36 protein-coding genes (1 of these 36 running past the window's edge) are annotated in these 40,665 nt (G+C 40.4%); 15 read left to right on the top strand and 21 right to left on the bottom strand.

The annotated features are described in order from the left end of the window. The coding region (locus OOA_RS02680; RefSeq protein ID WP_008910586.1) for an ImcF-related family protein at positions 1–2,362 on the top strand (2,362 nt) is incomplete at its 5' end. Between the two features lie 680 nt (positions 2,363–3,042). Here the strand turns inward: OOA_RS02680 and OOA_RS02675 are convergent. From OOA_RS02675 to trmJ, 11 genes are all read right to left on the bottom strand, one after another. Beyond that, a complete protein-coding gene (locus OOA_RS02675; RefSeq protein WP_008910585.1) occupies positions 3,043–3,498 on the bottom strand; it encodes an enhanced serine sensitivity protein SseB C-terminal domain-containing protein in 456 nt (151 codons plus the stop codon). Between the two features lie 135 nt (positions 3,499–3,633). After that, positions 3,634–4,929 carry an aminopeptidase PepB gene (gene pepB, locus OOA_RS02670; protein ID WP_008910584.1) on the bottom strand — a complete coding sequence of 432 codons (1,296 nt, stop codon included), beginning with the start codon at positions 4,927–4,929 and terminating at the stop codon, positions 3,634–3,636. Positions 4,930–5,262: 333 nt separating this feature from the next. Continuing rightward, positions 5,263–5,463: a Fe-S cluster assembly protein IscX gene (gene iscX / locus OOA_RS02665; RefSeq protein ID WP_008910583.1), complete on the bottom strand. Its 201-nt coding sequence runs from the start codon at positions 5,461–5,463 to the stop codon at positions 5,263–5,265. A 28-nt stretch (positions 5,464–5,491) separates the two neighbouring features. Continuing rightward, entirely contained in the window at positions 5,492–5,827 is a 336-nt protein-coding gene (gene fdx / locus OOA_RS02660; RefSeq protein ID WP_008910582.1) for an ISC system 2Fe-2S type ferredoxin, read from the bottom strand. Between the two features lie 2 nt (positions 5,828–5,829). Then, a complete protein-coding gene (hscA, locus tag OOA_RS02655; protein ID WP_008910581.1) occupies positions 5,830–7,680 on the bottom strand; it encodes a Fe-S protein assembly chaperone HscA in 1,851 nt (616 codons plus the stop codon). 11 nt (positions 7,681–7,691) lie between these two features. Further along, on the bottom strand, positions 7,692–8,213 hold the full coding sequence (hscB, locus tag OOA_RS02650) for a co-chaperone HscB (RefSeq protein WP_008910580.1): 522 nt from the start codon (positions 8,211–8,213) through the stop codon (positions 7,692–7,694). A gap of 322 nt (positions 8,214–8,535) precedes the next feature. After that, complete coding sequence (gene iscA / locus OOA_RS02645) at positions 8,536–8,859, bottom strand: iron-sulfur cluster assembly protein IscA (RefSeq protein ID WP_008910579.1); 324 nt, start codon at positions 8,857–8,859, stop codon at positions 8,536–8,538. 148 nt (positions 8,860–9,007) lie between these two features. Next, the gene (gene iscU / locus OOA_RS02640) at positions 9,008–9,394 is read right to left on the bottom strand and encodes a Fe-S cluster assembly scaffold IscU (protein WP_008910578.1); all 387 of its coding nucleotides are present in this window, start codon (positions 9,392–9,394) and stop codon (positions 9,008–9,010) included. A gap of 23 nt (positions 9,395–9,417) precedes the next feature. Then, positions 9,418–10,632 carry an IscS subfamily cysteine desulfurase gene (locus OOA_RS02635; protein WP_008910577.1) on the bottom strand — a complete coding sequence of 405 codons (1,215 nt, stop codon included), beginning with the start codon at positions 10,630–10,632 and terminating at the stop codon, positions 9,418–9,420. Between the two features lie 127 nt (positions 10,633–10,759). Continuing rightward, the gene (gene iscR / locus OOA_RS02630) at positions 10,760–11,257 is read right to left on the bottom strand and encodes a Fe-S cluster assembly transcriptional regulator IscR (protein ID WP_008910576.1); all 498 of its coding nucleotides are present in this window, start codon (positions 11,255–11,257) and stop codon (positions 10,760–10,762) included. 106 nt (positions 11,258–11,363) lie between these two features. Further along, a complete protein-coding gene (trmJ, locus tag OOA_RS02625; RefSeq protein WP_008910575.1) occupies positions 11,364–12,095 on the bottom strand; it encodes a tRNA (cytosine(32)/uridine(32)-2'-O)-methyltransferase TrmJ in 732 nt (243 codons plus the stop codon). A gap of 124 nt (positions 12,096–12,219) precedes the next feature. On the opposite strand from trmJ, the gene suhB reads away from it, so the two are divergent. The 6 genes from suhB (at position 12,220) to OOA_RS02595 (ending at position 19,183) form a co-directional block, all read left to right on the top strand. Next, positions 12,220–13,023, top strand: coding sequence for an inositol-1-monophosphatase (gene suhB / locus OOA_RS02620; protein ID WP_008910574.1), 804 nt, complete (start codon positions 12,220–12,222; stop codon positions 13,021–13,023). Positions 13,024–13,523: 500 nt separating this feature from the next. Continuing rightward, positions 13,524–14,108 (top strand): fimbrial protein, encoded by a 585-nt coding sequence (locus OOA_RS02615; RefSeq protein ID WP_008910573.1) that lies wholly within the window; start codon positions 13,524–13,526, stop codon positions 14,106–14,108. A 42-nt stretch (positions 14,109–14,150) separates the two neighbouring features. Beyond that, on the top strand, positions 14,151–14,840 hold the full coding sequence (locus OOA_RS02610) for a fimbrial biogenesis chaperone (RefSeq protein WP_008910572.1): 690 nt from the start codon (positions 14,151–14,153) through the stop codon (positions 14,838–14,840). Positions 14,841–14,853: 13 nt separating this feature from the next. Next, on the top strand, positions 14,854–17,367 hold the full coding sequence (locus tag OOA_RS02605) for a fimbria/pilus outer membrane usher protein (RefSeq protein WP_008910571.1): 2,514 nt from the start codon (positions 14,854–14,856) through the stop codon (positions 17,365–17,367). 11 nt (positions 17,368–17,378) lie between these two features. Next, positions 17,379–18,458 carry a fimbrial protein gene (locus OOA_RS02600; protein ID WP_008910570.1) on the top strand — a complete coding sequence of 360 codons (1,080 nt, stop codon included), beginning with the start codon at positions 17,379–17,381 and terminating at the stop codon, positions 18,456–18,458. Between the two features lie 14 nt (positions 18,459–18,472). Beyond that, a complete protein-coding gene (locus tag OOA_RS02595; RefSeq protein ID WP_008910569.1) occupies positions 18,473–19,183 on the top strand; it encodes a fimbrial biogenesis chaperone in 711 nt (236 codons plus the stop codon). A gap of 4 nt (positions 19,184–19,187) precedes the next feature. Here OOA_RS02595 and OOA_RS02590 read toward each other — a convergent pair whose 3' ends face one another. Both OOA_RS02590 and glyA read right to left on the bottom strand, forming a co-directional pair. Further along, the gene (locus OOA_RS02590; RefSeq protein WP_008910568.1) at positions 19,188–20,339 is read right to left on the bottom strand and encodes a 3-phenylpropionate MFS transporter; all 1,152 of its coding nucleotides are present in this window, start codon (positions 20,337–20,339) and stop codon (positions 19,188–19,190) included. Between the two features lie 138 nt (positions 20,340–20,477). Further along, positions 20,478–21,731, bottom strand: coding sequence for a serine hydroxymethyltransferase (glyA, locus tag OOA_RS02585; protein WP_008910567.1), 1,254 nt, complete (start codon positions 21,729–21,731; stop codon positions 20,478–20,480). Positions 21,732–22,084: 353 nt separating this feature from the next. Between glyA and hmpA the strand changes: the two genes are divergently transcribed. After that, positions 22,085–23,284 carry an NO-inducible flavohemoprotein gene (gene hmpA, locus OOA_RS02580; protein WP_008910566.1) on the top strand — a complete coding sequence of 400 codons (1,200 nt, stop codon included), beginning with the start codon at positions 22,085–22,087 and terminating at the stop codon, positions 23,282–23,284. 162 nt (positions 23,285–23,446) lie between these two features. On the opposite strand, the gene glnB is transcribed toward hmpA, so the two are convergent. The 5 genes from glnB to OOA_RS02555 form a co-directional block, all read right to left on the bottom strand. Then, on the bottom strand, positions 23,447–23,785 hold the full coding sequence (glnB, locus tag OOA_RS02575) for a nitrogen regulatory protein P-II (RefSeq protein WP_004921424.1): 339 nt from the start codon (positions 23,783–23,785) through the stop codon (positions 23,447–23,449). A gap of 12 nt (positions 23,786–23,797) precedes the next feature. Beyond that, positions 23,798–25,420 (bottom strand): NAD+ synthase, encoded by a 1,623-nt coding sequence (locus tag OOA_RS02570; RefSeq protein WP_008910565.1) that lies wholly within the window; start codon positions 25,418–25,420, stop codon positions 23,798–23,800. Positions 25,421–25,657: 237 nt separating this feature from the next. After that, entirely contained in the window at positions 25,658–26,998 is a 1,341-nt protein-coding gene (glrR, locus tag OOA_RS02565; protein WP_008910564.1) for a two-component system response regulator GlrR, read from the bottom strand. After that, positions 26,985–27,836, bottom strand: coding sequence for a two-component system QseEF-associated lipoprotein QseG (qseG, locus tag OOA_RS02560; RefSeq protein WP_008910563.1), 852 nt, complete (start codon positions 27,834–27,836; stop codon positions 26,985–26,987). Before qseG ends, glrR begins: the two co-directional genes overlap by 14 nt. A gap of 2 nt (positions 27,837–27,838) precedes the next feature. Continuing rightward, positions 27,839–29,278, bottom strand: coding sequence for a sensor histidine kinase (locus OOA_RS02555; RefSeq protein WP_008910562.1), 1,440 nt, complete (start codon positions 29,276–29,278; stop codon positions 27,839–27,841). Between the two features lie 1,403 nt (positions 29,279–30,681). Here OOA_RS02555 and OOA_RS02550 point away from each other — a divergent pair. The 7 genes from OOA_RS02550 (at position 30,682) to fbpC (ending at position 39,699) form a co-directional block, all read left to right on the top strand. Then, positions 30,682–31,710, top strand: coding sequence for a methyltransferase (locus OOA_RS02550; protein ID WP_008910561.1), 1,029 nt, complete (start codon positions 30,682–30,684; stop codon positions 31,708–31,710). A gap of 137 nt (positions 31,711–31,847) precedes the next feature. Further along, positions 31,848–32,474: a response regulator transcription factor gene (locus OOA_RS02545; RefSeq protein ID WP_008910560.1), complete on the top strand. Its 627-nt coding sequence runs from the start codon at positions 31,848–31,850 to the stop codon at positions 32,472–32,474. A 5-nt stretch (positions 32,475–32,479) separates the two neighbouring features. Beyond that, entirely contained in the window at positions 32,480–34,006 is a 1,527-nt protein-coding gene (locus OOA_RS02540; protein WP_008910559.1) for an MASE1 domain-containing sensor histidine kinase, read from the top strand. Positions 34,007–34,080: 74 nt separating this feature from the next. Next, positions 34,081–35,439 carry an MFS transporter family glucose-6-phosphate receptor UhpC gene (gene uhpC, locus OOA_RS02535; RefSeq protein WP_282557796.1) on the top strand — a complete coding sequence of 453 codons (1,359 nt, stop codon included), beginning with the start codon at positions 34,081–34,083 and terminating at the stop codon, positions 35,437–35,439. 12 nt (positions 35,440–35,451) lie between these two features. Next, on the top strand, positions 35,452–36,483 hold the full coding sequence (locus OOA_RS02530) for an ABC transporter substrate-binding protein (protein ID WP_008910557.1): 1,032 nt from the start codon (positions 35,452–35,454) through the stop codon (positions 36,481–36,483). A gap of 80 nt (positions 36,484–36,563) precedes the next feature. After that, complete coding sequence (locus tag OOA_RS02525) at positions 36,564–38,642, top strand: ABC transporter permease (RefSeq protein WP_008910556.1); 2,079 nt, start codon at positions 36,564–36,566, stop codon at positions 38,640–38,642. 16 nt (positions 38,643–38,658) lie between these two features. Continuing rightward, a complete protein-coding gene (gene fbpC / locus OOA_RS02520; protein ID WP_008910555.1) occupies positions 38,659–39,699 on the top strand; it encodes a ferric ABC transporter ATP-binding protein in 1,041 nt (346 codons plus the stop codon). Between the two features lie 240 nt (positions 39,700–39,939). Here fbpC and OOA_RS02515 read toward each other — a convergent pair whose 3' ends face one another. The 3 genes in view from OOA_RS02515 to OOA_RS02505 are tightly spaced (at most 27 nt apart) and all read right to left on the bottom strand, a layout consistent with a single transcriptional unit that may run on beyond the window. Beyond that, positions 39,940–40,317, bottom strand: coding sequence for a hypothetical protein (locus tag OOA_RS02515; protein ID WP_008910554.1), 378 nt, complete (start codon positions 40,315–40,317; stop codon positions 39,940–39,942). Positions 40,318–40,344: 27 nt separating this feature from the next. Then, positions 40,345–40,578 carry a flagellar biosynthetic protein FliQ gene (locus OOA_RS21190; protein ID WP_008910553.1) on the bottom strand — a complete coding sequence of 78 codons (234 nt, stop codon included), beginning with the start codon at positions 40,576–40,578 and terminating at the stop codon, positions 40,345–40,347. Then, a protein-coding gene (locus tag OOA_RS02505; protein WP_008910552.1) for a hypothetical protein crosses the window boundary here: on the bottom strand, positions 40,565–40,665 show its end. The gene runs 502 nt beyond the window's last position; only the last 101 of its 603 coding nucleotides appear in the window; its start codon lies beyond the right edge, outside the window; its stop codon occupies positions 40,565–40,567. Before OOA_RS02505 ends, OOA_RS21190 begins: the two co-directional genes overlap by 14 nt.

Below are 40,665 nucleotides of genomic sequence, written 5' to 3'. Positions count from 1 at the left end.
AGTTGCCCACAGTTGGCAGGCCGAGAGCCGTTGGCAAAGTTGGCTTGAGGCCCAATCCGCCGTGGCCAGCACGTTAAAACCCGCCTCGCTGGGTATCAATGGCAAGCGCGTGGTGCAATACACCGCCGCAACCGCCATGACCGTCTGGGGAATAGGCATGGTGGTCTCTTATCTGGCCAATCGCCAGCTCGTTATCGACAGTCAGCATCATGCTGCCGTGGCTGCCGATAGCGCACTCACTGACGCAGAGCGTCTGAAAGCCCAGTTCGATTTTCAGCAAATACTCGGGTTGCTCAATCACCGTGAACAGACCTCGGTACCGTTATGGCTGCGTTTTGGACTCAATGCCAACGACGCATTGTTAACCCAATTGTGGCCAGTCTATCACCAGACGATTTTACCGTTACTGCAAGAGCACGTCCGACAACAACTGGCACAACAACTGCAAACCTTCGCCGAGCTGCCACCGGATAGCCCAGCGCGTGCCAATGCCTCACAAGCCACTTATCAGGTTTTGAAAGCCTATTTAATGATGAGCACCCCTGAACGCATGGAGCCAACGTTTTTTGTCGATACCGTACTCACCGTGATGCCCCAGCGCACCGGCGTGGCGGATGGCGAGTGGCAAACCCTCGGCAAAGAGCTGTTACTGTTCTATGCCCAGCAATTGCCTCAACACCCTGATTGGGCGATTTCCCCAAATCGTAGCTTAATCAGCGGGAGTCGCACCCTGCTCATTCGGCAGATTGGTCAACGCAGCGGCGAATCCGCGCTGTATCAAAACATTCTCCAGCAAGCAAAACACCATTTTGCAGACATGACACTGGATGACATGACTGCCGAGACCGATGTCAGTTTTCTGTTGACCACCACCGAATTTATCCCCGGTATCTTCACCCGTAAGGCGTGGGAGGAATCGATTGAACCGGCCATTAATCGGGTCGTGGCCGCGCGTCGTGATGAGATTGATTGGGTGCTCAGCGATAACCAACAGGCTATCGACAGTGACATCTCCCCTGAGCAACTCAAACAGCGGTTGACTGACCGCTATTTTGCTGATTTTTCGGGCAGCTGGCTGAATTTCCTCAACACCTTGCAGTGGCGTCACACCGAGAATTTATCCGATACCATCGACCAACTGACGTTGATGAGTGATGTGCGCCAATCCCCTCTCATTGCCCTGATGAACACCGTGGCCTATCAAGGTAAAACCGGACGTCAGCAAGAAAAACTCACCGAGTCGTTTGTGAATTCGGCCAAAGAGTTACTCAATAAAGAACAAAAACCGGTGATTAACCAAAAAGCCGCCTTCTCCGGCCCGCTTGAAGCGGTGTTTGGTCCCCTGATTAGCTTTGTTGAACCCGACGTCTCGCCGCAAACGGGTGAGAGCCTGAACCTACAAACCTACCTCACGCGTATCACCCGCGTGCGATTGAAATTGCAACAAGTGGTCAATTCCACTGACCCACAAGCCATGTCACAAGCGCTGGCTAACAGTATTTTTGAAGGTAAAACCGTTGACCTGTCTGAAACCCGCGATTACGGCAGTTTGATTGCCGCCAGTCTGGGGCAAGAGTGGAACCCGTTGGGCGAAACCTTATTGGTTGACCCGATGACGCAAGCATGGCAACAGCTGCTCACCCCAACCGCCCAAGGTATTAACAGTGAATGGCAAAATGCCGTGGTCAACGAATGGAATGCCGCGTTTGGGGGACGCTATCCGCTGAAAAATACCCAAAGTGAAGTGTCATTACCCCTGATGGCGCAATATTTGCGACCGGATAATGGGCGTATTCAACGCTTCTTAGAAACACGCTTGCAAGGGGTGTTACGCAAAGAGGGCAATCGTTGGGTGCCAAACAGTACACACGCACAAGGACTGCGCTTTAATCCTGAATTTTTAAACGCCTTAGATACGCTCAGTTACTTGGGGGATGTCGCGTTCGCCAATGGTGAAGCCCGTCTCTATTTTGAAATGCGACCGGGCACCAGCAAGAACATCATGCAGACCCAACTGGTGATTGATAAGCAAGCACTCACCTACGATAACCAGCAATCTCAGTGGCAGCGATTTGCGTGGCCGGCGGACACGATTGCTTCAGGCGCGACCCTCAGTTGGATGACCACCACCACCGGCACCCGTTTATACGGGGATTATCGTGGGGTGTGGGGATTTATTCGACTGCTGGAAACCGCCACTGTCAGCCCTTACGCGGGCAGCACCAGTAGCTACTCGATTGACTGGCAAACGTTAGGGGGCTATTCCCTCAATTATACGTTACGCACCGAAATGGGTGATGGTCCATTAGCCTTACTGAAGCTGCGCAACTTTGTGTTACCCGACAAAATCTTTTTGGATTAGCGCAGTGCGAATTGAGGACTCACACAGATAGACCTAAATAATTCGAGTTGCAGCTAGGCGACGAGAAAATAAGGCACTAGAAACCATGATCTAATTACGCTAAAAGTGCCATTTTGGCACCTTTAGCATTAATTTATTTATAGATTTGAGCTTGAAATATCATCCAGATATACCCTAAATAATTCGAGTTGCAGCAAGGCAACAAGAGAATGAGAGACTAGAAATGATGATTTAATTACGTTAAAAGTGCCATTTTGGCACTTTACGCATTTTTTATTTATAAATTCAAGCTAAGAACATGACGGATATACCCAAATATTCTAGGTAACATGAAATATCATTCAGAGCCAGATATACCTTAAATAATTCGAGTTGCAGCTAGACAACAAGAGAATTAGAGACTAGAAACGATGATTTAATTACGCTAAAAGTGCCATTTTGGCACTTTTAGCCTTAATTTGTTTATAGGTTTCAACTGAGAATATGCTGGATATACCCTAAATCATACGAATTGCATTTAGATCATTTAAAATATTATCCAGACATTCCCTAAATAATTCGAGTTGCAGCTAGGCGACAAATGAATGAGACCCTAGGAGCGTAGATAACTACGTGACTAGGGCGAATGAATGCAGTCAACAACGCTGCGGCTCGAAGTATGACGGGTAACGACGGGTATATTAGGCATTTCGGACAGGTATAGTATCTCTCAACCAACTGCCGAGTTTACGTTGATAGAAGGCCTCAACATGTTCTGTGATAAAGTGGCTTACGCCTTTCTCATCTTCATTGACTAAGCAGAAATCAATTGACTCATCATCGTTTAAATATTCACACGCTAACATACCTGCTTCTTGGATAATTGCGTCGATATTTTCTGTGCCGGGCACAAATTCAATTGCTACCATTAAAATAGCTTGATCAGTGTCATCTTGAGTTTCTTGTGCTGAGACTAAAAACGCACGACGGACGACTTTATGTTGTTTAAAGCATTCCACTAATGCGGTGGTTAATGCTTCAGGTTCATTTTCAAGTACACTTAATTTCAGAGCTGAACCTTCTGGTATGGTTAATTCGGTGAATTCAATATCTGTTTCTGAATTTGATATTTGATTATTTTCTGATTGCTGCGACATGCTCAAACCTCATGATGAAAGTCACCATTACTAATAATGATTATATGTACTTCGAATTATGTTGGGTCTATCATAAAAAAATAGGCACGAAAAGTCGCTCCTTTCGTGCCTGAGACGTGATTTTAATTTGTTGGCCTAGCCTGCTTTTTTCACTAGCAGATTGGCAATAGTTCTAACACCAATACCTGTTGCCCCTTCAGCCCACAGGCCAACAGCTGACTTGCGGTAAGTTGCTGAGCAATCGATATGTATCCAGTTTTGACGATAGTTTTCGACGAAGTGGGATAAGAATGCTGCTGCGGTACTTGCTCCGGCAGTATGAGACGGTGCTGCAATATTATTCAGATCTGCAAAGCTTGATGGCAATTGCTGGCGATGGAATTCTGCCAATGGCAGACGCCAGAACAATTCAAACTCATCATTTGAAGAATCCATTAATTCAGACACAAACTTGTCATCAAAACTCAGTACTGAGTGGTAATCATTGCCTACCGCTGTTTTCGCCGCGCCAGTTAATGTTGCCGCATCTATAATCAGCGTCGGTTTCTCTTTGCAAGCATCAATCAAGCCATCCGCTAGCACTAAACGACCTTCCGCATCCGTGTTCATCACTTCAACTGATTTACCATTACGGTAGCGAATAATATCGCCTAATTTAAAGGCATTGCTGCTGACCATGTTGTCTGCAAGGCACAGGAATAATTTAACGCGTTTTTTCAGGCCACGAGTGATAGCCAGAGCTAATGAGCCAACCAATGTCGCTGCACCGCCCATATCGGCTTTCATTGAGTTCATTGATGCAGATGGTTTGATGCTGTAACCGCCTGAATCAAAAGTAATTCCTTTACCAACTAAGCAGGCAAAAACTGGCGCCGTTGGATTACCGGTTGGGTTATAATCAAGCGCTAGGAATGCAGGAGAACGGCTTGAACCACGGCCAACAGTGTGGATACCTGTGTAACCTTGTTCTGCTAAGTCGTCACCTTTAATGATGCGATAGCTAATATCTTCTGCACCAATATGGCACAGTAAATCAATGGCACGTTTTGCCAGTTGCTCTGGGCCTAACTCTTCTGCTGGCGCGTTAATCACATCACGCACCCAATCAATGGCGCGGATGCGATTTTCTAATTCTTTACGATCTGCTTCTGGCAATACTGGCCATTCAATCGTTCTTGCACCTTTTGGTGCACGGAAACCTTGCCAAAACGCCCAACTATTTTCCAAATTCCAGCCTTCACCCGCCAGCGAAACATTACGAATGCCTTGGCTATCTAATTTACGTCCCGCTGTTTGAACTGCACACAGTTTGCCCGGATGCTTTAAATGAATCGTGATCCCTTTATCGCCAGAACTGATGAGTGCTCCTTCTCCCCAGCAAGGTGCAGCTGGTTCAAATGAAATCATTACTGGCATAATTTGTTTTATCATCGTTTCTCTCACTTTATCTGTATATGCAGGCAAAACTAATTGAAGTTTGTCAGCCAATATAAATACCTTAACCGATAAACGGCTAGGCGGGTATCAATATACCCAAAATAATAATTCAAGTTTCATTTAAGCGGCAAGTGATGCTATCTGGGGGAGCAGAGATAAACGCTGTAACTCGGATAGCGAGATGTTGCCAATAACCACCATACTCTATGTTTATGACAGATATATCAATATAGTCAGTCATCATTCGCACATAAAACAAAACCGGACTCTACTTGAAGCCCTAAAGTGACCGCCAATAGATATCCGGTTTGTTTGTCATATCAGATATTACTCAAATTCATCTAACCAAACCAATAAAATGGCTTCTAAGATCTTTTCGTTTGATTTTTGTGGTTCATCGTCAAACTCGTCTAACTCGCAAACCCATTGATGCATATCGGTGAAACGCACCGTTTTTGGATCGATATCTGGGTATGCATCATACAGTGCTTCACCAATTTCACGGCTGTCAGTCCATTTTAGGCTCATTTTGTTATTCTCCGCACAGTACAACTCATTAATGCTCACGCGCATGATTAATCGTATATTTAGGGATCTCTACGACCAGATCTTCGTCTGAAACCAAAGCTTGGCAGCTTAAGCGGCTTTCAGGTTCTAAACCCCATGCTTTATCCAACATGTCATCTTCGAGTTCAGTGCTTTCTTCAAGAGAGTCAAAACCTTCACGCACGATGCAATGGCAGGTGGTACAAGCACATGATTTTTCACAAGCATGCTCAAGCTCAATCCCGATACGTAATGCTGCATTTAAAATCGATTCACCTTCTTGTGCATCAATAACCGCACCTTCGGGGCATAACACTGTATGAGGTAAAAAAATTATTTTAGGCATAATTATATCTCATCCACAGATTGACCTGACAACGCTTGGCGAATAGATGCATCCATTCTGCGAGCGGCAAAATCCTGTGATTGCTTATCCAGTTGTTTAATGGCACTTTCAATTACGGCAGGGTCAGTGCCCTCTACCGCGTCAATTAACACATTGACGGCATTATCAATCGCTGACTCTTCTTCTGGCGTCAGTAGATTGGCATCTTGCGCTAATGCACTCGTTAAACTTTCAAGCACTCTTGCAGCTTCAACTTTTTGCTCCGCTAAACGGCGCGCATTCAAATCATCTTGCGCGTTACTCATTGAATCTTTAATCATGGTTGAAATTTCATTGTCGGTTAGCCCATAAGATGGCTTCACCTGAATTGATGCAGCGACACCCGTAGATTTTTCCATCGCACTGACGCTTAACAAACCATCAGCATCAACTTGGAACGTAACACGAATATGAGCACCACCTGCTGCCATCGCAGGAATATCACGCAGGGCAAAACGCGCTAGTGAGCGACAATCAGAGACCATTTCACGTTCACCTTGTACAACATGAACCAACATGCCAGTCTGACCATCTTTAAATGTGGTGAACTCTTGGGCGCGCGCAACCGGTATTGTGGTATTGCGAGGGATCACTTTTTCGACCAGTCCCCCCATGGTTTCAAGACCTAAGGATAACGGGATCACATCTAATAGCAGCATGTCACTATCTGGTTTGTTACCAACTAAAATATCTGCCTGAATAGATGCGCCAATAGCCACCACTTTATCTGGATCAATTGAGGTTAAAGGCTGTTTACCAAAAAACTCGCCGACTTTGTTTCTAACCAAAGGTACTCGAGTCGACCCACCCACCATCACAACATTTAAAATTTCGTCTGCATCAACTTGTGCATCTTTTAATGCGCGACGACACGCAATCAAAGTACGTTTGATATGGTTATGGATCAGTTGTTCAAACACTTCACGCTGAATTTCCCCTTGCCACTGTGGCAGTGAAATCTGTGCTGTGTTGGCGTTACTTAACACAACTTTAGCGTTCGTTGCAGCATTCAATAATTGGCGATTTAAGCGATGGTCACCTTGAGTTGATAGCCCCGCTTGCTCGGCAATCCACTGCGCTAAAAGTTGGTCAAAATCATCACCACCAAGTGCCGTATCACCGCCAGTTGCTAAGACTTCGAATACACCGCGACTTAGGCGTAAAATGGAAACATCAAATGTCCCCCCACCTAAATCATAAACGGCAATAACCCCTTCTTGGCCTGAATCAAGACCATAAGCAATCGCCGCCGCAGTAGGTTCATTTAATAATCGTAAAACATGTAGACCAGCAAGGCGTGCTGCATCCTTAGTCCCTTGGCGCTGGGCATCATCAAAATAAGCTGGCACTGTGATGACCACACCGTCCATTTCGCCACCCAGCGTTTCTTCTGCTCTATTAGCAAGAGTTTTTAATATATCAGAAGAAACTTGAATGGGATCAACTTGCCCAGCGGCAGTTTGAATGAAAGGTAAGCCGTTTTCACTTGCTGTCAGATTATAAGGCAGCTCGGGATAACGCTGTTGAATATCCGCTAAGGAGCGCCCTATCATTCTTTTGACAGAGATAATCGTATTGACGGGATCTTGTTCAGATAATTGCTTTGCCACCCAACCGATTTGTTTGTTACCAGCTTGATAATTGACAACAGAGGGTAAGAGATAACGCCCTTCATGATCGGGTAAAACCGCAGCTTCACCACTACGCACTGTCGCTATTAAAGAATGTGTTGTACCAAGGTCAATACCGGCCGCTAATTTGCGTTGGTGGGGTGTTGCTGTCATACCAGGTTCACTAATTTGAAGTAATGACATAATCGTTTCTCTTAAAAATCATCCAGTAAACGTTCTTCGAGCTGTTCAGCATGCTGTTGTAACTTATCCAGAAAACGCAATTTACGCACGGTATCAGCTGATTGTTCCCACAGTTCATTATCAAGTTGTGACACCATCAGCGTTGAACGATCTCGCTGCATTTTCTTCACTCTCGCCATAAAATCAACTAACAATTCATCCGCGCTATGGCTATTTTCGATGTGGTCGAGTTCTTCACGTAGCTCAAGTTGCTCCATTAAAAACGCGGTATCATGCATTGTGTGTTGTTCGTTGTTAATATCGAACCCATGGAGCAATAACATGTATTCTGCGCGTCTAAGTGGATGGCGAAGTGCTTGATAGGCCGCATTGATATTAGCAGCTTGTTGAATTGATTGCAGTTTCTCCTGTTCAGTACAGGTTGCAAAGCGATCTGGATGATATTGGCGCTGTAGCGATTGAAAACACTGGGTCAGTTGTTCACTGTCTATCGCATAGCTTGGGGTTAACCCAAAAAGAGTAAAATAATCCATAAGTGCTTAGTTTCTCGAACGGGAATACCAATGCGATTATCTTGAAAAACATTGATTCCGACATATCATGCAAACTGATAAAGATAAATAGGGATCAATTCACGTCATCACCAAATTTGATCGTCGTGACATGTCACGAAAATTTATTTTTATCCATCAGATTTCAAGATATAGCCAGCGATTCATTCATGTAAGGCTAGTGCCCCCAAGAGATAACGCTTTTATGCTACCTAAGCCAAGGAGCTTTTCTTACTTAAATGTCTCTAGGATCATTTAAAGTACAGATAAATACATTGGTTAAAATATTGACTAAAGGAAGACATTATACGTGAAAGCTTTCACCACAACCGCATTCACTGCTGACGTTTGGGTTATTAAATTTAAAGCCTTCGTTTAATCCTTCTTTGACAAAATCCAGCTCAGTACCCTCTAAATAGATGATACTTTTACCATCAATAATCACTTTCACACCTTTATCTTCAATCACGGTGTCTTCTTCATTGATGGTATCGGCAAATTCGAGAATATAAGCCATACCTGAACAGCCTGATGTTCTTACGCCAAGACGTAAGCCTTCACCTTTACCACGGCTTGCTAGGAATGCTTGGATGCGTTGCGCTGCACTTTCTGTAAGAGAAATAGACATTGCGAACCTCACTTAGAAACAAATAAGGCAGATACTTTTTAACTCGCCGCATCCGCCTTAAAATCGTTATTATGATATCGATAACTTATTGTGCCGCACGGGCTTTCTTTGAAGCTTATTATGCGCCTGACAAATCGATATTAAAGCGTTATTTGCCTTGACGCTTGCTTTTATAATCAGCAATGGCTGCTTTAATGGCATCTTCAGCTAGAATAGAACAGTGAATTTTTACTGGTGGCAGTTCTAACTCTTCTGCGATAGCTGTATTTTTGATGGATTCAGCTTCATCAAGGCTTTTACCTTTCATCCACTCAGTCACTAACGAGCTTGATGCAATTGCAGAACCACAACCATAAGTTTTGAAGCGTGCATCTTCAATAATGCCGTCATCACTTACTTTAATTTGTAGCTTCATCACGTCCCCACAAGCAGGTGCACCAACCATACCGCTACCGACGCTTGGGTCGCTATTATCGAATGAACCCACGTTACGTGGATTTTCATAATGATCGATTACTTTTTCGCTATATGCCATTTTGAACTCCTGAAACCATCTGATTAATGGTGAGACCATTCGATGCTATTAAGATCTACGCCGTCTTTGAACATTTCCCATAAGGGAGATAATTCACGTAAATGGCCAATGGCGCCATGAATCTGTTTGATTGCATAGTCAATTTCTTCTGCTGTCGTAAAGCGGCCAAACGAAAAACGGATGGAGCTGTGAGCTAGCTCATCATTCATGCCGAGTGCACGTAAAACATAAGAAGGTTCGAGGCTTGCAGATGTACATGCAGAACCCGATGATACAGCTAGATCTTTGAGAGACATCATCAGTGATTCACCTTCAACATAGTTGAAGCTGACGTTCAGAATGTGTGGAGCACCGTTTTCTAAGTCACCATTGAGGTAGACTTCTTCAATATCTTTGATGCCATTCCATAAACGCAGACGTAATTCACGCAAACGCGCAGACTCATCCGCCATTTCTTCTTTGGCAATACGGTAAGCTTCGCCCATACCAACAATTTGGTGAACAGGTAACGTACCTGAACGCATCCCGCGCTCATGACCGCCACCATGTTGCTGAGCTTCAAGACGAATACGCGGTTTACGACGCACATATAATGCACCGATACCCATTGGCCCGTATAGCTTATGCGCAGAGAAGGACATCAAATCAACTTTCAGTACTGACAAATCGATAGGTAATTTACCGACGCTTTGAGTTGCATCGACATGGAAAACAATGTTGCGGCTACGGCACATTTCGCCAATAGCTTCAATATCTTGAACAATACCAATTTCGTTATTTACATGCATGATGGAAACAAGGATCGTATCGTCACGTAATGCAGCTTCGAGGTCTGTTAGATTGATAAGCCCACTGCGCTCTGGGGAGAGATATGTTACCTCAAAACCTTCACGCTCAAGTTGGCGGCAAGTATCCAGAACAGCTTTATGCTCAGTTTTACAGGTGATGATATGTTTGCCTTTCTTTTGATAGAAATTAGCAGCACCTTTAATCGCTAAGTTATCAGACTCTGTTGCACCCGAAGTTAATACGATTTCGCGAGGATCAGCATTAACCAATTCAGCGATTTGATTACGCGCAATATCAACGGCTTCTTCTGCTTGCCAACCAAAACGGTGGGAGCGCGAAGCGGGGTTACCAAAAATGCCGTCCATGGTTAAACATTGCATCATTTTTTCAGCTACGCGTGGGTCAACTGGCGTTGTCGCTGAATAATCTAGATAGATAGGTAATTTCATTGCTCAGTTACTCCAAAAAGACAAATTGTCTTTAATTTTTTAATGATACTGTGGTGATAACCGCTATATACATAGCTAAGTTCCACCACTTTATGTATCGACTGCAATTTATTAATATATTTTAGGGTCAAGCACGAACATTGATAATGGTTTCTGGGAAAATACCATTTTGTGTCAATCTACGCTTTTCGTTATCTTGTCTATCAGCGACTATCATGACTTCCTGATTTTTTACCAGCTCATCAAGACTGATGCCGCTGAGGAAATCAGTAATTCTATCGCTAAGGTCACGCCATAACGCATGAGTCAGGCAACGATCACCATTTTGGCAACCTTCTTTGCTGCCTTTACAACGAGTAGCATCAACAGATTCATCGACCGCAGCAATTACCTGTGCAACAAAAATTTGATCTGCATTGCGGCCAAGTAAATAACCACCACCGGGCCCACGAACGCTAGAAACAAGCTCGTTTTTGCGTAAACGAGAGAATAGTTGCTCAAGATAAGAAAGGGAAATTCCCTGACGCTCAGAAATATCAGCAAGTGGGACTGGCCCAGACTGAGAGTGTAAGGCAACATCTAACATTGCAGTTACGGCATAACGCCCTTTGGAAGTGAGTCTCATAACATATACTCCATGGTAAAATATGGGCGAATTGTGACATTCCCGACTAATTTAGTCAACTATTTACCTGACTAAATTAGTCAAGTATTATCCACCGGAAAATAGATTACTTTTTCGCCCATTTTTCCACTGAAGTCAGGATACCACGCAAAATATGTAGCTCTTGAGTTTCAATGTGTGCACGAGTGAATAGACGTCTTAGTTTATTCATGATCAGCCCAGGGTGCGCCTTACGAATAAAACCTGATTCATTCAAGACACTTTCAAGATGAACATAAAAACGCTCAACATCTTCTGAAGGTGGATATTCTACCTCTGATTCTTCCGATAACGCAGGCTTGTTTTCATCCATGGCTAAATAAGCCATGCGAATTTCGTAACTCACCAATTGAACAGCCATTGCGAGGTTAAGAGAACCATATTCAGGGTTGGTCGGAATATACAGATGATATTGGCATTTTTGCAGTTCTTCGTTTGTCAGTCCGATACGCTCACGACCAAAAATAATCGCGACAGGAGCTGTTTTCGCTTGTTCTATTGATTTTTCACCACATTCACGAGGTGCCACCATAGGCCAAGAGAGTGTACGAGAACGCGCACTCGTGCCAATTACCAATTTACAGCCTTCTAAAGCTTCATCGAGCGAATTAACTATCTTAGCATTGCCTATTACGTCACTTGCACCAGCAGAAAGTGCGATGGAATGCGAGTCAGGTTGAACTAATGGATTAACGAGGTACAGATTAGAAAGGCCCATTGTTTTCATGGCACGAGCTGTAGAGCCCATGTTGCCTGTATGCGAGGTCTCAACAAGAATAATGCGGATATTGTCTAACATGATTTATACGTTTCGATGAAAAATAATCGCAATAGTCTATCACAAAATTGATTATTGTAATGAACATCTATATAATCCGCGCACTCAAAGTTTTCGTTCTTTAACATCCCAGTGGAAAAAGCCCATGCATCCGATGCTTAACATCGCCATACGTGCCGCACGTAAGGCCGGTAATCACATAGCCAAATGCTATGAAACGCCTGATAATGTTCAAATTACACAGAAAGGCACTAACGACTTCGTCACTAACGTTGACCGTGAATCTGAGCATCTGATTATTGACGTCATTCGTAAATCTTATCCAGACCACACAATCATCACTGAAGAAAGTGGTGAATTATTAGGTAAAGATGATGATGTTCAATGGGTAGTTGATCCACTGGATGGCACTACCAACTTCACAAAACGCCTCCCACACTTTGCTGTTTCTATCGCTGTCCGCGTCAAAGGCCGTACAGAAGTCGCTGTTGTTTATGATCCAATGCGTAACGAGTTATTTAGCTCAGTTCGCGGTCAAGGCTCGCAACTGAATGGTTATCGTCTACGCGGTGCTGATGCTCGCGAGCTCAATGGAACTATCGTAGCAACAGGTTTCCCTTTCAAACAAAAGCAACACTCAGTTGTGTTCATGAAAATCATGAGCAAAATGTTTGATAGCTGTGCCGATTTCCGCCGCACAGGTTCTGCAGCGCTTGATTTATGCTATGTTGCAGCAGGCCGTGTTGATGCTTACTTTGAAATTGGTTTAAAACCATGGGACTTCATGGGTGGTGAACTGATTATGCGTGAAGCTGGCGGTATCATGACTGATTTCGTTGGTAACCATAATTATTTAGCTTCTGGTAACATTGTTGCGGGTAGCCCACGTATTGTTAAAGATATTCTAACCGTTATGCGCGATGAACTATCTGAATCATTAAAGCGTTAATATAATATTAAGGCGTTAGAATTTTTCTAACGCCTTTTTTATATTTAAAAAATACTAACATTGCTTTTATACGAGCTTATTAATTTAATAAAGTAATTAATAGAAACGATCAACTGTAAATATTATCTTACCATCCATATTTATTTTATAACAATATCATTTAATTGTTCTCAAATAACCTCAACACATTTACATAAAAATAAAATAATAACCACAACAAACAATATTTGCAATCACATTGCAATTAATAGCCAGTACATGTTTTCATTAAGAATATAAATATATAACAAAAATCACCTTTCTATATTTCCTTTTTATTCTCATTTAATTCAATCGCCTACATCAATTTAAAATAAACACATAAAAAAACATTAATTTAATTTGAAATAAACATTAAAACTGACTAATCTCAACATACTAATGGATTTTATCATCATAAAATATTCAATTGAAATTTTTTTTATTTTTGCCTTTAATCTATGATATTTATGGAGTTAGTTATGTTTAAATATATATTCTTGTTTTTTATATTATCTATTCCCATTTTATTAAACTCGGTATTAGCCGTTACTGCTGGTGGTGGCAGTATTTCATTTAATGGGGCAATTAGTGACACCACTTGTACTATTAATGGAGGAAACAGTGCTAATTTTACTATTTTACTCGATCCAATTAGCATTTCAGATGCAGGAACTAATGCAAATACCGTTATACAAAAAAATCAAAAACAATTTTCATTCACATTCTCTGATTGTGCCATTATGCCTACCTCAGGAACAAATCTAAAAATTAGTTTCTCTCCCTCAAGCAATATCTCATCTTCCGGCCTTTATTTAGTCAATGATACCGTGAACGAGAATGACCCAACAAAAGCAATCAACGTTGGTTTTAGTTTATCCAAAGTGGCGACACCCACTATTGCAATTCAACTAAAGACACCTTTTGATACAGAGCTCAGGGGGAGTTTAGTGGATGGTAACAATGAAACATTAACACTAATTGCAAGCTATTATAAAACCAATAATGCAAGAGCAAAGGCAGGAGTGTTACATTCAAATGTGATTTATACAGTCACTTATCTATAAAAATAAAACTAGGCTCATTCGAGCTTTTTTGGAGTAACTGTGATGAAGAAAATATTATTATTAGCCTTTCTTTTATTTTCCAAAAATATGCTAGCAAATGTCATTATTAATGGCACTCGCATTATTTACCCTGAACAAGTTGATAGTGTTGTTATTCAATTAACTAATAATAGTAAAACCCCCTCTTTAGTACAGTCATGGGTAGATAATGGTAATATTAATTCAGTTCCTGAGGATACTGATTCATCTTTTTATATTTATCCGCCTATTGTGAAAATTGAAGGTTTACAAGGTCAACAATTAAAACTAAAAAAAACAATTCAAAATCTTCCCGATAATATTGAAAGTGTATTTTACCTCAATGTATTAGACATTCCCAAAACAGCTGACTTTGCAAAGGGAAAGAATGTAATACAGCTCGCAACTCGTTCAAGAGTTAAAATATTTTATCGTCCTAGTGGGTTAACAGAAACACCTGATGAGGCATACAAAAAAATAAGTTATCAACTAATCGGCAACAATATTTTAATTAAAAATAATTCTCAATACCATTTCACTATCGCATCAATAACGTCTGAAAACAATAAAAACAAATCATTAATTGATGCAGAGATGATCTCTCCCTTATCCTACAAAAAATTGCCATTAAAAGAAAACTTAAAAAATCATAACTTACTAATTAACTATGTTACTGATTTTGGAATTTATAAAAATATAAATATAAAAATTTAAAAGAAGATATATCGTGAAAAGACAGCATTATTCTTATCTCCTTCTCTTAATAATATTACATAATTATACCGACTATTCATTAGCGGATAATTTTGATGTTTCCCTGCTAATCGGTCAAGCAGCTCTGAGTGATATTTCACGATTTAATGACGATAGTAAAATCCTAGTAGGAGAACAACTCGTTGATATCTATGTTAATAATATATGGCGTGGGCTATACGTTATTGATGTTAGCCAAGATGGTCAACATATTAATCTCGCACCTAAAGATATCAATAAACTGGGTTTAGTTCTCTCTCCTACGGTTCTTGAACACGCTAAACACCAACAATGGGTATCTGTTGAAGCATTAGTCAAAGACATACACGTTAAACTCGATATCAGTAAGTTGAAGCTAAATATTTCAGTACCACAAATTGCCATTAAACAATCAGAAATCAGTTATGTTGACCCTGGATATTGGGAGTATGGTCATCCAGCAGTTATCTTGTCATACAATACAAATTATTATAATTATAAAGAAAAGAAACACTCAAAAATAAACAATGAAAATTTTTTCGCCACGCTCAATTCAGGGATTAACTTAGGTACTTGGCAATTTCGCGATGAATCCAACTATAGCTATTACTCACACCACAAACAGAGCTGGAAAAACAATACACGCTATATCTATCGACCTTTTAGTAGTATCAAGTCAGGATTAACAACAGGTGATTTTTATACCCCTGCCGCCTTATTTAGCAGTATTCGAATCAGAGGAGTTTCATTAGCTTCTGAAATTAATATGCTGCCAAATTCCAGCCAAAATTTTGTTCCTGTAATTAGAGGAATAGCGCAAACTAATGCGCTAGTCAGTGTTTATCAAAATAATAATTTGGTCTTTCAAGAAAATGTCCCTCCTGGTGAATTTTTATTTAAAGATATTCAACCGAGTATAGGAGGTGGTGATCTCCTTGTGGTTATCCAAGAAGCCGACGGGCGAAAAGAATCATTTACTGTTCCTTATTCCGCTATTCCAGAAATGCTTAAAGAAAGTATTTATCGCTATAATATTTTAGCCGGACAAGCTCAACTTACAAATACTCATTTCCAACCCCAATTTGTACAAGGCGAAATTCACTACGGATTAAGTAATCTTGTTACTGCATACGCTGGCATTATCGTGAATAATAAATACCGCTCGATGGTAATTGGAAGTGGTTGGAATTTCATTTTTGGTTCACTTTCAACCGATGTGACTCATGCTGATACAGATCTTAGTACTGGCAATCAAAGTGGTCAAAGTTATCGAATAGCCTATAGCAAATACGTTACATCAACATCTACCAACTTAACGCTTGCTACTTATCGTTACTCAACCAGTGGTTATTATAGTTTTATTGATTCTATTTATGCTCATGATAATTATAATGCTTGGTATCAATACAATACTACTCTTATCAATGCACAAAATCCTAATAGTAATACTTCCAACCTCCCCTTAACCGCTTTTGATGCTCTACGCGGCTTTCGTGCAAAAAATGTTTTGACCGTTAATCTCAATCAAAAATTAGATAATAGTTTTGGTTCTATTTTCGTGTCAGGAAGCCATCGAAATTATTGGAATAATATGGGTTCTAGCCGCGAATATCAAATTGGTTACGCTAATAATTATCGCGATATTTCATACAACATATCAGCTTCGCGCATTCGTAATTACAACAACAATGAATATGTACGCTATTACCTGAATATTAACGTTCCTATAGCGCTATTTGAAAAACGTGCCAATATCAGTTTAGGAAGCTATTTTACAGATTCCGATTATCAACAAACCACTACCAGTATGAGCGGAATCGCAGGTAAAGACGACCAAATAAACTATACATTGACAGGTACCAACTTGACTGGCGGAAATAATTTAATCGGGGGTAATGTAAATTATAAACATCCCTATAGCTCAATCTCAACATCTTATAGCGAGGCAAGTAACTACCGGCAAAGTGGATTTGGTGCGAGAGGAACAATTGTTACCACACCATCTTATCTCGCCTTCTCTGCTGAAACCGGCCAAACCTACACCATCATTGATGCACCAATGGCAAATAACATGATGGTCAATGCAAATAAAACCACATTAACCAATAAACAAGGGGTTGTTCTAGTTACTAATTCAGTTCCTTACCGAACTAATACCTATACATTGGCGGGTACTGAAAAAACGTCGGGTGCAGATATTATCGGTAATATGGGCCATATCACCCCCTATCAAGGCGCCGTCAATTATATCAAGCTAGAGACGGATCAGCGCCAAACTTTTATATTTAGGGCGTCTTTGATTGATCAAAACATCTTACCATTTGCCGCTGAAGTCACTGATCTGCGAGGCCAAAATATCGGTAATGTTGGGCAATCAGGTATTTTGTATATCCGCAGTGAACAATTACCTTCTGCTTTGATTATTAAATTGAATATGGAGGGAAAAAAAGTATGTGTCATCGATAATCCAATTATTACTCTAGATAAAAACCGTAATTTCTGTCGATAAAGGAAATAATGATGAAAATACCACTAGCGGCTATCATCTTATTAGCTTCATTAATGACAAGTAATGAAGCTTTATCAAATTGTAAGCCCGAAACAACTATCACGGCACCGCCTATCATTTTCAATTTATCGACTGAGCTAAATAGCATATCTACGAATGTTACTAAAACAAGTCGCACGCAGTTTCCGGGAGAATTCATCTGCAATACAGGTTTATTAGCCCCACCAAATATCATTGGAATTGCCTCTCCATTTAGAAGTGGAACAGCAACCATCGGGTTTAATGGGGGTAGGCAGTTTGTGTCTATTTCAGTTATGAGCTTAGAAAAAGATCGGGTCGTCAATATTCCAGCAGGTGGACATCCTGCCAGCGATCTTGATACTCATTTTACAATACAATTTACTCTACTGAATAATAGACCTAGCGCTAACTATACCGAAATTCAGGGAGATACAACCACCATCTTACCTGTTGTTTTGGCATCTGATGCAAGCTCGCTAGGCATTCTCACTTGGTTATTAACTATCGTCACCAAGTTACTGACTTTTTTGTTAACTCTGCAATGGCCAATAGATACTAATGATATCTTTTTGCAACCCATACAAATCACTTATAAACCAATGATGACAACCTGTAATTTTTCAAATAGTGGATTAATTGTTTCATTGCCATTAATCAACATAAATGAAGTTAAAACAGCTCACCAGCCAGGTTATACACCTTTTACATTAAATTTTACTTGCACTGATCTTATTGGTGGAATAAATACATCCCGTGATATTTCGATGTTTTTACAGAGTAATAACTTACTTAATACAGATAATACTGTTCTCAAGAATACCCTCACACAAGGTGCTACTGGAGTTGGCTTTCGTGTGGTAAAAGCCAGCAATATCAATAACCCATTAATTTTCTCTAATAGTATTAGCGCTCAAAATAGCGCGACCAATATTTTCAGTATCACCAGCGGTAGCCCTTTGTCTCCTGTATTTTCGATCAATATGGGTGCCTATTATTATCCTTATGACATCAATCGCGTCACCCAAGGATATATATCAAGTACCGCAACATTGGTACTTTCCTACAATTAAACAACAAGGTTGCTATGCCCATTATCAATACTACTTTAGGCGGATTTATACTTCTACTATTTAGTGTACTTGCTAATGGAAGTGTTGTTGTTCAAGGAACGCGAGTGATTTTTCCTGATAATAAAACAATAATGGGCATCCAGATCATTAATAACAGCGACCAACCTTCTTTAGTACAAAGTTGGATTGATGACGGAGATATTAATTCCACGCCAGAAACAACCAATGCCCCGTTTATTGTCATACCGCCGATTACTAAAATTAAAGCAAATGATGGGACTCAATTGCGCATTCAATTCATTGGCAAAAAATTACCCGACGATCGCGAGTCTATCTTTTACCTGAATATTCTTGATATTTCACCAAAACCTAAAAATAACGTGAATGGTAATTTTTTACAGTTAGCATTACAAACTCGTCTTAAACTGCTTTATCGTCCTATGGGCTTGACCTTAACATCTGATAACGCACTGAATGAGGTGAAATTTTTCCAATCAGAGCAATGGTTAATCGCTATGAATCCAACACCCTATTTCGTGACCCTTTCTAAACTTTATTTTGAAGTTCAAAATAATAACCCGTTACTAGAAAATATCATGATAGCTCCCTTCTCACAGATACAAGTTCAGCATCAAGACAATATATCCACCAGTAACGAGCTAATTGCCATTTATATCAATGATATGGGAAACCATATTCGTTATAAGACAACATTAAAAAAATGAAATTTTACGAGTTTGCCACCGTTTTTGGACGAATAAATAATGCAGGAACTGCAAGTAGTGCCATTAAGTAGAATACGACGCCATGTTGGTCTGGTGCGCGTTCATAAATAGCACCAACAACAATAGTCATTATCGCAAGCCCACCCCCGGTCGCTAATGCAGAATAAACACCTTGTAATGGAATAATTTCATTTTCATTGCGTGAACTAATAAAACGCATAGCTGCTAGATGGCATACTGTGAAAGTTCCACTGTGCAATATTTGGACAATAATTAATATTGGTAACGAGGTAAATGCCCCCATCAGGCTCCAACGAATAATTCCACAAATGGCAGATAGTAATAGAAGGTTACGTGAGCTCCAGCGACGAAAGAGTTTTTTACTCAACATAAAGACGATCACTTCAGCCACCACACCTAATGACCATAAGTTACCAATCACCGAATCAGAGTACCCCGCCTCTTTCCAATATAATGAAGCGAAACCATAATAGGCAGCATGTGCACCTTGTAACAAGGTTACGCAGACCAAAAAACGAACAATGTTTTTATCTGCAATCAATTGCTTAAAAGAGACTTTAGACTCACCCGCAGATTTCAATGTACCGGCCGGCATAATTGCAGGCTTTAACATAGCTCCTAATAATAGTGCTAAACAACTGATAACCAATGCAACCATAATGGATTTATGCCCAAATGCACTGGCTAAGTAGCCCATCAATGAAGAACCGATAATAAAGGCAATTGAGCCCCAAACGCGTATTCTGCCGTAATCAAATGGAAATTGCTTTTGCCATGCCCCTGCTAATGAATCACCGAGCGGTACCAAAGGGGCAAAAAACAAATTAAACCCGATCATCACAAAAAATAACCAAGCCCAATGCGAACCAAATGCAAAACCAACCGCAAAGATCAGAGAAAGTGCCGCCAATATTCTTATTGCGACAATCAGTTTGGAAGGATTTTTTACCATAGGTGTAATAAACATAGCACCTAGGAATCGCGCAGATAATCCAATACCCAATAATAACCCTATCATTTCTGCATCAATACCTTCGCCTTGCAGCCAAATTGACCAGAAAGGTAAGAAAATACTGTAAGCAAAAAAGTAGGTAAAATAGTCTATTGCTAGCCAACGCGTTGATGGAATTACCATCACTCCTCCCTTTTTTTAAATGCAAAAAACCCGCTCATACTGAAGTATAGAAGCGGGTTTCGGTTGTTACTCCCAATGTAATTGGTATCTATCGATTAGAGACAATTCAAATGATTTTGGGAATAAATTAATATTTTATTATGCGTACACTGGGTGTTTTGCGCAAATGCTCAGCACTTTTTGTTTAATGCTTTCAATGGTCGCTTCATCATTGAGGTTATCCAGAACATCACACATCCAACCAGCCAGCTCACGTGATTCAGCCTCATTGAAACCACGACGAGTGATTGCAGGAGTACCAACACGAATACCGGAGGTAACGAATGGACTTTTTGGATCATTAGGAACACTGTTTTTGTTAACAGTAATGTTCGCACGACCAAGTGCCGCATCCGCATCTTTACCTGTAATATCTTTATCAACCAAATCAACTAAAAACAGATGGTTTTCAGTGCCGCCAGATACTACTTTATAGCCGCGTTGTTGGAAAATTTCTACCATTGCCTTCGCATTTTTAGCAACTTGCTGCTGATAAACTTTAAATTCAGGCTCCATTGCTTCTTTTAATGCTACCGCTTTACCTGCAATCACATGCATTAAAGGGCCACCTTGAGAACCAGGGAAAACTGATGAATTCAATTTTTTATACAGCTCTTCATCTCCGCCTTTCGCGAGGATCAAACCACCACGTGGGCCAGCTAACGTTTTATGCGTTGTGGTTGTAACAACATGTGCATGAGGAACTGGGTTCGGATAAACTCCCGCAGCAATTAGACCTGCTACGTGAGCCATATCAACGAACAAGTAAGCATCGATGCTGTCTGCGATTTCACGCATTTTAGCCCAATCAACCACGCCTGAATAAGCGGAGAAACCACCGATAATCATTTTAGGTTTATGTTTCAGTGCTTGTGCTTTGATATCTTCGTAGTCGATTTTGCCGTTTTCATCGATGCCATAAGGAACGATGTTATACAGTTTACCGGAGAAGTTAACTGGTGAGCCATGAGTTAAGTGACCGCCGTGTGCTAAGTTCATTCCTAACACAGTATCGCCTGGTTGCAGCAATGTCATATATACGGCAGCATTCGCTTGCGAACCTGAATGTGGTTGCACGTTCGCATAGTCTGCGCCAAACAGCTCTTTAGCGCGATCAATTGCTAATTGTTCAACAACATCAACGTATTCACAACCACCGTAATAACGTTTACCTGGATAACCTTCAGCATATTTATTAGTCAACTGAGACCCTTGAGCTTGCATCACTCGTGGACTGGTATAGTTTTCAGAAGCAATTAATTCAATATGTTCTTCTTGACGGACGACTTCTTGTTCCATCGCTTCCCACAGTTGTGGATCATAATCTGCAATATTCATTTCACGCTTTAACATTCGCTTCTCCTGCCTCAGCCATTCAAGTATGTTGATAACCAAATTATCTCAATGCCACACAGTGTAAACTCTTTTCCTTCTAGGTGGTAGCCCCAAAGAAAAAATACACGCAAACGTTTGCATATATTTTATCATCTCCAAATAGCAATCTGCCACTGCAATATAAAATTCTTAATATTCACAGCCTTGAGATATTAAACGCTATATTTATTCATGACATCTTAGGATACATCTATTTACTGACCTTTTTAATAATAGACCTATTTACATTGTGTGTTAAAAGCTATAAGTTGCATATAAAATGAATGTTTAAAATATTCATCTTCTAATGAAATTATTTCAGGAGAGCTTGTATGTTAGATAGCCAAACTATAGCCATTGTTAAGTCCACTATCCCTGCCATTGCTGCCACAGGTCCAAAATTAACCGCTCACTTCTATGATAGGATGTTTAATCAACATCCTGAGCTAAAAGATATTTTCAACATGACGCATCAGAATAATGGTTCTCAACGTGAAGCATTATTTAATGCGGTTTGTGCTTATGCGGTACATATCGAAACACCTGAAGCCTTAACGTCAGCAGTTGAAAAAATCGCGCAAAAACATGCCAGTTTAAACATTAAACCGGAGCACTACCCAATTGTGGGTGAGAATTTACTCGCAACCATTGATGAGCTGCTTAGTCCTGGACAAGAAGCATTGGATGCATGGGGAAAAGCTTACGGGGTTTTAGCGGATATTTTCATTAATCGCGAAACAGAAATTTATCATCAAAACGCAGAAAAAACAGGAGGCTGGGATGGGTTACGTGAGTTTCGTATTGCGGCTAAACAGCGTCAAAGTGATGTGATCACTAGCTTTGAATTTGTTCCTGTTGATGGCAAGCCAGTTGCTGATTATCGTTCTGGTCAATACATCTCAATTTACATCACCGATGACAGCCTTATTAATCAAGAAATTCGCCAGTATTCACTCACTACCGCGCCAAATGGTCACAGCTACCGTATTGCAGTGAAACGTGAAGATAACGGTATCGTTTCTAACTATATTCATCAGAACTTGAATGAAGGCGATATCGTTCATTTAGCACCACCCTGTGGCGATTTCTTTATTGATATCAACAATCAGAAACCTGTCACTTTAATTTCTGCTGGAGTAGGCTTAACGCCAATGTTAAGCATGCTAGATAGTCTAACGCAGTCAGGCTATGACGCGCAGATTAATTGGTTACATGCGGCAGAAAATGGTGCTGTTCATGCATTTACTAATGAAGTTAACCAACATCTCACTCATCACCAAAATAGTCATTCCGCTGTTTGGTTTAACCAACCACAATCCGAAGATAAGTCAGGAATAGATTATCAATTCAGTGGATTGATGGATTTATCACAAGTTGAACTGTGGTTAGGAGAACCTGATATGCAATTCTATCTCTGCGGACCTGTGGGTTTCATGCAATATATTGCCAAACAGTTGATTGATATGGGTATATCGGCTGATAACATTCATTATGAATGCTTTGGTCCGCATAAAGTGTTACCGCTAAACTAAGTGAGTTTTCGCTATGATGGGGTAAAAAAACGTCACAAAATCACCAATCACTTCTAATTTTGTCACGCCATTAGCTGTTTCGCGGTAACGGTTTCGCATATTAAACACAATTCTAATCCCATTCCTGTGTTTATGCCGTTACCGCATTTTAGCTATTATTGATTAAATGGCTTCTTCATCTTGTTCGCCAGTTCGTATACGAATGACACGAGCGACATCATAAACAAAGATTTTACCATCACCAATTTTACCGGTTTGCGCTGTCTGCATGATAGTTTCAACACAGCTTTCAACAATGTCATCGGGCACTACAATTTCAATTTTTACTTTTGGTAAAAAATCCACCATGTATTCTGCGCCACGATATAACTCAGTATGACCTTTTTGACGACCAAAACCTTTAACTTCGGTGACAGTCATTCCTGTAATACCGACTTCAGCCAGCGCTTCGCGAACATCATCCAGTTTAAACGGCTTTATAATTGCATCAATTTTCTTCATAAATAATTCCTGTTATGACCAGTTTTTACGGCCAAAACCCGAGGTGATCGGATAACGACGATCTTTTCCAAAATTACGTACCGTAATACGTGGTCCTACTGGAGCTTGACGGCGTTTATATTCGTTAATATCGACAAGACGGACAACTCGACGTACTACCGCTTCATCAAAACCTTCGTCGATTAGTTGTGCGACAGAATAATCTTTTTCTACATAAGCTTCTAACAGCGCATCCAAAATATCATAAGGTGGCAAGCTGTCTTGATCGAGTTGACCCGGAGCTAATTCAGCTGAAGGTGGCCTATCAATGACGCGCTGAGGGATCGCAGGCGAAATGCTGTTACGATAGTTAGCTAATTCGAAGACCAATGTTTTTGGTACATCCTTTAAAACATCAAAGCCGCCAGCCATATCACCATATAACGTCGAATAACCAACTGCTGACTCACTTTTATTACTGGTAGTCAATACTAGGCGGCGACGTTTATTCGACATCGCCATCAAGATAACTGCACGGCAACGCGCCTGCAAGTTTTCTTCTGTAGTGTCAACTTGTGTTCCTTCAAACAAGGGTTGAAGCTGTGCCATAAAGGCATCAAACATCGGCTCAATCGATACAATATCGAATTCAACACCTAGTAGATCAGCCTGCTCTTTCGCATCATGAATACTCATTTCAGCGGTATAGCGGAATGGCATCATGACCGCTTGTACGCGTTCTTTACCAATCGCATCGGCGGCAATTGCTACCGTCAAGCCAGAGTCAATCCCACCAGACAAGCCGAGTATCGCACCATTAAAACCATTTTTATTAATGTAATCACGCGTCGCCATCACTAAGGCTTGGTAAACCTGTGCAATAGGTGAAAGTGCTGGCGCACGATTTTCCATTGGTACAATGGTTAGCTCATTAAATTGGCAGCTAACGATTTGCTCGTTAAAATCGACCAATTGATGCGTGATTGCGCCATTGCTGGCAAATACTTTAGAAGCACCATCAAAAATGAGTTCGTCCTGACCACCCACTTGATTCAGATAAATAATGGGTAATTTGGTGCGCTGGCAATGTGAGACCAGTAGGTCACTGCGAATATGCTCTTTATTTCGATCATAAGGAGAGGCATTAATCGTTAATAACAGTTCAGCCCCGGCATGCTTAACCGAATCAACCGGCCCATCAAACCAGATATCTTCACAGATTAATAAACCAATACGGTAACCTTTAAAATCAATAACACAAGTTTCATTACCCGCGGTAAAGTAGCGTGGTTCATCAAAAACACCATAATTCGGTAATTCTTGTTTGAAATAACGAACTAGCAACTCACCTTGGTAGAAAAAAGAGAGCGCATTATACATTTTCCCAGCTTCAGACCATGGATGACCGACAATAATCGCCGTCTCGGTACTTGCATTTTGTAAACGTTCTAATTGTGCTAAGTAACGTTGAGTAAAGTCTGGGCGGAAGAGTAAATCTTCAGGTGGATACCCTGTTAGCGATAACTCAGAGAACATCACAATGTCAGTCGTATTTTGTTGTTGTTCAACAACGTGTAACATACGATCACAGTTGCCCTCAATGTCACCAACTAACCAATTTAATTGAGCGAGTGAAATATTAAGCGTACGGCTCATAAGGTACTTTTTCTCCCGGAGCATTTGTATTGATGCTTTAATTCACTCTTTGTCAGATACATTTTAAGTAAATGACTAAGTTTTGAGTGAGATAGCGTTAAGTATTGCAAAAAGTGTAATGCAAACGTGCTTTACACCGTACTTAAAATAATCCGAATTGCATCTAGGCGATCCGCAACACTCTCCAGCTGGCTAAGTGTGGTCACAGTGATACAACTTGAAGTATAAAAAGTAAAACTATTCTTTAAAATCATTGGCTTCTAAATCATGACGAGCCAGTAATTTATAAAATTCAGTTCGGTTTCTACCTGCCATACGGGCAGCTTGTGTCACATTGCCTTTCGTCATCTGTAAAAGCTTACGCAGATAATTGAGCTCAAATTGGTTACGTGCCTCAACAAAGGTGGGTAAGGCGGTATTTTCACCTTGCAATGCTTGGCTAACCATTGTTTCACTGATAACTGGCGATGTAGTGAGTGCAACACATTGTTCAATAACGTTGACCAATTGGCGCACGTTACCCGGCCAACTCGCCGACATTAGACATTTCATGGCTTCAGTTGAAAAACTGCGCACGAACGGCTTATGCCTTATTGCTGACTCGCGCAACAGATGATTCGCCAAAATAGGGATATCTTCCGCTCTCTCATTAAGAGCTGGGATCCGTAAATTAACCACATTTAGTCGGTAATAGAGGTCTTCACGAAATTCATTTTTCTCCATTGCCTTAGGTAAATTACGATGCGTTGCGGAAATAATACGCACATCAATATCTAAATCACGATTACTTCCTAGGGGACGAACTTTACGTTCTTGTAGGACGCGCAGTAATTTAACCTGTAGTGAGAGTGGCATGTCGCCTATTTCATCGAGAAATAACGTTCCCCCACTGGCTGCAAAAAATAACCCTTCTCGGCTACTCACAGCACCTGTAAAAGCTCCTTTAGCATGACCAAATAACTCAGATTCAAGTAGTTGCTCAGGCAATGCACCACAGTTAATAGCAATAAAGGGTTTACGCGCCCGTGGGCTAGCTTTATGGATAGCTTGCGCAAAAACCTCTTTACCTGTACCACTTTGGCCATTGATTAAAACGCTAACATCAGACTGAGCAACCATGTGGGCTTGTTCTAGCAGACGAACCATTACTGGACTGCGTGTAACAATCCCTTCACTCCACTCCTCATCACTGATTGGAGTAGAAGATAGCGCTAAAGCTTCATCAATTGCTTTATACAGCGCGTCTTTATCAACAGGTTTAGTTAAAAAACTAAATACGCCACGTTGTGTCGCGGCTACCGCATCAGGAATAGAACCATGGGCAGTTAGGATGATAACAGGTAAATTAGGATGCTGTTTCTGAACTTCATCAAATAGCGCCATGCCATCCATTTCATCCATTCGTAAATCACTAATCACCAAATCTATTTTTTCTTTTTGAAGTAATTTTAGAGCTTCAGGGCCGCTTTCAGCCGTCGTGACTTTAAATCCTTCGCTACTTAAACGCATACCAAGTAATTTTAGTAGCCCAGGATCATCATCTACTAATAGTAGATTAGCTGATTTACGGGTTGTCATTACGTCCACTCTCCGGTTGATTATTGGTTGATGAAGTATTATTTTCAGCTACCGGTTTTACTTCGTTAAGCGCTTCTTTTGATTGTTTTTCATCCGCCGCTTCAACCTCTTTTTCCGAATCATTAGTGCTTTGTTTTCGAGATGAAAGTTGCCTTTCAATATCGGTTAAGTTTTCTAACTTACGTGTTGTTGCCGTTAGTTCAAACATGAGCTTGGCATTTTCTTCTTTCATGCGATCAAGTTTATTATCGGTGTCTTGCTGTAACCGTTTAAAACGAGCATTAGCTTCAGCAAGGTTGATAATTTGCACTTGTTGCTCACGCCAAAGCTGTAGTAGCGGGCGAATAGCCGTCGGGAAATTAAGGCTAAAAGTATTCATGCTGTCGATCATTTTACGTCGCTCAGCAATCGTTGGCTCCGATGCCCCCATCAGAATACTTTGCTGGAACGCGCTCGACCAATTATCAACTTGCATTTGTGACGCTTCTTCTCGCGCTTTTACAGATTCAATCCGATCCGCGCAATCCATCATTCGTAGCCAAAAAAGAGCATTCTCCCGTGCACTTGGTTGTTCATTATCCCAAATACCATCACAAGCAGCATAGCGAAAATCTGTTACTTTCACTTCCGGTACAACCACTTGCGCCAGAGTCTCTAATGGGGACTGACCATTTTTTGTGGCACAGCCAGTTAGGATAAATGAAAACAATAATGCGCCTATGTGCACCGCTTTTTGCTTTTGGATGAATGTTATGGTTTTTTTTGTTAACCATATATATTGGTCTGGCAACACCGCAAGGCGTAACGCTGCCAAAACATCTATAGACCTATTTGCCATTATTATTCATTCTCTGCAGTTAAAGGCAGTTCAATTCTAAAGCAGACATCTGCTAATTTACTGGGCACGAGCGAAAGCTCCCCACCCATTTGCTTAATACAATCTTGCGCAATACTCAGCCCCAATCCACTTCCTTTGACAGCCCCTTTTCTCACTAATGTTCCTTGGTAAAAAGGCTCGAAAATCATACTTTGTTCTAATTCTGGGATTGGTGTGCCGGTATTTGCGACTTCAATAACAAGCTTATTATCTAATCTGCGACTTGAAATCCAAATATTACCTGATTCACTACCATAGTGCACCGCATTGGAGTAGATATTATCAATAACCCGCCCAAGCAATGTTGGCTCAGCAAGGCAATTATCGATTCGTAAACGGATTTCTGTTTTAATATTTTTCGCTCTCGCCGGCAAATTATGAGCCATAACAATATCTTCAATTAATTTTTGTAAATCGACATGTTGAGCTTCTGGCGGGCTATCCGCTAATTTTCGATTATAATCGAGAAGTTGTTCAATAAGTTGCTGAAGATGCTTACTACTGTGATCTAATATTTCAACCACTTCTTTTTGAGAGATTGTTAACGGACCTGCGACTTCATCAGCAAGCAATTCAGTCCCTTCACGCATACTCGCCAGCGGCGTTTTTAATTCGTGAGAAATATGGCGTAAAAATTCATGCCTCTGAGACTCTAACCAAGCTAGTCGTTCACTAAGCCATATAATGCGTTGAGCCAGAGAACGTAATTCTCGAGGGCCTTTAAAGCGAGTCAAATTACTGGTTAGTGTTCTTCCCGTTCCTAATCGATTGATCATCCTTTCGATTCCCTTCACTGGACCGATAATCATGCGGGTAAATAGCGCAACCAATAACACACTCAGTAGAAATAAAATTAAACTTTGCCAACCAAACAGTTGCCCTTTATTGGCAATCGCTTTTTGTAGCTGTTCTCCACGACTAAAAATCACCTCACGAGTTTCTTGAATCAATATATTATTATATTCAGAAAACTGGCTTAAGGCGTCTGCTACCTCTTTTGGCGGTTCACTATTCTCACAAATAACTGTCTTTAATTCATCGAGTGCGCGAGTTAATGCAGAAGTATCAGAATCGTTAGGTAAGATGGTTTTTTGCCGCTCAAACATTTGTTGATAATCAGAAAACTGTTTTAAATACAGAGTATGTAATGAATCATCTTTTAACACACAGTATTGGCGGTAACTTCTTTCCATTTCAATCGCAAGCCCACCCATAGCTTCACTACGCCGAGTATCAATAAGCGTTGTTTTGTTAATTTGAGCAGCTTGGTTACTTAGTTGCTCCAAGCTTTGATAAGCCTGATAAGCCAATACCAGTAGTGGTAGCAATACTAACCAAAATGCCATGACAACCAATTGGCGCAGGGAGCGCGGGAACAGACGCCATTTACTCAATGCATTCATCTCACACCTTTTAAAAGTGGCTCTATGGTAGCAGAACTCATCGCATTGCGTGAACACGATTAAATTTGTTCTATTATGATTTTAGAAAAATGAGGACTCAGATATTTTACAGCAATGAATGTGCCAATCTGCTTTGATAAAAAACAAAGGAAAAATAAAGAGTTAATTTTTGATACTTTAACATTATGCTTTTTTGGGGAGGGATTTGGAAATTTTAGAATTTTTGAGAATTTACAAGGAGATAAAAACAGGAAGGCGGAATAAAGTTTTTTACTTTATCCCGCCAGCGATAGATTAATCACTACTTTTACTCTTTTTTCACTGCTAATTTATTACCTTAAATAATTCGAGTTGTATCTAGGCGGCAAATGAAGCTATCCCTGGGAGCATAGATGAGTATGTGACTTGGGTAGCTGAGTGTAGCCAACAACGATATGGGGTGAAGTATGACGGATAACACGATACATTTTATCGTAGGTGTGGGTGATGTGAGAATTACTAGGAGATAAAAATAGGAAGGCGGAATAAAGTTTTTTACTTTATCCCGCCAGCGATAGATTAATTACTACTTTTACTTTTTTTTCACTGCTAATTTATTACCTTAAATAATTCGAGTTGTATCTAGGCGGCAAATGACGCTATCCCTAGGAGCATACATGAGTATGTGACTTGGGTAGCTGAGTGCAGCCAACAACGATACAGCTTGAAGTATGACAGGTAATAGGTGGTGCCTCACTCAACGTGTCGCCCTGTGCTCGATAAGGCCCGAAGGCGAGTATCTATGAAATTGGACGGTAGGCACCTTACTTTGGCATCATTCTTGGTTTATGTGGTATGTTCCCACCTTATTGTGGACCGACATAATAAGTTGAATGAGCAGCTGAGTATTATTATGCACAGAGCATGCCAACTTTTCAAATTAATTTTATCTTATTGAAATATAGAAATATTTATATTTATCTGATTTTTATCCTACTTTTAATGATTTTAAAATCCACTCTTGTAGTCACCAATTGTCTCTATTTACAGACATCAATCACCCATAAATATTTTACCTTTATTTTTCATGCAGTTAAATGTCGCCAATTAGCGACACCACTATGACCTATTTGTCGCTAATATTAGACAGTAATCAAAAATCGAGATTTAGCCGATAGATATTACGTGGAAAATATAAATTTTAATTAATGATTTAAATATCAAATGTAATGTATGAAATCACGTAATGAAACTATAACTATACGAAAAAACGAACAAAAAAATAATAGGCGATTGATTTTAAATGATTAATACTCATCATGGATATCTATTGAATTGACTTGCATAATTAAACCTCAAATTAATACATGATTATTTATTATCTATAAATTGTATTTTCAATAAAATATTCAATGGAAGGTAATATGAACATAAAAACGATTCAATTTGAAAAAAGCAACGATATGCATACTGCTCAGTATATGATTCAGCAAGCTCTTGGTTTTGTCTATCAGGCAGCGCTGCGTGCAGCAGCAGAGCTAAAAATTGCGGATCACCTCGAAAAAGAAGCCAAGACAGTTGAACAACTTGCAACAGAAACAAAAACCGAAGCAAAGATACTAAAACGGATCCTACGTGTACTCGCATCACGTAAAATTTTTAAATGCCTTGATGATTCACGTTTCACATTAACCCCAGAGGCTTCTTTCTTACTTTCCGATCACCCTTATTCATTACGCCAAGCTATTTTGTGGCTAACAGATAAAACATTTTGGTTACCAAGTGCTGAATTTGCTCAATCTGCTCATGGAAAACACATGTTCGAAGAGATCTTTGGTACAACATACTTTGAGTATTGGGAAAAAAATGATCAACCTGATGGTTTCGATGAAGGACAAGCGTCGTTATCAAAAATTGAGAACGAATTTATCATACAACATTATGATTTCCCTAAAAATGCCATTATTGCTGATATTGCCGGTGGTTTAGGTAACCTTCTGCTAACGGTGTTGCAAAGAAATCCAACACTCAATGGTATTTTATTTGACCAAGAACATGTGTTAGCGAAAAACATTCTGCACGAATTAAATGATGACTCACGCTGGACAATTCAAGCTGGCTCTTTCTTTGAAGCATGCCCTGAAGCAGATATTTATCTTCTTAAGTACATCACCCATGATTGGGAGGACAGTAAACTAATTAAAATATTCAAAACGATCCGCCGTGCAATGAAGCCAACATCAAAACTATTGATATTGGATTGCATCATTCCTCTAGATAATGAGCCGCACTTTGGAAAAGAGCTCGACCTTATATGTATGAGTGCTTTTCATGATGGAGGTGAACATACTGAAGCAGAATTTAAAGAGCTGTTCCTACGTGCAGGCCTGAAAATTAATCAGGTCATATCAACGAATAGCCATATTTCTATCATTGAAACTGTCCCAGCATAATTGTAACAGCCATAGACAAAACATGACATAGTGTGTTCATACCCGAATAAATTCGAGTTGCTTGTAGGCGACTCGAATTTTTTCGCGTATAAGCATTTAACACTAACTCAATTATTGTCATATCCTAGGCGATAAAAATGATAAAAATTGCCCTTATTGATGATCACGTTGTTGTGCGTTCTGGGTTTGCGCAATTATTAACCCTTGAGCCAGATATTTGCATTGTTGGCCAATATGCCAACGCAAAAGAAGCCTGGCCTCACCTTATTAGCATTGATATCGATGTCGCTATCATGGACATTTCAATGCCAGATGAAAATGGCTTACAACTTCTCACACGATTACGTCAAAAAAAACCCGAATTCCGCACTATTATTTTAAGTATTTATGACACCACCGCTTTTGTACAGAGTGCTCTAGATGCAGGTGCTAGTGGTTACCTAACCAAACGCTGTGGTCCTGAAGAATTAGTTCAAGCAGTACGTTCAGTCAATAAAGGCGGCTGCTATTTATGTTCTGATGCTATGCGAGTTTTACGCCAAGCCCCCCAACGGCGACGAGCATTAGAAGAACTCACACCAAGAGAGCATGAAATATTTAAACTATTGATTGCAGGACTCAGTGTAAAAGTTATCGCTGAACAATTAAACTTAAGCCATAAGACCGTTCATGTACATAGAGCCAATATTCTTGGGAAATTACAGTGCGAAAATACAATTGACCTTGTTCACTATGCGTTAGAACATAATTTAATCGCAAGGTAATGCTAATGAGCAAAGGAACGCGTCTTCTACTACAATCTATCTTCCTTTTGTTCACCTATTCGTTAACTTGGATTGGGCTGTGGATTATTAGCTTTTATCTTAGCCATAGTGGCTTTCAAGCTACGCTTTTTCTTCCTCAAGGGCTTCGTATTGCCTTGATGATCATTTTATGGCGACGCTATTGGCCAACGCTTCTTTTAAGCGAGCTAATCCTCAATGTTTGGTTGGCCCAAGAGCAATTATTATCACAACCTATTTTATTACTCTCGCCGCTCCTAAGTCTTGGTATCGCCTATATTATCCAAAATATTTGGTGGCGATATACCTTGTACTGGCAACGATTATTACTGCTATTAGCGGCTGTCGCAGCTAATAGCTTACTGCACGTTGCTGTTTTTGGTTGGTTATCCCAATTCACAGTCAGCCAATTATTTCTGACTTCATTTACTGGTGGAATACTGTTAACCCCTTTTGTCTATCTTATGTATGAGTATTTACATGAACAGCATTATCAAATGTTGCTTGATTACGGTGCACCCGACAAGCAATTACGCACATCGTTATTAGTCTGGTGCTTTCTTTTTTGTTTGGTAGGGCTTAGTGCCCAAGTTTTCTTTACACCAGAAATAGAACGATTAATTGTCTTATTAGTTTTTATTCCAAATGTATTTATGGCTTACCGCTATGGTTGGCAAGGTGGTGTCTTATCCGCACTTTTAGGTAGCTTAATTATTACTTTTGCCCGCCAATTTCATGGTGCTTTTGTCGACTTACAAGAATTAGAAATGTTTTTAAGTACCCAAGCACTCATTGGTATTGGATTGGGTATTGCAATTAGCCGCCAGCAGCAACTCGCACAAAATTTACAACGTTACCGACAACGTTTAGAAGAAGAATTAAAAGCAAGAAGGGAACTCATGCGTCAACTTGTACACACCGAAGAAGATATTAAAAAAGCGATTGCTCGTGAGCTACATGATGAAATCGGCCAAAATATTACAGCAATACAAATTCAGTCGATGTTAGTCAAGAAAACGGCTCCTGATTCATCGAACCACCAAGCGGCCGAGCAAATTAATATACTCGCTCAACAAATTCATCAATCGACTCGTCAAATGCTTCGTCAACTGCGCCCACCGGTCTTAAATGAAATGTCACTAGAAAAAGCCCTCACCCACCTCATTGAGGAATTTGCTTTCACCGAAAATGGTATTCAATGTAAGTTCCATTATGGATTAAACAATACACCAGAGAATGAAACCGTTCTGTTTACTCTCTACCGGCTTGTACAAGAATTACTGAACAATATCAGTAAACATGCACGCGCTACGCAGATCCAAATCTCACTCGAACAATACGACGACCAAATACGGCTTTGCGTGAATGATAATGGTATTGGTGTTCCATTCAATAAACGCACAAGTGGCCTTGGGTTACGAGGAATCGAAGAACGAATCAGCGCATTAGGTGGTGACTGGACGCTCACAACACAAAATGGCACTCAAATTATTGTTAACCTGCCCACACTTTAAGAGTTTATACGCAAAAACTAAGACTTATTCTTAGCCTTCTAATACCTTCTCTCATCTCTTTTGTTAAAAATTTGATTACATTTTGCCGAACGGGAGACATCAACATGATTGGCAAAGGCAAACTCATCTTGGACAGCACCTACCATTTTTGGCGCCGAAGATTGATGCTATCAATGATTATTGGTTATGCCACTTTTTATCTGACCCGAAAAAGTTTTAATTTTGTCATGCCCGTTATGCAGGTGGAGCTGTTTCTAGATAAAAGTGATATAGGTTGGATTGCGACTGCCTTCTATTTAACCTATGGCATATCAAAATTTTTATCTGGCATCTTTCACGATATTACTGGCTATCGTTGGTTTATGGGCATTGGTCTTGTCATGACAGGGGTACTCAACATTGTTTTCGCCTATTGTCTATCGTTCCACGCACTATTAGTTATTTGGACATTAAATGGTTTCTTTCAGGGTTGGGGATGGCCGCCTTGTGCACGGATTTTAACGCATTGGTATTCACGAAATGAACGCGGTTTTTGGTGGGGATTATGGAATATCTCCATTAACTTAGGAGGTATCACTTTACCTCTGTTAACTGCATGGCTAGCCACCAGCTATAGCTGGCAAATAGCACTCATTGTACCCGGAGTGATTGGAATCATCGTTGGATTATGGCTATGTAATCGATTAAAAAGTACGCCACAACAAGAAGGGCTACCAACGATAGGACAGTGGCGACACGATGTGTTAGAGCTACGCCAAGAACGATTGTCACCTCCGCAGCCAATGTTAACTATTTTGAAAGAAACTATTTTATTTAATCGAATGATTTGGTTACTGGGATTTTCCTACATTCTCATTTATCTGATCCGAATTGCCATAAATGATTGGGGGAATCTTTGGTTATCTGAAACACATGGTGCCAATTTACTTAGTGCTAATGCCACACTATCGCTGTTCGAATTAGGTGGTTTACTCGGTGCATTGTGTTCAGGCTGGGGATCGGATCTGCTATTTCGCGGTCAACGAGCTCCAATGATTTTGTTATTTTCGCTAGGGTTATTTGTCTCGGTGAGTGCGTTATGGTTAATTCCCATTCATCACTATGCCTTATTAGCGGCCTGTTTCTTTAGTATTGGCTTTTTTGTTTTTGGACCACAAATGTTAATCGGTCTAGCTGCAACAGAATATTGTCATAAAAACGCAGCTGGAACGGTAACAGGCTATCTCGGTTTGTACGCTTATTTAGGGGCTGCAATTGCCGGATGGCCACTCTCTCAGGTCATAGCGCATTATGGTTGGTCAGGCATGTTTGCTTTACTGGCGAGCGCTGCGGCTCTGATGGGATTACTGCTAATGCCACTGTTAATTTCTAATGTAAGCAAACGAGAGCATTTAGCAGGCACTGTTTCACTATCCGATGATAAAACCTCATAAAAAGGACTGACAATGAAACTGAAAACCCTCTCTACCCTTGTAGTCGCTGGCTTATCTCTTGCTGCTATTTCAACTAGCGCTTCAGCCGCAGGCCGCCTAGTTGTTTATTGCAGCGCAACCAATGCCATGTGTGAAACTGAAACTCAAGCTTTTGCTAAAAAGTATGATGTTAAAACAACATTTGTACGTAATGGTTCAGGCAGTACTCTTGCGAAAATTGAAGCTGAAAAACGTAACCCACAAGCAGATGTTTGGTATGGTGGTACATTAGATCCCCATTCACAAGCCGGTGAAATGGATCTGCTACAACCCTACAAATCGCCTAACCTAGAACAAATCATGCCGCAATTTCAAGACCCAGCTAAACGTAAAGGAAACTACTCTTCCGCTGTTTATATTGGCATCTTAGGCTTTGGTGTGAACAAAGATCGCTTGAAAGAAAAAGGCTTGCCTATTCCAACCTGTTGGAAAGACCTGATCAAGCCGGAATACAAGGGTGAAATTCAAATCGCTGATCCACAAAGTTCAGGTACTGCTTATACCGCTCTGGCAACTTTCGACCAACTATGGGGTACAGATCAGGCGTTCGATTATTTGAAAAAGCTTAATAGCAATATTTCCCAATACACTAAGTCTGGCATCGCCCCAGCGCGTAACGCCGCTCGTGGTGAATCCGCAATTGGTATCGGTTTTCTTCATGATTACTCATTAGAAGTTGAGAATGGGGCACCTCTAGAACTTATTGCTCCTTGTGAAGGAACGGGTTATGAAATTGGTGGCATCAGTATTTTGAAGAATGCTCGTAACCTCGATAACGCGAAACTGTTTGTAGATTTCGTCCTGTCAAAAGAAGCACAGGAACTAAGTTGGAAAGAAGGTAATTCCTACCAAATCTTAACCAATACCACCGCAGAATCATCCCCAATTTCCTTGAAGCTAAATGATCTCAATTTGATTAACTACAACATGGATAAGTATGGTGATGCTGAAGTCCGTAAAAACCTAATCAACAAATGGTTAACAGAAGTTAAAATGAGCAAGTAATGACTCTAAAGGTGCGGTATTTATCGCTGCACCTATTTCTTACAAAAATATAATAACGATATCAACACTCGGGGGATACCATGTCTCATACCCTTACCTTGTCTGAAAAACGGGGAAGAGACACCATTTTCTTTTGGTTACTATTAGCATGGCTTGGGTTTGCCCTATTGCCATCATGGAGCTTAGATTATGGTGTGTTCGACTCAACACAAGATGAAATTATTGCCGCTTATGGCTGGAATAGTGTCAATATCAGCTGGCTGTGGTATTTATTACCGTCCATATTATTTTTTCGCCCAATTTATGCTGCTGATCGGCACCATAAAATACGCCACTACGTTGACATCGCTATTGCCGCAATTACGGCTATTGCAGTTGTCATATCCGCGACTTTTGAAGGTAAAGGCTTAGGCTATTCTGCGATTGTATTATTTATTGCCCTTGGCATGATAATGACACTTGCCCTGTCGAGACTTGAATGGTTAGGTGGTGACAAGTTTGTTATTGGATCATTAATAACGGTTGTTGCTGTCATCGCACTGTTTATTGTATTCCCAAGTATTGCGATTTTTATTCCGATGTTTACGGACAATAGTGGTGAATTTGCACCATTTGCTTTCGTTGCAATTTTGACCCAATCTCATATTGTTCAAGTCATTATTAACTCAGTATTCCTCGCACTTGCTGTAGGTGCTGGTTGTACCTTTTTCGGTTTGATCCTCGCTATCTATACCTCACGTATTGCTAAGCGTTCTGCTATCCTCGGTCGTGTATTTTCCATTTTACCCATTGTTACCCCACCCTTTATTGTTGGCTTAGGGGTGACTCTCATGATGGGCCGTTCTGGCTATATTACTGAGTTTTTAGCCACTTATGTCGGTTTAGAAAATACTAACTGGTTGTATGGATTTACCGGTATTTGGCTTGCCCAAGTACTCGCCTTCACCCCGATGTCATTTATGATTTTAGATGGCGCGATGAAAACTATTCATCCATCATTGGAAGAGGCTTCTTATACCTTACGCGCTAATCGCTATCAGACTTTCTTTAACGTCTTTATGCCGTTGCTAAAACCGGCTCTCGCCAACGCATTCTTAATTGTGATCGTTCAGTCACTAGCCGACTTTAGTAATCCATTAGTGTTAGGTGGTAACTTTGATGTCATGGCGACACAGATTTATTTCTATATCACCGGCTCACAACTTGATTACCAAGCTGCAAGTACACTTGGTGCCTCATTATTAGTCTTCTCGTTGTTGGTATTTTGTGTGCAATACATGTGGATTGGTAAGCGCTCGTACGTCACAGTTTCCGGTAAGTCCTATCGTGGCGACGTGCAACCTCTGCCACCATCATTGGTTGTTTTTGTAACCACGTTTTTAACTATCTGGGTTGTGTTCAACGTACTACTATATGGCAGCATATTCTACGGAAGCTTCACGGTTAACTGGGGTGTCGATTACACCTTAACATTTGATAATTTTATCAAATTATTTGGGCAAGGAATGAGCGATGGTGCTTGGCCTTCATTACTTGATACTCTACTTTATGCAGGTATAGCTGCGCCAATTACAGCTGCATTAGGATTATTGATTGCCTACATCGTGGTGCGTCAAGAGTTCCGCGGTAAGAAAACTATCGAGTTTACAACTATGTTGTGCTTTGCTGTTCCGGGCACAGTAGCTGGGGTGTCTTACATTTTGGCCTTTAACGACTCACCATTCTATCTTACCGGCACCGCGGCAATTGTTATTATCTCGATGACCATGCGTAACGTTCCAGTTGGGATCCGTGCAGGTATAGCTGGCCTTGGGCAAATTGATAAATCACTGGATGAAGCTTCATTAAGTTTACGAGCTGGGTCAATGCGAACTATTTTCCATATTTTATTACCATTATTGCGCCCAGCGATACTTTCTGCGTTGATATACAGCTTTGTTCGCGCTATCACCACCGTCAGTGCCATTGTGTTCTTAGTGACACCGGAAACACGTGTTGCGACTGCCTATATCTTAAACCGAGTGGAAGATGGCGAATATGGTGTGGCTATCGCCTATGGCTCGATTCTGATCGTGGTGATGTTAGCGATTATATTCTTATTTGACTATTTGATTGGCGAAGCCCGTGTTTCACGTTCCAAAGCCAAAAATGCACAGTAATCATGGAGTAACTGACATGACACAACACAGTTTTGTTGAATTAAAAAATGTGACTAAACGCTTTGGCGACAATACGGTTATCGATGATTTAAGCCTGTCGATTCCACAAGGCAGTATGGTCACACTCTTAGGCCCCTCAGGCTGCGGTAAAACGACTGTTTTACGCTTAGTGGCAGGTTTGGAAAAACCAACCGAAGGAAGAATGTTTATTGATGGTGAGGATGTGACAGATCGCTCAATTCAACAACGTGATATTTGTATGGTCTTTCAATCCTATGCCTTGTTCCCGCACATGTCTTTAGGCGATAACGTTGGCTATGGTTTAAAGATGTTAGGCTTATCTAAATCTGAAACCAAACGACGTGTAGAAGAAGCATTGGAATTAGTTGATTTAGCAGGTTTTGGTGACCGCTTTGTTGATCAAATTTCTGGAGGACAACAACAGCGAGTTGCTCTCGCACGTGCACTGATCCTAAAACCTAAAGTTCTATTGTTTGATGAACCACTAAGTAACTTAGACGCCAACCTACGTCGTAGCATGCGTGAGAAAATTCGTGAATTGCAGCAGCAGTTTAATATCACTTCTTTATATGTCACTCACGACCAAAGTGAAGCCTTTGCTGTCTCAGATATGGTGCTCGTGATGAATAAAGGTAAGATTATGCAACTTGGCTCACCACAGTCACTTTATCGTCAACCTGCCTCTAAATTTATGGCGAGCTTTATGGGGGATGCGAATATTTTTCCAGCAACCTTAAGTGCTGAATATATTGATATTTTTAATTATCGTCTTCCCCGTCCCCCACACTTTATCTCTGATAACACAAAGATAACTGTCGGTGTTCGACCAGAAGCCATTACACTTAGCCTGCAAGGTGAAGACAGCCAACGTTGTACTATTTCTTATGTCGCCTATATGGGGCCGCAATATGAGGTAACAGTTGATTGGCATGGACAGTCAATGCTACTGCAAATTAACGCCACACAATTACAACCTACTGTGGGTGATAACCTCTATCTACAAATTCATCCATATGGCATGTTTATTCTTGAGTAGTAAACTAAATAATCGTCAGTATTTTATATAATGCTTACTGAAGATTATTGATAGAAATGAAATCAATTTATTTGTTTTCGGTTGAGAACACAAAATGGGAAAATATGTCAGCTTTCCCATTTTGCTCACAATTTAAAGCAACCAAAATATATTTGTTAGAAAAGTTAATAATCTAGTAAAATCATTAAATAGTACTACTGCCAAAAAAAGATGAAAGTGTCAATTTATTTACAACCACCTCTATGAATTAATTAATTCAGCCAAGTTATTAAATACCACCAATTTATCGAGTAATTTACTTTCTATATCTTTACTCTTTTTATCGATATAACACATAACAACAAATTTATCTTTTCTTACGTTCATCAGCAAATCTTCATCATTAATAAATATATCCATGATTTTATTTGACTGCATTTGTATCTTACGCTTATCTTTAATCGGGATCTCAATGAAAGCCATTAAAACATCATTTTCTTCCGCAGTAATATAAATTTCAGCTCCATCACGCAACTCGATACAAACTGGTTTATCACCATCAAGTCGTGATAACATCACCGCATCAAGCCCTAATTCATCGATTAATGTTTTAGAAATAATTGCTCTAAATTTTTTCATTTTCACTTCCTTTATTTGATTTTATCATTACAAAATTTTAAATAATGACTGGAATTGTTCATAAATATCTTTACCTGAGTGTGTTAGCAAAATAAATAATACAATTAACTTTGCTGTTAAAGGTAACCCTGGATCTTGCACACTAAAAACCGTTTGCAATAACCCCACTATAATTCCAGTAAGAACAAATGAGATTGCGAAAATAAAAACGCCTTCTCGCAATATATTTAAACACAATGCGGTCACATCAAGAGCCGTCATTTTTATCCTCTATTCTGCTTAAAACATCATTTTCATTTATATTAAAGTAATAACGTTGCCCTTTATAATAGACTTGATAATCACGTG

The sequence above is a fragment of the Providencia burhodogranariea DSM 19968 genome, assembly GCF_000314855.2.
GTDB classification, from domain to species: domain Bacteria; phylum Pseudomonadota; class Gammaproteobacteria; order Enterobacterales; family Enterobacteriaceae; genus Providencia; species Providencia burhodogranariea.
Note: the sequence above shows the minus strand (reverse complement) of the source record. Positions and strands in the feature narration are given on the sequence as shown.

Excerpts from the sequence above, each read along its gene's own strand:
- OOA_RS02545 (WP_008910560.1), top strand. The coding sequence starts at position 31,848 with ATGATAAAAATTGCCCTTATTGATGATCACGTTGTTGTGCGTTCTGGG.
- OOA_RS02530 (WP_008910557.1), top strand. The coding sequence starts at position 35,452 with ATGAAACTGAAAACCCTCTCTACCCTTGTAGTCGCTGGCTTATCTCTT.
- OOA_RS02675 (WP_008910585.1), bottom strand. The coding sequence starts at position 3,498 with ATGTCGCAGCAATCAGAAAATAATCAAATATCAAATTCAGAAACAGAT.
- OOA_RS02525 (WP_008910556.1), top strand. The coding sequence starts at position 36,564 with ATGTCTCATACCCTTACCTTGTCTGAAAAACGGGGAAGAGACACCATT.
- fbpC (WP_008910555.1), top strand. The coding sequence starts at position 38,659 with ATGACACAACACAGTTTTGTTGAATTAAAAAATGTGACTAAACGCTTT.
- iscX (WP_008910583.1), bottom strand. The coding sequence starts at position 5,463 with ATGAGCCTAAAATGGACTGACAGCCGTGAAATTGGTGAAGCACTGTAT.
- hscB (WP_008910580.1), bottom strand. The coding sequence starts at position 8,213 with ATGGATTATTTTACTCTTTTTGGGTTAACCCCAAGCTATGCGATAGAC.
- iscR (WP_008910576.1), bottom strand. The coding sequence starts at position 11,257 with ATGAGACTCACTTCCAAAGGGCGTTATGCCGTAACTGCAATGTTAGAT.
- glrR (WP_008910564.1), bottom strand. The coding sequence starts at position 26,998 with ATGACAACCCGTAAATCAGCTAATCTACTATTAGTAGATGATGATCCT.
- glnB (WP_004921424.1), bottom strand. The coding sequence starts at position 23,785 with ATGAAGAAAATTGATGCAATTATAAAGCCGTTTAAACTGGATGATGTT.
- OOA_RS02555 (WP_008910562.1), bottom strand. The coding sequence starts at position 29,278 with ATGAATGCATTGAGTAAATGGCGTCTGTTCCCGCGCTCCCTGCGCCAA.
- hscA (WP_008910581.1), bottom strand. The coding sequence starts at position 7,680 with ATGTCATTACTTCAAATTAGTGAACCTGGTATGACAGCAACACCCCAC.
- qseG (WP_008910563.1), bottom strand. The coding sequence starts at position 27,836 with ATGGCAAATAGGTCTATAGATGTTTTGGCAGCGTTACGCCTTGCGGTG.
- hmpA (WP_008910566.1), top strand. The coding sequence starts at position 22,085 with ATGTTAGATAGCCAAACTATAGCCATTGTTAAGTCCACTATCCCTGCC.
- iscU (WP_008910578.1), bottom strand. The coding sequence starts at position 9,394 with ATGGCATATAGCGAAAAAGTAATCGATCATTATGAAAATCCACGTAAC.
- OOA_RS02635 (WP_008910577.1), bottom strand. The coding sequence starts at position 10,632 with ATGAAATTACCTATCTATCTAGATTATTCAGCGACAACGCCAGTTGAC.
- OOA_RS02590 (WP_008910568.1), bottom strand. The coding sequence starts at position 20,339 with ATGGTAATTCCATCAACGCGTTGGCTAGCAATAGACTATTTTACCTAC.
- OOA_RS21190 (WP_008910553.1), bottom strand. The coding sequence starts at position 40,578 with ATGACGGCTCTTGATGTGACCGCATTGTGTTTAAATATATTGCGAGAA.
- glyA (WP_008910567.1), bottom strand. The coding sequence starts at position 21,731 with ATGTTAAAGCGTGAAATGAATATTGCAGATTATGATCCACAACTGTGG.
- suhB (WP_008910574.1), top strand. The coding sequence starts at position 12,220 with ATGCATCCGATGCTTAACATCGCCATACGTGCCGCACGTAAGGCCGGT.
- iscA (WP_008910579.1), bottom strand. The coding sequence starts at position 8,859 with ATGTCTATTTCTCTTACAGAAAGTGCAGCGCAACGCATCCAAGCATTC.
- OOA_RS02540 (WP_008910559.1), top strand. The coding sequence starts at position 32,480 with ATGAGCAAAGGAACGCGTCTTCTACTACAATCTATCTTCCTTTTGTTC.
- OOA_RS02610 (WP_008910572.1), top strand. The coding sequence starts at position 14,151 with ATGAAGAAAATATTATTATTAGCCTTTCTTTTATTTTCCAAAAATATG.
- OOA_RS02600 (WP_008910570.1), top strand. The coding sequence starts at position 17,379 with ATGAAAATACCACTAGCGGCTATCATCTTATTAGCTTCATTAATGACA.
- trmJ (WP_008910575.1), bottom strand. The coding sequence starts at position 12,095 with ATGTTAGACAATATCCGCATTATTCTTGTTGAGACCTCGCATACAGGC.
- fdx (WP_008910582.1), bottom strand. The coding sequence starts at position 5,827 with ATGCCTAAAATAATTTTTTTACCTCATACAGTGTTATGCCCCGAAGGT.
- pepB (WP_008910584.1), bottom strand. The coding sequence starts at position 4,929 with ATGATAAAACAAATTATGCCAGTAATGATTTCATTTGAACCAGCTGCA.
- OOA_RS02615 (WP_008910573.1), top strand. The coding sequence starts at position 13,524 with ATGTTTAAATATATATTCTTGTTTTTTATATTATCTATTCCCATTTTA.
- OOA_RS02595 (WP_008910569.1), top strand. The coding sequence starts at position 18,473 with ATGCCCATTATCAATACTACTTTAGGCGGATTTATACTTCTACTATTT.
- OOA_RS02550 (WP_008910561.1), top strand. The coding sequence starts at position 30,682 with ATGAACATAAAAACGATTCAATTTGAAAAAAGCAACGATATGCATACT.
- OOA_RS02570 (WP_008910565.1), bottom strand. The coding sequence starts at position 25,420 with ATGAGCCGTACGCTTAATATTTCACTCGCTCAATTAAATTGGTTAGTT.
- OOA_RS02515 (WP_008910554.1), bottom strand. The coding sequence starts at position 40,317 with ATGAAAAAATTTAGAGCAATTATTTCTAAAACATTAATCGATGAATTA.